This window comes from Arthrobacter sp. P4_F11, from assembly GCF_056401395.1.
Genome location: NZ_JBFUJK010000004.1, coordinates 1 through 57,671, shown reverse-complemented (window position 1 = coordinate 57,671; position 57,671 = coordinate 1). Strand labels below are relative to the sequence as shown.

Genomic DNA, 57,671 nt, shown 5'->3' with positions numbered 1-57,671 from the left:
CCCCCGCCGCGGACGGAGCCGTCGAGCTCCTCGACCGGGAGGAACCTGGCGTACTCCACGCGCTGAATGACCATTTGTGCAATTCTATCGCCGCGGCGGAGCTCGATCGCCTCGTCCCGGTCCGTATTGAGCAGTGTCACCGCGATTTCACCGCGGTAGCCGGCGTCCACGGTCCCCGGGGCGTTCACCACCGTGAGTCCGTGCTTGGTGGCGAGGCCGGACCTGGGGTGGATCAGCGCAACGAATCCATCCGGAAGCGCAATCGAGACGCCTGTCGGGACGAGGCGGCGCTCCCCCGGGGCGAGGACGACGTCCTCGCGGGCGCGGAGGTCAGCGCCCGCATCGCCCGGGTGCGCGTACGACGGCGGCTCGAGCCCGTCGTCGAGCATCTTCAGCTGTACCGTCAAGGTGGGCGTTCCGTAGGCTGCGTCGCTGGCCGTCGGTGCGGCACTGGCGACGGCGGTGTTTTCTTCAGTCACAGTCCCTCACTCTAACGCCCGCAAGGAACATCGTCCTAGCCGCCGCTGGCCTGCCCGGGCACGGCCCCCGCGGGTTGATCCAGGGCTGGAGCCGGGCGGGGCCGAGGTGAAATAGCCCGGGAAAGATGAAAAGCTGTGCTTATGCCCGAATCCAGCGCAGCCGCGCCTGCCCCGAAGAGCGCCCCGAGCGACTCCACTGCCCTTTACTCCGAGAAGCTTTGGCCGAACTTCTGGATCTGGCTGGTCGCGGCGGGGTTCTCCAGTGCCGGGATCCTCATGCTGGCGCCCATCAGCATCTGGGCCGGTATCACCGCAGCGATCGTGCTCTTCGTCATCATCACCGTGCTGCTGGTCCTGTCCACGCCGTCAATCACTGTCACGAGGACCACCCTGAAGGTGGGCAGGGCCACAATTGAACGCGGGTTCCTGGGCAAGGCCACGGCGTTCCGGGGCAAAGAAGCGACGGCGGAGCGGGGCACCCGGCTCAATGGGCTGGCGTTCCTGTGTATCCGTGGGTGGGTGGATCCGGTGGTCCGAATCGAGATCGAGGACCCCTCGGACCGCACCCCGTACTGGCTGGCGTCAAGCCGCCACCCGGAGCAACTGATCGCCGCGCTCAACGCTTAGTTCCCACCGCCTCCTGCACGGCTCTCCCCAACTCCCAGAGGGCACCTCACGTCGGCTCCTCCCCGGTCCTGACATGCGTGCCCGGGATCCGGGATGCGGGGTCCTGGTCAGGGCTGCCGCGTGCCTAGCCCTCGCAATCCTTGCAGTACTTGAGGCCGTCCTTTTCGCGGGCAATCTGCGAACGGTGGCGGACGAGGAAGCAGGAGGCACACGTGAATTCGTCAGCCTGGGCGGGCAGGACCCGGACCAGCAGTTCCTCCCCGGACAGGTCTGCGCCGGGAAGTTCGTAGCCTTCGGCGAGGTCGGACTCATCTTCATCCACCACGGCGGAAGGCTTCTCCGTACGCCGCGCCTTCAGAGCCTCAATCGAATCCTCGCTGAGGTCTTCTTCGGTCTTACGCGGCGCATCGTAATCAGTCGCCATTATTTGTTGCTCACACTCCGCATTCGTTCGATTGATTCGCCGTTCCGGGATGGCCCGCCGGGATGGTAACCCTGGGCTCCGGGAACGGTTCACCGTTGTAACGCCGGACATGCGGTTTTTGTGCCCGGTGTCGGGTCATTTTTGCTTAAGCGCCTCCCGAATGCCAGAGCCCACCGGTCCCCTCGCCCCGATCTCTCCCACAGACCAGCAAAAACCGGCGGAAAGTCGCGGAAAGTCGCGGAAAATCACGGCGCGCCTGCCGTCCTAACCCGAAATGCGTCCCGCTGGTGGCAGAGTTTCGATTGTTAGTAATGCCAGGGTGGAGGATTTGTATGCAGGATCTACGGCTTGTAGGCGTCCACGACGACGGAGAGCATCTCCTGTTGAGTGGCACCGGCGGCGAGATGTTCCAGCTGCCGATCGATGAAGCACTTCGGGTGGCAGCCAGCCGGACGTCGGCGAAGACCGCGTCCAGCGCGGCCGCACCCCCTATTGCCATGTCACCGCGCGACATCCAGACCAGGATTCGCAACGGGGCCACCGCCGCCGAAGTGGCGGAACTGTCCGGAATTCCGCTGGAGAAAGTCCAGCGCTACGAGGGCCCGGTCCTGGCCGAACGCGAGTACATCGCGCAGCAGGCCCGCAAGGTGGAGGTCGCCTCCCCCGCCCCGGGCCACGACGCCTACCGGTCGGTGTTCGGTGAAAACCCGGCGTCCCTCAGCGACATGGTCGAGCACCGGCTCAGGGCCCACGGTGTCGAGCCCTCAACCCTGGAGTGGGATTCCTGGCGACGTCCCGACGGCAGCTGGAACGTGGTGGCCCGCTTCGATCCCAAGCCCGACGGCCCGGCCGGAATCGGCGAGGAGCCGCCGGCCCTGTGGACCTTCCACCCCGCCCGGAAGACCCTGCAAAACGCCAACCGCTGGGCCCAGCAGCTGAGCGAACTTGAGCCGCTCGAAGGCCCAGTGCCGACCCGGCGCCTTACGGCCGTCTCCGACCGGCCCTTCGACTTTGAAACCGATGCCGAGGCCGCGGCCCGCACAGCGACCGGCCAGCACAGCATTATTCACCAGATGCTGCTCCAGCAGGACAGGATCCACCAGGAACAAGACGCCGACGGGCTGCTGGACATGCTGCGTTCCCGCCGCGGCCAGCGGATCGGCGTGGACGAGGACGCGGACGATGCCCTTGCCACGCTCCTGACCACCGGCGTCCCCGCGGCCCACCCCCGCCCGTCGGAGGTCCCGGAAGCAACCGGGATTCCGGCAGCTGTGGAGCCGGATGCCATCCCCGAATCCGCTGCGGAGGGCGATCCCGTCCCGGCCGAGACCGATCCGGCTCTCATCAACCCCGGTCTGCCGGACGTTCCTGCAGTGGAGGCCGCCGCGTCGGAAACCGACTCCTTCACGCGACGGCGCGACGGCAGGCCGTCGATGCTCTCGCGGCTGAGCCTCGCACCGCGCCTCCCGGAGGAGGACGATGCCCTGAAACTGCACGACGGCGTCAGCACGGAGACCCGGGAAGTCACCATCGCGGCCTCGCAACTGCGCCCGGCCCCTAAGAGCGGCCCGATGGCGAGCCCGGGCCTGGATGAATTGATCGGCGGCGGAACGTCCCGGCGGCAGCACCGCGAGTCCCACGCCGCTGCCCGGAGCGAGCCCGGAACGGACCAGCCCGAGCGCCAGCCGGCCAAGCCGAAGCGCTCCAGCGTTCCGAGCTGGGACGAAATCGTCTTCGGAACCCGCAACGACCAATAAGAACAGCCCGAATTTCGAGCAGGAATTTCCGTCCCAATATTTCAGGCTCAGTCCAATATTTCAGGCAGGGATTTCCGTCCCGAATTTCAGGCAGCGATTTCCGGCGTGGCCGTCAGCCGCGGGGTGCTTTTTTACCGTCGGCCTGGAAGTAGAGCAGCGGGACTTCCCGCTCGGCTTTCGTCAGGGAACCGTGCTGGCCCACGACCTCAACGGCAGTGGGCCGGACCCTGCGTGTATCGTAAAGCGCCAGCGCGTCCCGGGCCGCGATCATGACGTCGCCGATCCGCAAGGCAGCCTCGGCCCGCACGTCGCCGAACAGGCCGCCCGCGATCGCTTCCTCACGGGTGAAGGCCCATATTCTGTCCCCGAAACGGGACCGCCAGTTGGCCAGCAGGCGGCCGCGGGCGTCGTCGTCCGTTCCATCCTCGAGGTAGAGGTGGACCATGCGCGGCTCCCCAGCGGTGTGCCGCACGCCGGCGAGCAGCGCCGGCTCCGCCGAGTAGTCGATCCGCTGCGATTCGGGCACGTCCACCATTCCGTGGTCCGCCGTCAGCAGTACGGTGGTGCCGGCCGGCAGGGTGGCGTTGAGCCGGCGCACAGTGGCATCGAGCTCTTCCAGCTGGTGCTCCCACTGGGCTGACTGGCAGCCGTGGCGGTGCCCGGCCTTGTCGAGCTCATTGACATAGAAGTACATCAGCGAAGGACCGGCGCCGGCCATGGCCTCGGCGGCAGCTTCGGTCCGGGCGTGCGACGTGGTTCCGGTGAGGAAGCGGCCTCCGCGGAGCGCGGCCTCGGTCATGGCCGAGGTGCTGAACTGCGGCAGGCTGACCGTCGTGACATCGACGTGTTCCGCGGCCCGTTCGAAAACGGTGGGGAACGGCTGCCACGTCCGCGGGTCCACGCCGGCGTCCCAGTTGCCCAGCATGTTCACTACCCGGTCCTGATCCGGATCCAGGACGTCATAGCCCACCATGCCGTGCTGGCCCGCCGACAGTCCGGTGCCAAAGCTGGCGAGGGATGCCGCGGTGGTGGACGGGAACGCCGAGTCCAGCGACACGGGCACCTGGCCCTGGCCGGCCTGCTGGACCGCACGCAGGAACGGGGTGTGGGCGCTCTTCTGCTTCAACAGGTTCCGGCCCAGCCCGTCGGCCAGCACCACACACACGCGTTTGGCGGCCGGAAGGTTCAGTTTGTTCTCAAACCCCGGGACACCCAGGCTGGCGGCGGCGCTGGTGAGCACCTCGGCGATGGAACGGTGCCCGAACGCCGGGGCGGGCGGGAGCGGGGACGGACCGGCGCCGGCGGCCAGCGGGACGGCGGCGGCGGCGTCGGCGGCCAGGGAGGGAGCCAATACCGGGACTGGCAGCTGATCTTCGGCGGGCTCAGGCTGACGGAAATGGGCCATGTCAGCGCTGATGGCCGCGGCTGAGGCGGTTTCCGAACACGCCCATCCGCGGTCGGGGCGGCAGCCCGGGCCCGTTGTGCGGGACCGGCGCCGCGGAGCCGGTGTTCACTGCACGGAGGGCGCGGGCGAAGAGCTTGGCATCCTGTACGGCCTGCAGGCCGTCCGCTTCGGCGCTGATGCGCAGGACGATGTCTTCCTGGGCAATGGTGCCGCTGTAGCCGTGATCGGCCTCGCACTGAGGATCCCCGCAGCTGGCCGGACCCATGTCGAGGCGCTGGCCGCCGGACCATGCAATGGACAACGTCAGCTCGCGGACAGGGTCGGAAGGCTTGTAGTCCTGCGGCTGGGCGTAGACATAGCTCAAGACCACCGAGCGGATCTGAGTGACGGGAACGGACTCGGTGGACACCTGGGCGACGGTCTGCTCGCCGGCCTCGTCGAGCTGCTGGTCGTCGACATGGGTAATGACCAACATGTCGTCGGTCAACACCAGGACGGTGATGTGGCGGCGGACCTCGGCCCGGTCGAAGTGTGTCTCGAGATGTACGAGGTGGGCCACGCAATCACGGCCATCCAGGGCATCGGCGACGACGTCGGCCACGAGCCGGGGGTAAAAACCGGCCTGCTGGAGGGCCCCTTCCAGGCTCTGGCCCTGCGCACTGTGGTCATGGAGGCCGTGGTGGTGCGCGGTCTGGCGTGCGGGGGCGGTCGCCAGGGGCTTGGGTGCTGGAGGCTGGGAGCTCATAGTCTCCATTTTCACAGATCAGCTGGGGACTTGCTAACTGCAGGGCCCCGGACGCGGGCTGCAGCCCGGGAGGTTCGACCCTAACTGCGCATCGCCCGGCGCGCACTGTCGGTCCGCTGGGCGGCGTTCGCGATCCTGACATCGGCGGCCAGGATCGAGGCGCCATCGGGCCCGGCGAGGACGGGATTGAAATGCACCAGCGCGATCTCCGGGTGGTTGTCCTTCAGCCTGGTGAGGCGGGCTGCGAGGTCCTCGAGCGCCGCGACGTCGACGGCGGGCAGGCCCTGGTAGCCGAAAAGCTTCCGCGACGCCCGGGGCGCCCGGATGAAGTCGTGGACGTCGGAGCCGGAGAGCGGCGGCACGCGGTGGGCCCAGTCATCGAGCAGGTTCACGGCGTCTCCGGCCAGGCCGAAGGAGATCACCGGCCCCAGCAGCGGGTCTTCGATGGCGCGGAAAGTGCAGGCCTGCCCCACGGGCACCATGGTCTGCACTTCCAGGGACGGCGAGCCGTACCGCTCGAGCGATTTGCGCATCTCCAGCACGTTGCGCCGCAGCGAATCGGCGTCCTGGATGTCCAGCCGCACACCGCCGAGGTCCAGCCGGTGCCGCAGTGCCGGGTCCGTGGTCTTCAAGGCCACGGGCCAGCCGAGCTGCCCTGCCGCGGCCACGGCCTCCTCCGCCGTCTCGAACCCGACGGACGGGACCAGCCGGATGCCGTAGTGGCCCAGCAGCCGGGCGGCCGTGTCCTGGTCCAGCCGGACGAGCTGCTCGCCGCCCACATCGCGCAGAAGGACCTCCAGGTCCGCCCGGGCGGGCTCCGGGTGGCACCCTTCGGGTTCCACGAAGAGGCCCTGGTCCCGGTCCAGCCATTGGGCGTAGCGCACGACGGCGGCAAGGGCCGCCACCGCCGCACCCGGGTTGGAGTAGCACGGGACCGGCGGAGCGGGGGCGGGCTGGTGGGGCTGTTCAGGTTCGGCGCCGACCATGCCCTCCACATAGATGGAGGGATCAAGGATTCCGCTAAAGGCGGCAACCACCGGCTTGCCGGCCGCCGCGGAGCATTCGGCCAGCACACCGGCGATCTTTTCGACGGTGAGACCGTGCGCCGGCAGCAGCGCGACCACCGCGGCGTACACCGTGTCCGCGGTCAGGGTTTCCTGCAGGCTCCGCCGCAGGGCCGGCAGTGCCCGGGACATGCCCGCGTCGAGGTCGACGTCGGTCACGATCCGTTCCACGCCAAGCCCCTGGCGGGCGGCACTGTCCGCGACCACCTTGCCAAGGGCGCGCGAGTTGCTGAAGACGGCCATGCCGGGGCCCCCGGGCAGCGGCTGGCTCGAGACGATCTGGGCGACGTCCATGAGCTCTTCGATGGTCTCGACCCGGATCACCCCCGCCTGCCGCATCATGGCGTCCAGCGCTTCCGAGGGCGCCTGGGTGGTGCGGACGGCATGACCGGGCGGCAGGTTCAGGCCCATGGCGTCGGACTTGGCCACAATCACCGGTTTGGTGCGGGCAAGGCGGCGGGCCAGCCGGGAGAACTTGCGCGGGTTGCCGATCGATTCCAGGTACAGGCCCACCGCCGTGGTGTCGGCGTCGTCTTCCCAGTACTGCATCATGTCGTTGCCGGAGACGTCGGCCCGGTTGCCGGCCGAGAGGAAGGTAGAGATGCCAACCCGGCGCCGGCTGGAGGCCGCGTAGAGGGAGACGCCGATCGCGGCCGACTGGCTGAACAGCCCCAGGCCGCCGCGGCGGGCCAGGGCCGGTGCCATCGAGGCGTTGAGGGACACGGCCGGGTTGGTGTTGACGATGCCCAGGGACGCCGGGCCGATCACGCGCATGCCGTTTTCCCGGGCCTGCCGGACCAGTTCGCGCTGGCGCGCCAGGCCGCGTTCGCCGTCGTCCGCGTACCCAGCGGTGGCCACCACGATTCCCTTGACCCCGGCGGCCGCGCATTCCTGGACCACCTTGGGGACCTCGTCGTACGGGACCGCGATGATGGCGAGCGTGACCGGGCCGGGAACCTCGGAGAGCCGGGCGAAGGAGAGCATGCCGGCAAGTTCCAGGGCCTCCGGGTTGATCGCATAGACCGGGCCGCTGAAGCCGCCTTCGATGACGTGCTCGAGCAGCTGGTAGCCCACGGTGCCCCATTTGCGGCTGGCTCCGATCACGGCCACGGACGCCGGGGCGAGCAGTTCCTGGATGCTGCGGGCCTCGGCGCGGTGCTCGCGGGATTCCATCACGGCGCGGGATTTGTCGGTGGGGTCGATGTTGAACTCGAGGCTGACGACGCCGTCGTCGAAGTGGCGTTTGACGTCGTAGCCGGCGTCGGAGAAGACCATGAGCATCTTGCGGTTCTCCGGAAGCACCTCGGCGCTGAACTTGCGGATCCCGTTCTCGCGGGCCGCGGCGGCGAGGTGTTCGAGCAGGATCGAGCCGATGCCGCGGCCCTGGTGGGCGTCGGCGATGTTGAAGGCGACCTCGGCCTCGGCCGGGTCATCGAGCCGGTCGTAACGGCCGATGCCCAGGATTTCGCCGCCGATGGTGATCACCAGGGCCACCCGGTCCTTGTAGTCCACCTCGGTGAAGCGCTTGAGTTCCTTGCTGGAAAGCTTGGACTTGAAGGCGAAGAAGCGCATGTAGATGGACTTCTGGGACTGGCCCACGTGGAAGGCCTGGACCGCATCTGCATCGGAGGGGTGGATGGGGCGCACATGCGCCGTGCCGCCGTCGCGCAGGACAACATCGGCTTCCCAATATTCCGGATATACGCCGTCCGCCGGCTGATCCACCATAGGCTTAGCCTAGTCATAAACTTACGCAGTACCCGTTCAGCACCCCTCAGAAGGATCCACCAGCCTTATGGCACGCCGCCAAACCACGCCCCCGGCAGGGGAACCCAGCCAGGATTTCGTTGAGAACATCGTCGATATCGATGTCACGTCCGAGATGGAAGGCTCATTCCTCGAATACGCCTATTCGGTGATCTATTCGCGGGCCCTCCCCGACGCCCGCGACGGCCTGAAGCCCGTCCAGCGGCGGATCCTCTACATGATGTCCGACATGGGGCTGCGCCCGGACCGCGGCCACGTCAAGAGCGCCCGCGTGGTGGGCGAGGTCATGGGCAAGCTGCACCCGCACGGTGACGCCGCGATCTACGACGCCATGGTGCGCATGGCCCAGGACTTTTCCCTGCGGCTGCCGCTGATCGACGGACACGGCAACTTTGGCTCGCTCGACGACGGCCCGGCGGCGCCCCGCTACACGGAAGCCCGGCTGGCGGCCGCGGCCCTGACCCTCACTGACCACCTCGACGAGGACGTCGTCGATTTCGTTCCCAACTACGACAACCAGCTGACCCAGCCGGACGTGCTGCCGGCCGCGTTCCCCAACCTGCTGGTCAACGGCGCGACGGGCATCGCCGTCGGCATGGCCACCAATATGGCCCCGCACAACCTGGTGGAGGTCATCGCCGCGGCCCGGCACCTGATCGACAACCCGGACGCCACGCTCGAGGACATCATGAGGTTCGTCCCCGGCCCGGACCTGCCCACCGGCGGCCGGATCGTGGGCCTGGACGGCATCCGCGACGCCTATGCCACCGGCCGCGGCTCCTTCAAGACCCGGGCGAAGGTGGACATCGAGCAGCTCTCGGCCCGCCGCACCGGCCTGGTGGTCACGGAACTGCCGTACATGGTGGGCCCGGAAAAGGTGATCGAGAAGATCAAGGATGCCGTCAACGGCAAGAAGCTCACCGGCATCAGCGACGTCGTTGACCTCACCGACCGCAAGCACGGGCTGCGCCTGGTCATTGAGCTCAAGAACGGCTTCAACCCCACTGCCGTGCTCCAGCAGCTCTACCGCTACACCCCGATGGAGGACTCCTTCGGCATCAACAACGTGACGCTCGTCGACGGCCAGCCGCAGACCCTCGGGCTGCTCCAGCTGCTCTCGGTCTACGTGGACCACCGGATCAACGTGGTCCGGCGCCGCACCGCGTTCCGGCTGGGCAAGAAGAAGGACCGCCTGCACCTGGTCGAAGGCCTCCTGGTCGCGATCGTGGACATTGACGAGGTCATCCAGATCATCCGGTCCTCCGACGAGGTGGCCGAGGCCCGTACCCGGCTGATGTCCATCTACGATCTCTCCGAGATCCAGGCCAACTACATCCTGGAACTGCGGCTGCGGCAGCTGACCAAATATTCGCGGGTCGAGCTGGAGAAGGAGCAGGAGGAGCTCCGCCGGGAGATCGCGGAGCTTGAGGCGATCCTGGGCTCCCCCGTGCTCCTCCGTGCCCTGGTGTCCGACGAACTCGGCGAGATCGCGGAGAAGTACGGCACACCGCGCCGGACCGTCCTGCTGGAATCCGAGGCCGTCTCCCCCACCGTCGCCGCGGCACTGGGCGCAGCCGCCGGGGCCAAGGGCAAGGCCGCACCGCTGGCCCTTGAGATCGCGGACGATCCTTGCTGGGCCATCCTCACCGTGTCCGGACAGATTGCCCGCACCGCCAACCAGGACAGCCTGGCCGAGGCCGGACCGCGGACCCGGCATGACGTTTTCTCCTCCGTGGTCAAAACCACCGCCCGCGGCGAGATCGCCGCCGTGACCTCGCAGGGCCGCATGCTGCGCCTGCAGGTCATGGACATGCCTGTGCTGCCGCCAACCTCGGGTACCCCCAACATGGCCGGCGGGGTAGCGGCCAAGGATTTCATCACTCTGCTCAAGGGGGAATCACTGGTGGCCTTCGCACCGCTGGACCAGGTCCTGGCAATCGGAACCGCCCAGGGCGTGGTCAAGCGGGTGCAGCCGGACTATCCGCTGAACCGCGAAGACTGGGAAGCGATCGCGCTCAAAGACAAGGACACCGTGGTGGGCGTTGCCCCCGCCGGGTCCGACGACGACGACCTCGTCTTCATCACGCGGCAGGCCCAACTGCTGCGCTTCAGCGCCTCCGCCGTCCGCCCGCAGGGCCGGACCGCCGGCGGCATGGCCGGGATCAAGCTGGCCGCCGGGGACCGGGTGATGTTCTTCGGGACCGCCAGCCCCGCTGACGCCGCCGCCGTCGTCGTGACCATCGCGGGGACCGAAGGCGCGCTGCCGGGCACAGCCCCCGGGGCCGCGAAGGTCACCGCCCTGGCCGAGTACCCGGTCAAGGGCCGGGCGACTGCCGGGGTGCGGGCACACCGTTTCCTCAAGGGCGAGGACACGCTGCTGCTCGGCTGGGCTGGGCACGGTCCGGCCAAGGCGTCCTCCCTCGCAGGTGTGGCGCGCTCACTCCCCGGCGAGCATGGCCGCCGCGACGGCTCCGGCATTCCGCTGTCCCAGGCGATCGACGCCATTGGACCCAGCATGGCGTGGTCAGGGGACCCGGAAGCCGGCAACGACACGTAGGACCGCGGACGAACGAAACCCGGCCGGCGGCGCTGTCGCGCTCCGGCCGGGCTTCGTGATCCGGGATTGCCTCCGGCGATCTCAGTCCCGGAAGCCTTGCCCGCATCCTGTGGGCCGGCGCTAGGGCATGTGGTTGAGGCTCAGGATGTTGCCCTCCGTGTCCAGGAACCACGCCGCCGAGCTTCCGTCCGGAGTGGTGGCGATGCCGTCCTCCGTTTTTAGGCCCGGGAAGTCGTATTCTTCGAAGACGACTCCCTTGGCTCGGAGTTCCGCAACGGCACCCGGAAGGTCATCGACCACCCAGCCGATCTGCGTGTTCTTGGCCGTTCCGGCATTGGGCGTCTGGTACAGGAGGAACCCGGTACCGCCACCACACTTGTACTGCAGGTTGTCCTCGGCATCCGCGTTCTCGGGTTCGAGCCCGAGCTTATCGCGGTAGAAATCCCGTGCACGGGCGATGTCCGCTGCCGGTAGCACTGCGCCGACTTGCTTGTCCTTGAGCATGGCTATTCTCTTTCCAGGCCCGCCCCCCGGAAGGAATGATACTCCTCCACATCCCCCACGTACCTGAGAAACCGCGACGCTGATTTCCTTGGCCGGCGGGGGCGTTGGTGCGGAACGGCCCCGACACGGCGCCCTGATGTCCGCCGCTGGTTAGGCGAGGGAGAGGAAGAGCTTTTCGAGCTCCTTCCGGTCCATGGTGGTGTCTTCGCGGACGAGGCACTGCTCAAGTCCGCTGGCGATGATCGCGAATCCGGCCTTGTCCAGAGCCTTCGAGACGGCCGCCAACTGCGTGACGATGGCCCTGCAATCCCCGCCCTCCTGCAGCATGCGGGTCACAGCAGCGAGCTGACCCTGGGCGCGCTTGAGGCGGTTGACCACGGGGGTTAGTGCAGTCGGATCGAGTTGCATGAGGTCTCCAAAGGCGTAGGGGGCTTGCCATCACCATATACCCCACCGGGTATTTTGCATACCCCCATGGGTATCTGCCATACTCGGTGGGGTACTCACCCACGACCCCTTTCGAGAGGCCCCCATGATTTCGCCTTCCACCGCCATTGCCGCTCTCGCTCCGGAGACCTTGCGCAGCTGGGTCCCCGAGCATCAGGACCTCATGATCATTGACGTCCGCTCGGCCGCTGAGTTCGAGTCCGTGCACATCCGCGGGTCATACAACGTGCCGCTGCCGCTGCTGTCCGAACACACCGATGAGCTCGCCGCCCGTCTGGGTAGCCGCGTCGTCCTCGTTTGCCAGTCAGGGGCCCGCGCTGAACAGGCGCGGCAGCGCCTCGGCAGTTCCGGCATCAATACGGCCTACGTCCTGACCGGCGGCGTCTCCGGCTTCGCAGCGGCCGGGGGTGACGTGGTCAAGGGCAAGGAACGCTGGGACCTGGAGCGGCAGGTCCGTCTCGCCGCCGGGTCGCTGGTGGTCCTCGGCCTGGCTGGCGGCAAGTTCGTCTCCCCCAGGATCCGGACGCTTGCCGGCGTCATCGGCGCCGGCCTGACCTTTTCCGCGGCGACCAACACCTGCGCCATGGGCCGGGCCATCTCGGCCATGCCGTGGAACAAGTCCGCCACGGAGCCCACGCGCGAAACCGCCATCATGAACCTCCCGGTTGTTCCGGCTGAGCAGACTCCGGCAGCATGATCGCGGCCCTGTCTCTGGGGCTCGTCGTCGGCATCGTTCTCGGTGTGGTGGGTGGCGGCGGGTCGATCATCGCCGTTCCCGCCCTGGTCTACGGCGTGGGCATGAGCCCCGCGGAGGCCATTCCCACCTCCCTGCTCGTGGTGGGCATCTCGTCCCTGGCGGCACTGGTGCCCAGGCTCCGTGAAGGCATCAACTGGCCAGTGGTCCTGATTGTCGGTGCCGCTGGCATCCCTGCCGCTTGGGCCGGAACCGCCCTGGGCCGCCTGCTTGATCCGAACATCCTGATGCTCGCCTTCGCTGCCATCATGGTGATCGCGGGGATCCGGATGCTCGCGCGGACCAAGGAAACCGACGGTTCCTGCAGCATCGGGCCCACCAGGGCTTTCCGCACCTGCGCCCCAAAGGCCGTCGGGGTTGGCCTCCTGGTCGGGTTCCTCACAGGGCTGCTGGGTGTGGGCGGAGGGTTCCTGATCACCCCGGCTCTCACACTGTTCCTGGGGCTGCGCATGAAACAGGCAGTCGGTTCCTCCCTGGCCATCATTGTGATCAATTCGACGGCGGGCTTCGGGGCCCACGCCGCAGGTTTCACGATCGAGTGGCCCACGGTCCTGGGCTTCGCGGTCCCGGCCATCCTTGGATCCCTCTTTGCTGCCCGGCTTGCCCGCCGGCTGCAGGACAAGCACATCCGGGTCTCCTTCGCGATGCTCATCTTTGTCGTAGCGGCATGGGTCACAACGAGCACCGTCACCGCCTGACCCGCCAACCCCCAACCCTCCCGCTGGAGAAGCTCCGGCGGCACCCCTAACGCCGTACCGAAAACCTGGCACAGCCGGCACGCAGGATCAGATACCAAACTTCCCCCACGAAGGAGAGCACCAATGCTTATCGAGCGCATTTACGATGAAGACCTCGCCCAGGCCAGCTACCTGATTGGCTGCCAGGCCAAGGGTGAGGCTGTTGTTGTGGACGGCCGCCGGGACATCGCGGTGTACCAGGAACTGGCCGAGAAGAACGGCATGAAGATTGTGGCCGTCACCGAAACCCACATTCACGCCGACTACCTCTCCGGCACCCGCGAGCTGGCCGCAGCCACCGGCGCCACGATCTATGTCTCCGGCGAAGGCGGCCCGGACTGGCAGTACGAATTCGACGGCGAACGGCTCTACGACGGCGACAGGATCGCCCTCGGCAACATCACCATCCAGGCTCTTCATACCCCGGGCCACACCCCGGAGCACCTGTCCTTCCTGGTGACTGACGGCGCCTTCAGCGACCAGCCCGGCTACCTGCTCTCCGGTGACTTCGTCTTCTCCGGTGACCTGGGGCGCCCGGACCTGCTGGACGAAGCGGCCGGCGGCGTGGACACCCGGTTTGAGGGTGCCAGGCAGCTCTTCGCCAGTCTGCGGGACAAATTCCTGCCCCTGCCCGACTACGTCCAGGTCCACCCGGCCCACGGCGCCGGCAGCGCCTGCGGCAAGGCCCTGGGCGCCATCCCCTCCACCACCGTCGGTTACGAACGGCTCTACGCCTGGTGGGGCCCGTACCTCGCCGCGAACGACGAGCAGGGGTTCGTCAATGAGCTTCTCGACGGCCAGCCGGACGCCCACGCCTACTTCGGGCGGATGAAGCGCGAAAACCGTATCGGCCCGGCAATCTTGAGGGAACGTGCCCCGCTGCAGGAGCTGGACATCGCCGCCGTGACCAGGGATCTGGCTGCGGACAAGGCAACCTTCATAGACACCCGCTCCAACACCGAGGTCCACGAGGGCACCGTCACCGGCTCCCTGAACATCCCCGCCGGCAAGTCAGTGGCCAGCTACGGCGCCTGGGTCGTGAACCCGGAAACCGATAAGAACCCGTTGGTTCTGCTGGCCGCCGGGCCGGAGCAGGCCCAAGAGATGTGGGATCACTTGGTCCGCGTCGGCATCGACAACATCGCCGGCTACCTCACCGGCGTCGAAGGCCTCCCAACCTCTACCCCGCGGCTGATCCAGCCTGCCGATCTGGCCGACTTTGACGCTGCCATGGTGCTGGACGTCCGCAACCGCACCGAGCACCTGGCCGGACACATCCCCGGATCCCACCAGCTCAGCGGCGGCCGCGTCATGTGGCACCTCGACGAACTCCCGGCCGGAGGCACTATCGTGACCTACTGCCAAAGCGGCATCCGCAACTCCGTCGCGGCCAGCGCCCTGCGCCGCGCCGGGTACGACATCGTTGAACTCGACGGCAGCTACGCGGCCTGGGCCGCCCACCGGCCCTCCGTGGCCTCATCCCGCTGACCCTGGGAAGGGACGTCCGTCGCCACGCCGGGGGGCACGCGAAGCCAACGGTGACCGCCCCGGACGGCGTCGAAGGCTCCCGGGGCGGGGAGGCCTTCGGACTCTACCGGTCAGCCGAGGTCGGCCAAAGAATCGGAATAGCAATGGTCTGAGGCGAAAGGGCACCGGTCTTGATGTGGGGCTACGGCATGAATATGGCCTGGATGTGGATGTGGGGCATACTCCTGCTCATCGGCATAGCGCTGCTGGTACTGGTCGCCGTGCGCATGTTTGCCGGAGGCGGCACTCACGGCGGGATGCAGGGACCGCAGGGTCCCTACCCCGGCAGGAGCCGGGCCCGGCAGATCCTCGATGAACGCTTTGCCCGGGGTGAACTGACGGCGGAGCAATACCGCGAGCAGCTAAAGGTTCTCGGCGAGGACCAATAGTGCTCCCAATGAGACGCCGGAACGCGCTCCTGCTGGGCGGCCTCGGCACGGCAGCCATAGCCGCCGGCGGAGCCGGGCTCTGGTGGACGGTCAGTTCCCGGTTCTCGACCGTCGCGGGCGGAGACTTCACCGACCCGAAGCAGCTGCGCAGCAGCAACGGACGGTTGCAGGTCCGGCTCGAAGCGTCCGCTGGCTCAGTGCAGCTCGGCGGCCAGCAGGCCTCGGCGCTTGGCTACAACGGCGGAATCCCCGGCCCAACCCTGCGTTTGAGGAGTGGGGACGTGTTCGCCGTCGAACTGGTCAACAGCATGGACGTCCCGACAAACCTGCACGTCCACGGACTCCACGTTTCACCCCAGGGCAACGGAGACAACGTTTTCAACGTCGTCGAGCCCGGCCACTCGTTCCGCTACGAGTACCGGCTCCCTGCGGACCATCCGCCCGGCGTGTACTGGTACCACCCCCATCATCACGGCATGGTCGCCGATCAGATTTTCGCCGGCCTGTTCGGTGCGATCATCGTCGAGGACGCACAGCCCGTGGACGTCAGCCGCGAGCGGGTGATGGTCGTCTCTGACATCACCCTGGACGGCTCCGGAACCGTCGGCGGCCCCTCGCCCATGGACCGGATGCTCGGCCGGGAAGGTGAACTTGTCCTGGTCAACGGACAAAGCAACCCGAAACTTTCCGCCCGGCCGGGCGAGCGTGAGCGGTGGCGGATCGTGAACACGTGCGTGGCGCGCTACCTGCAGCTGCGCCTGGACGGGCAGCAGATGCAGCTCCTCGGCATCGATTCCGGCCGCTTCCCCACACCCCGGAACACGGACGAGGTGCTGCTGGCGCCGGGCAACCGTGCAGATGTCCTGGTCACAGCTGTCGAGGGCGACGCCACTCTCAGTGCCGTCTACTACAACCGTGGCAGCATGGCCGGCATGATGGGACCGGCAGGGCCAGCCCCGAACAGCGCCCAGGGCACAGGGGATCTCGTGCTGGCGACCCTCTCGGTCACCGGTGCCCCGGCCGCTCCTCCTCCGGCGGTGCCGTCCCGGACCGCAGCGGCAGACCTGAGGACCGCGGCCGTTGCCGCCCGCAGGCAGCTGACCTTCGCCGTCGGCGGCATGGGCATGGGGATGGGAATGAGTTTCACCATCAACGGCCGTGAATTCAACGCAAGCCGGACGGACACCACCGTTGCCGCGCAGACGGTGGAGGAGTGGACCCTGATCAATCCCAGCCCGATGGACCATCCCTTCCACCTGCACGTCTGGCCGATGCAGATCATCGAGGAACAGAGCCAGACGCCGGGCCAGCCCGTCTGGCGTGACGTCGTCAACATACCCGCCAACGGACAGGTGCGGGTCCGGATCCACTTCAAGGATTTCACCGGCCGCTCCGTGTACCACTGCCACATTCTGGACCACGAGGACCAAGGAATGATGGGCGTCATCGAAGTCCGCTAGCCACGGGGAGCAAGTATCCCGACGACGGCCCGGCAAATGCCCAGCCTGTAGCCTTGACCTGGCTACCATCCAACACTGCCAACCGGAGGGAGAATGCCATGGCCGCAGCTTTCATGAGCCATGCCGCAACCGCCCTTCGCCGCGGATTCCTGCTAGTGGGCCTGCTGGCCGTCGTGGCTGGATTCCTCGGGATGCACATCATGACCGGAATGCATGGCGCTCATGCCATGACCGCGGTGACATCCTCCGCGGAAGCCGCGGGGTCATCTTCCCGGCCGGAGACCAACCTCGCACCTCATCCGGCCGCCCATGCCCTGCAAGAGCGCACTATGGGCCATGACTCCTTGGCTCCGCGCCCTGCGACCCCAGCCGGTCCCGACCTGACGGCCGGCAGCCGGGCCGCTGCCCCCGCGGTGTCGTGCATATGCCAATCGAACTGCGCCGACGCTGCGTCAATGCACTCGGCCTGTGTGCCCTCGGCGGCAATGACGTCCCTGGCCGCGCCGCCACCTGGCATGGCGCCGGCCTCGATGCACAACCCGGACACGCACGGCGACGCCGCCGTCAGGGCCTGCTGCTATCTCCCCGCAAGTCCTTCGCCGGGCGATCTTTCCATCAGCCGGACGTAAGACGGGATCGCGCCGTGTCGTTGTCCGGCGTCCCCACTTACCCGACACGCTCCATCCCGTTCTTCCAGCGGCGCGGGCGTGTCATCCGCAGGCGTGCCACAACGCCGATTGATGATTGAAGGACCTGACCCCATGAAGAACTCCCTGACCATTTCTGCCACAATTTCTGCCTTCGGCATTTCCGCCGCCATCGCCCTTGCCGGCTGCGCCGGCACCTCCGGAAGCACACCCGCCGGCACCATGCCGGGCATGGGCAGCGGCGGCCTGGGCATGTCGTCAAGCTCAGCGCCCGCAACCGCGGGCCACAACGCGGCAGACACCATGTTCACCCAAGGGATGATCCCGCACCACGCCCAGGCCGTGGAAATGAGCGACATGATGCTCAGGAAGCAGGGCATGGACGCGCGGATCACCGCGCTCGCCACAAAGATCAAGGCCGCACAGGCACCCGAAATCGCGCAGATGACGGGCTGGCTCAAGACCTGGAACGAACCCGCCCAGATGGCGTCCGGCCATGGCATGGGTGACGGGGTGATGGGCGATGACGACCTGAAGAAGCTCGATGCCGCCCAGGGCGCCGACGCGGCCACGTTGTTCCTGGCCCAGATGATCGTCCACCACGAGGGCGCGGTGATGATGGCCAAGACTGAAAGCAGCCAAGGCAAGAACCCTGACGCCCTCAGCCTCAGCAAGGCAATCGTGACCGCCCAGGAAGCTGAAATCCAGGAGATGAAGGATCTGCTGGCCAGCCTCTAGCAGAGTCCCGGCCCCGGTCCGCCTTCGGACCGGGGCCAGCAGCGTCCCGGCCCCGGCCGACGCAGTCCAAAGCATCGGCCGACGGCGGTGCTGCTTTGGCCTCGCACCTGGGTGCCGCACCGGCTGCAGCGACGGGCCGGGATGCCCGGCGGAACGAATGCACCTACACTGCTGGAATGCCTATCATTCCGGATTCCAAGGACTGGACTTGGGTCCTGTCGCAGCCCTGCCCCGAGTGCGGTTTCGATGCCTCCACCGCGACCCCGGCCACGGTGCCGGGGATCGTCATCAGCATGCTCCCGCGGTGGCGTGCAGCCCTCCGACGGCCGGACGCGACGGAACGGCCCAACGAAGCCACGTGGTCCGTCCTCGAGTATGGCTGCCACGTCCGGGACGTCTTCACACTTTTCGATCACCGCCTGTCCCTCATGTTGTCCGAGGACGATGCCCGGTTCGATGACTGGGACCAGGACAAGACGGCAATCGAGCAGGACTACGCCAACGCCGATCCAGCCCAGGTCGGCATCGAGCTGACGGCGGAGGGCGAGCAGATTGCCGCGTCCTTCGCACGGGTAAAGGAGGAGGATTGGGTCCGATTGGGGACCCGGAGCAACGGCTCGGTGTTCACTGTCCTGACCTTCGCGCAGTATTTCCTACACGACGTAGTCCACCACCTCCACGACGTGGACGGCTAACGCGAAGAACTGGCGCGCGGACGGCAGCCACGCGGACGGCCGGCGGGCGGGCGCAGGGTCTGCGGTTCCCTGAGGCGGCCCCTACGGCACGGCCGGCTGAAGCTCCTTGTCCCACGCCATGCTCCGGTTGACGGCCACATAGCCCATCTTGATGTAGAGCGCGAGGGCCCCGCTCGGGTTCTCCGAGTCGACATCCAGCGACGCCACGTCCATGCCCGCGGCCGCGAAGCGGCGCATGGCATCGGCCAAGAGCACCTGCGCGATGCCCCGGCCACGGTACTCGCGCCGGACGCCGAGGAGCTCCGTGTAGCCTTCGCGGAAGCCGCGGGTCAGGGCGGCCTCGACGTCGTGGGTGGCCAACTGGTACCCGGCCACCGTGCCGGTAGAACGGTCCAGCACGACGCCGCTCAGGTCCGGCCGGGCCTGCGGATCATTCACCACAAAGCCCCAACCCTCCTGGTCGCGGGGCTCGCTGCCCCAGTGGTCCCGGAATGCCGCGTTGTGCGCCAGCCGCACCGGTTCATGCAACTCCGGCCCAAAAGTGACGAGCTCCAGTCCGGGGTCCAGGAAGGATTCAGGCACAGCCTGGGTCAGTGGCCGGTGCATCTCGTTGTAATAGCGGACAATGCCGTAGCCGGAACCGGCGAACAAGGCGGCCTGGTGCTGGTGCTGCTGCTCGGTATGGAGCCGCAGTCTCGGGCACGGGACGCCCCCGTCGCCGGCATCGCCGGCATCCCCAACTGTGCCGGCATCCCCAACCGTGCCGGCATCCCCAACCGTGCCGGCAGGCCGTGCGTCCTCGGCAAAGCGGTCCCTGGTCCGCTGTTCCATCCAGCCCAGCAGCGAGGTGCCGATCCCGCTCCCCTGCCACTCCGGGTCAACGCAGCCGGAGCCGTTCGCCTTGTCACCGTCTCGGTTCTTGGTGATCCGGCCGTAGGCCCGGGCAACGCCCTCCGGATCGAAGCCGATGATGGTGTTCGCCGTTACCGGGTTATTTTTGGACTCCAGGATCTGTTCCAGGTCCGCCTGGCGCTCGAACCAGACGGGTTGCTCGACGGCGGCCGTGCGGGCAATCAGGCCAGCCCACGCGTCGAGGTTGCGGCGCTCCGCCGGCCGCCAGGACAGCCGGGGATCGAGTGCGGGCCGGGGGTGGAGCTCGCCGTTGCGGTTCATGGCAACAGGCTAATAGGCGGGTTACCCGCGCGCCAGCACGGCCGCCGTCGCCGGACCCTCGCCCGCGGCGCCCGTGGCGGCAGCCGCGGCTGCGGCGTCCAGGTCCAGTCTGGTGTCCGCGGCGTCGATATCGTCCGGGTTGTGGGTGACCAGGACAACGGTCCGGTCGCGCAGCCCGTCGCGCAATTCGGCGAGCATGAGCCTGCCTGACTCGGCATCGAGGTGCGCCGTCGGTTCATCGAGCAGGATGACGTCGGCCCCGGTCATGAGCGTGCGCGCAACGGCCAGGCGCGTACGCTCTCCGCCGCTGAGGAAGGCCCCGCCCGGGCCGATCCGGGTGTCCAGGCCGTCCTCAAGCCGGGCCAGCATCGGGCCGAGTCCGACGGCGTCGAGGGAAGCCCGCATCTGCTCGTCCCCGTTGGCCACCACGGCGCCGCCGGGTCCACGCTGCGCACTGTCCGTACCGGCGGGAGCTGGCTCCGGCCGCGCCAGGAGAAGGTTGCCGCGGATGGTCGAGTCGAACAGGTGTGCCTCCTGCGGGCACCAGGCGGCGCGTCCGCTCAGGTACAGGTGGCCGCCGGCCGCCGGCAGGAACCCCAGGACCGTGGCCAGGAGGGTCGACTTGCCGGAGCCGGAGGCGCCGGTGACGGCCAGCCAGCGCCCGGGGCCGGCCTCGGCCGTGAGTCCGCTGAAGACATTTCCGCCGCCAGGCCACGCGGCAGCGAGGTCCACGAGTTCAATCCCTGGCCGGCCGCCGGGCCGCGAAGCCACGGGCACCAGTCCGCCCGTTGCGGCGCCGCCGTCCGCGTCACTGTTCGCCCCCGCCTCCAGGACTCCTGCCGCGCTGATCCGCCGCATCACGGCGCGGAGCGCGGGATACTGCCGCACGGCCGTGGTGATGGCCGCGTAAGGGTCCACCAGGGCCAGCTGCACGAGGACGACGACGGCAACAGTCTCCGGTTCGACCGCGCCGCTCAGGGCGAGCGGGGCGGCCAGCACGGCGCTGGCCAGGGCGGCCCCGGCACAGGCCAGGACGGTCAGGGCCTGGCCGAGACCCTCCGCCCATGCCGACCGCTGTGAGGCTGCCGTCGCGGCCCGGTCCGCCCGGCCAATCGCATCGAGCACGGGGGCGCTGACGCCGTTCGCGTGCAGTTCCGCGCGGGCGTCCAGGGCAGCGGCAACGTGACGGAGCACGCCGGAACGGAGGTTTTGTTCGGTGCCGGCGGACATGCGGTCGGCGGCCAACGCCAGGGCGGGGGAAACGACAATGCTCAGCAGCGCTGCGGCGGCCACGGCAGGCAGCGCAGCGGGAAGCAGCAGCCCGATCCCGGCCACTGCGGCCGCGGCGACAGCGATGGCGGTCACGGGCGGCAGCACGACGCGGGGCAAAAGCTCGCGGACCGTGTCGACGTCGTCCACCACCGTGCCGAGTACGTTGCCGCCCTGCAGGAGCCGGCGCAGGGACAGCGCGCGGCGGCTCAGCGACTCCCAGAGCCGGCCCCGGAGCCGGGTCAAGGCGGCGAACACGGCATCGTGCAGCACCAACCGCTCGGAGTACCGCAGGCACGCCCGGCCGACGCCGAAAAACCTCACGCCGACGATCGCGGTCAGCAGGTACAGGATGGGCGGCTGTTCACTGGCCCGGATGATGAGCCAGCCGGACAGCCCCGCGAGGGCGACGGCGAACAGGGCCGCCAACGTGCCTACGGCTCCGGCGGCGGCGAACCGGCCCTTGACCGGGGCCAGCAGGCGACGCAGCTGGGCAGGGACCGAACCGGACGGGCCGGCTGCACCGGAGTCGGAGCCGGAGCCGGAGCCGATTGAGCTGGCCGAACCGGCGGCCGCGGCAGGTGCGGTGCCGGTTTCAGGGCGGCCCGGAGTCGTGCCCGGATCCGGGGTCGGGCTTGGGCCCGGGCTCTGGCTGTGGCCCGGCGCCGCGGCGTCCACGAGGAAGGGCGCCCGGGTGGCCGCCGCCTGCACGCCCGGCTCTCCCCCGGCGGATGCCGGCAGGGGCGGGACGAGGGCCGGAGGTTCACCGCCGTGGTGGCCGCCGGCGCCCGGCGTCACCGCGACGAGAGTGTCGGCAAGGTCCCGGGTGTGCCGGTCGTGCGCAACGAGCAGCACGGTGACCTTTCCGCGGAGCCCGGCGAGGGCCCGATTGACCAGTGTGGCCGATCCCCGGTCCAGATGGGCGGTGGGTTCATCCAGGAGCAGTACGCGGGCGCCGGCCTCGATCCTCGCCAGCCCGCGGGCCAGAGCAACCCGTCTCAGCTCTCCCGGGCTCAGCTCGGCCAGGTGCTTGGCCGCCAGGTGCCCCGCGCCCACGGCTGCCAGGCACCTCACTGCCGCATCGACTTCCGCGCCCACGTCGGTGCCGCCCGCCTCGGTGCCGGCGGCGGCGGGAACGCCGTCGTCGGCGGCGGGAACGCCGAGATACAGCCGGATCTCATCCAGCACCGTGGAGGCCACCATGACGGGGTGCTGTGGCACCCAGGCGACCTCCGCCGTCGTGAATCCTCCGAGGCGTCCGGACACGGCGGTCTCCGCGTCCGTCCCGACGGTCCCGGCGAGGACTCCGAGCACGGTGCTCTTGCCGGCGCCGCTGGCACCGTCGAGTGCCGTGATCTGGCCGGCCGCGGCAGTGAAGCTCAACGGTCCGACGGCAGCGTCCGTGCGTCCGCCGAAGCGGACGGTCAGTCCGTCCACGGTGATGGCGGGCGGGCCGGCAGCAGGACCGGAGGCCGGCGTCGGATCCAGGGGTGCGGCTCCGGGATCCGCGAGGACTGCTGTGGTTTCGGCGAGCGCTGCCCGGCCGTCGTCGCTGGCGTGGTGTGCGGTGCCGAGCTCCCGGAGCGGAAGGTAGCAGTCGGGAGCGAGGATGAGCGCAAGCAGCCCTGCCTCAAGCGCCATGTCGCCGTGGACCAGGCGGACGCCGATGAACACGGCGACGACCGCCACGGAAATCGTCGAGATGAGCTCCAGGGCCAGGGCGGAGAGGAAGGCCGTGCGCAGAGTCCCCATGGTCCGGGAACGATATTCCTCGGACATGTCCTCCAGCGCCTGGCGCTGGGCTGAGGCCCGGCCCAGGCCCACGAGGACGGGCAGCCCTTTGGCGAGCTCGAGCATGTGCCCGGAGAGCCGTGCCAGTGCGGACTGGGCGTCCCTGACACGTTCCTCGGTGTACCGCCCGATCAGGATCATGAACAGCGGCACCAGCGGCACCGTCAGCACGATCACCACGGCGCTGACCCAGTCGGCGAACAGGATGCGGGCGCCCAGCAGCAGCGGAATGGCCGCGCAGTTCACCAGCGCGGGCAGGAACTGGGTGTAGTAGCTATCCAGGGCATCCAGCCCCCGGGTGGCCAGCACGGCGAGGCCGCCGTCGGCGGGCCCGGCAGACCGCGTGCCGTTCCTGAGCGCCTGCTCCAGCAGTTGCGAGCGCAGCTCCTCCTTCACGCCGAGCGCCGCCAGGCGTGAGGCCACGGACTGGCCCCATACCGTCAGTGAGCGCAGCACTGCCCCCGCGGCGCCCAGAACCAGCTGGTCTGCCCAGGCGGGGTCATGAGCGGCGAGCCCGGCGAGCATCGAAGCGACGGCCTGCGCCATGAGCACGAGCGAGAGCGCTTTGAGGGCGGCAAGCAGTCCCAGCAGGTAGAGGGCGGAACGGGTCGAGGGGCCGGCGGGGAACGGTCTCATCTGGGAAGTTAGTCCTTCGGTGCCAGCGCTTTGGCGGCGATCGCGGGAAGGAAGCTGTGCGCCTCCGGGATATGCGCTGCGCTCACCCGGCGCCGGAACACCCAGTACGTCCAGGCCTGGTACGCCAGGACCAGCGGCAGCCCGATGCAGGCCACAATGCTCATCAGGCCCAGGGTGTAGTCCGAGGACGAGGCGTTGGAGACGGTGAGATTGAACGCGGGATCCAGCGTGGACGGAAGAACCACGGGGAAGGCGGCACCGAAGATGGAGGCGCTGCCGAGCAGGAGGAATGCACCCAGCGACATGAAGGCACGGCCTTCGGCACCCTTGCGGGCGAAATTCCACGCCAGGACCGCGGCGACGACGGCGGCGACCACGGCAGCGATGGTCCAGGCCTCGCCGCTGAGGAGCTGGAGGCTCACCGCCCAGCCGGCCATGGGCAGCAGCAGCACAGGCAGCAGCCGGACGAACCAGGCCCGCGCCCGGTGGCGAACCTCGCCGTCGGTCTTCAGCGCCAGGAACCCGAGACCGTGCAGGAGGGAGAATCCGACGACGGCGAGCCCGCCGAGCACGGCGTAGCCGCTGAACCAGGCAAAGGGGCCGCCCTCGCGGTCGCCGTTGGCGTTCAGCGGCAGTCCCGTGGTGGTCAGGGCCAGTGCGGCGCCGACGCCGAAGGCCGCGACGAACGACCCTGCCGAGATGGCCCAGTCCCAGCGGGCGCGCCACCGGGGGTTGTCCACCTTGCCGCGGTATTCGAAGGCGACCGCCCGGAAAATGAGCGCCACGAGAACCAGCAGGAGTGGCAGGTACAGGGCGGAGAACAGCGAGGCGTACCAGAGCGGGAACGCCGCGAAGGTGGCGCCGCCGGCGGTCAGGAGCCAGACTTCGTTGCCGTCCCAGACCGGGCCGATCGTGTTGATCAGGACGCGGCGTTCGGTGTTGTTCCGGGCGAATCCCTTCATCAGCATGCCGACGCCGAGGTCGAAGCCCTCGAGGAAGAGATAGCCCGTCCACAACACCGCGATGGCAACGAACCAGATGGTGGGTAGCAGTTCCATGCTGAGAATCCTCTGCGTATTTTTCGTGTGGGTTGCTGGGTGGTGGGGTGCCGGGCGGGCGCCTAGTAGGCGAACGCCAGGACGTCGTCGTCGGGTTTGCCGGGACCGCCCCGGGGGGTGTTGTCCTCGTTTTCGTCAACGGGGGCGTGGGCAAGTTCCGGCATGGCCGAGGCCACGCCGCCGCGGATGTACTTGACCAGGAGCTTGACCTCCACCACCAGCAGCACAGCATAGATGGAGGTCAGGACCACGAGGGAGGTCAGGATCTCTCCGGCCGAGACTCCCGGTGAGACGGCCGCGGCGGTGAACATGAAGACCTGGTCGATGCCGCTGGGGTCCGGGTTGGGGGCGACGACGAACGGCTGGCGGCCCATCTCGGTAAAGATCCAGCCCGCCGCGTTGGCACCAAACGGTGCGAGGATCCCGAACACCGCCAGGCGCATGAGGCCGCGGGAGGCCGGCACGGTTCCCTTGCGGGTGGCCCACAGCGCCAGAAGGGCGGCGAGGGCGGCCACGCCGCCGAAGCCGATCATCATCCGGAAGCCCCAGTAGGTGACTTCCATGACGGGCACGTACTGGATTTGCTGTCCGGCGCGGTCCCCGTAGATGGGGTTGTCCGGCAGGGTAGTGCCGTACTTGTCCTGGTACTCGCCCAGCAGGCTGTTGACGCCCTTGACCTCCGTGGTGAAGTCGCCCTTGGCCAGGAAGGACAGGATGCCGGGGACCTCGATCACGGCCACGATGTCATCGCAGTTCTTGGCGCCGAGGTTGCCGACGCTGAGGACCGAGAAGCCGGTGCCATCATGGCAGGCTGCCTCGGCGGCGGCCATCTTCATGGGCTGCTGCTCGAACATGAGCTTGCCCTGCAGATCTCCGGTGACGGCGGTGCCCGCGAAGGAAATCATGGCGACGACGGCGCCGATCCTCAGCGAGCGGATCCAGACGGTGTGGTCGCTGCGGTCCCGGCCGAGGATGCCGGCGGCTTCGCCGGGTATCACCTTGCCGTCGGCCCCGATGGTGTCGATGCCGTCGTGGCGGCGGCGCCACAGGTGGTACCAGGCGATGCCGAGCAGGAACCCGCCGGCGACGGCGAGGGCGCCGAAGAGAGTGTGGGGCACGGCGACCAGGGCAGTGTTGTTGGTGAAGACGGCCCACGCGTCGGTCATGACGGGGCGGCCGTTGACCATTTCGACGCCGACGGGGTGTTGCATCCAGCTGTTGGCCACGATGATGAAGTAGGCCGAGAAGACGGAGCCAATGACGGCGATCCAGAGGCAGGCCAGGTGGATGGCGGGCTTGAGCTGTTTCCAGCCGAAGATCCACAGGCCCAGGAAGGTTGACTCGACGAAGAACGCCAACAACGCTTCCAGGGCCAGCGGGGCGCCAAAAACGTCACCGACAAAGCGGCTGTACTCGCTCCAGGCCATACCGAACTGGAACTCCTGCACGATTCCGGTGGCCACGCCCATGATGAAGTTGATCAGGAAGAGCTTGCCCCAGAACTTGGTCATGCGCAGATATTCGGGCTTGCCGGTGCGGTACCAGAGCGTCTGGATCACAGCCACCACCAGCCCTAGGCCGATCGTGAGCGGCACCATCATGAAGTGGTAGACCGTGGTGATTCCGAATTGCCAGCGTGCGATTTCCAAGGCGTCCAAGGCAGTCCCTACTTTTGGCTAGGTCCGAGCAACTTCTACGTGGCGTAGAAATGATTCTTCTACAGAGTGTAGAACACATCCTCGCTTCCCCGTAACTCAGACTCCCACGGCACGTCACGGCCTGCAATGGAAGAAAGCCCCTGTCCCGCCGCCCCGGGGCCGGCGGCGCGACACGCCGGGCGGCCGTGTTCTACTTCATGTAGAAAGAATGCGCAAAACGCTGTAAATTTGTAAACGAAGTATTCACATACACCGCCCCGGCAGGCACCAGCAGTTTCCCAGCATGACGCCGGCGCGGCAGGCATAGAAGGATGTACGCAATGGCAAGTCTCGGTGAACTGGAACGGGCAGTGATGGACCTGCTCTGGGCAGGCCAAGAAGCTGCGACAGCCAATACGCTGCGGGACCTCCTCGCACAAAGCACCCAGCCCCAGGACGGCAGCGCCGGACACGTGGGCAAAGACCTCGCGGTCACCACGGTGCTGACCGTACTCTCGCGCCTTGAGCGGAAGGGCCTGGTGGAACGCGAACGCGGCACCCGCCCGCACCGCTACCAGGCCGTCTCGAGCCGCGCGGACCACACCGCGGAACTCATGCACGAGGTCCTCGGCTCCGCTCCGGACCGCGAAGCCGTCCTGGCCCGGTTCATTGGTTCCGTCACGGATAACGAGGCAGAAACCCTGCGCAAGCTTTTGGGCCGCAGCTAGCGCCCGATGTTCTGGACCTCATATTTTCTGGCGGTCCTGGCGATAGCATTGGCGTGGCCGGTGCCTATCCTCCTTTCCCGTGCCCAATGGCCGGCCCGCTCCCCCTTCACTGCGATGCTGTTGTGGCAGGCGATCGCGCTGGCCGGTGGCCTGTCCATGATCGGCGCCATGCTCGTTTACGGGCTCGAGCCGGTCGGGGACAACCTGCTCTCCGGCCTGCGGGCGCTGGCTGGCATGGTCTTCCACAATGCCCCCACCACGGAACTGGGCTTCTGGCACATCTTTGCGCTCTCGGCCGCGGCCCTGCTGACGGCGCACCTGGTATTTACCCTGCTGCTGACCTACTACAAGATCCAGCGCCAGCGCCGCCGCCACCGCGAGCTGCTGGACCTCCTGGCTTCGCCGTCCTCCGACGGCCCGGGGACGATGGTCCTGAACGTGGACTCGCCTGTGGCGTACTGCCTGCCCGGCGGCGCACGGTCCGTGACGGTTCTCTCCGACGGCCTCATGGCCGCCCTGGAGCCCGATGAGTTGCGTGCCGTGCTGATTCACGAGAACGCCCACCTGAGCCAGCGCCACCACCTCCTGCTGTGGGCCTTCGCCGCGTGGCGCCAGGCGCTGCCCTGGCTGCCCACCACCCGGCTGGCGCAGGAGTCGGTCAACTCTCTGATCGAGATGCTGGCCGACGACGTCGCGCTCAAGACGGAGAGCAAGGCGACCCTGATCAGGGCGATTGCCATTGTGGCCAGCGGGTCCCCGGCCACCCCCGCGGTGCGCCTGGCGTTCGGCGAGCCCGGCGTGGCCGACGGCGACCCCAGCCAGCCCGGCGCCACCGGAGGCAGCGGCTCGGCGGGTACGACGGCGTCACGCGTCAGCCGCCTGCTCTCGCCGCAGCCGCCGCTGCCGGAACCGCTGCGCGCCGCTGTCCTGGCCTGCTGCGTGCTGCTGCTGGCCGTGCCGACGGCCCTGCTGCTGGTCCCCGGCCTGCTCGGCTAAGTCCGGCTCCCTGCCACCCTGGTCCCCGTCGGCGGGGCGTCAGGCGTCGATGCGGTCCCGGTCCAGGTTGGCGGCGCCTGCAATGATGAAGTCCTTGCGCGGCGCCACGTCCGAGCCCATGAGGAGGCCGAAAGTCTCTTCGGCCTGCTTGGCGTTCTCGATCCCGACCTTCCGGAGCGTCCGGTGCCGGGGGTCCATGGTGGTTTCGGCCAGCTGCTCGGCATCCATTTCGCCCAGCCCCTTGTACCGCTGGATCGGCTCCTTGTAGCGCTTGCCCTCCTTGGCGAGCCGCGCCAGCAGGACATGGAGCTCAGCCTCGGAGTAGGTGTAGATCATCTCGTTGGCCTTCTGGCCGGCGTTGACGACCTCCACACGGTGCAGCGGCGGGACGGCGGCGAAGACGCGCCCCTGGTCGATCATCGGACGCATGTAGCGGAAGAAGAGCGTCAGGAGCAGGGTCCGGATGTGGGCGCCGTCGACGTCGGCGTCTGTCATCAGGATCACTTTGCCGTACCGGGCAGCGCTGATGTCGAACGTGCGGCCGGAACCAGCCCCCACCACCTGGATCAGGGCAGCGCACTCGGCGTTGGAGAGCATGTCCCCCACCGAGGCCTTCTGGACGTTGAGGATCTTGCCGCGGATCGGCAGGAGCGCCTGGAAGTCGGAGGACCGCGCCAGCTTGGCGGTGCCTAGCGCGGAGTCACCTTCGACGATGAACAGTTCGGAGCGTCCGACGTCGTCGGTGCGGCAGTCGGCGAGCTTGGTGGGCATGGAGGAGGTTTCCAGCGCATTCTTGCGGCGCTGGGTTTCCTTGTGGACCCGCGCCGAGATGCGGGACTTCATCTCGCTGACGATCTTTTCCAGCAGCAGCGCGGACTGGGCCTTGTCGTTGCGGTTTGCGGAGGTCAGCTTCGCGGTGATCTCCTGTTCCACCACCTTGGCCACGATGGCCCGGACGGCGGAGGTGCCCAGGATTTCCTTGGTCTGGCCCTCGAACTGCGGTTCGGCCAGCCGGACGGTCAGGACCGCGGTCAGGCCGGCGAAGATGTCGTCTTTTTCGATCTTGTCGTTGCCGGCCTTGAGCTTGCGGGCATTGGTCTCCACGGCCTTGCGGAAGGTCTTCAGCAGGGCCTGCTCGAAGCCGGACTGGTGGGTGCCGCCCTTGGGCGTGGAAATGATGTTGACGAAGGTCCGGACCGTGCTGTCGTAGCCGATCCCCCAGCGCAGCGCGACGTCGACCTCACAGTCGCGTTCGACCTCCGCGAGCTGGCTGTGGCCCTTTTCGTCGAGGACGGGGACGGTTTCCTTGAATTTCCCGGCACCGTGGAGGCGCCAGATATCCGTGACGGCGGGGTCGGCGGCGAGGAAGTCGACAAATTCGGAGATGCCGCCGTCGTGGTGGAAGACCTCCTCATGCGGGCCCGATTCTCCGGGCGTGCCGGCAATCCTGCGTTCATCCCGGACCGTGAGCTTCAGTCCGGGCACCAGGAACGAGGTCTGGCGGGCACGCGCGGCGAGGTCATCGTAGGAGAATTTGGCGTCGGGCGTGAAAATCTGCCGGTCCGCCCAGTAGCGGATCCGGGTTCCTGTCACGCCGCGCTTGGCCTTGCCCACGACATCGAGCACAGAGCCGTCGATGAAGGGTTCGAACAGGGTCGCGGGGTCCGGCTTGGTGCCCGGATCTTTGAACCGGCCCGGCTCGCCCCGGCGGAAGGACATCTTGTATGTCTTGCCGCCGCGGTCCACTTCGACGTCGAGGCGGGCCGAGAGCGCGTTGACCACCGAGGCGCCCACGCCGTGCAGGCCGCCGGAAGCGGTGTAGGAGCCGCCGCCGAACTTTCCGCCGGCGTGCAGTTTGGTGAAGACGACCTCGACGCCGGTCAGCCCGGTTTTCGGTTCGACGTCCACGGGGATGCCGCGGCCGTCGTCGTGGATCTCGACCGAGTTGTCCGCGTGGAGGATGATCTTGATGTCGTGGCCGAAGCCGGCGAGGGCCTCGTCGACGGAGTTGTCGATGATTTCCCAGAGGCAGTGCATGAGGCCGCGGGAGTCCGTGGAGCCGATGTACATGCCCGGGCGCTTACGGACGGCCTCGAGGCCCTCCAGCACGGAGAGGTGCCGGGCGGTGTAATCAGAACTGGGTGCCACGGGTCGTGAACTCCTTACAGGATCGGGACAGCCACCGCAGCGTGCGCAGGCGGCAGTCACAGAATTTGACGCTCTTCCTAGGTTAGTCGGACTCCGGGTGATCGACGGTCTGCCACTCCCCGCGGGGGCTCTCCGGCCACCCGCCGTTACTGAGACGTGATACGCGGACAGCGAAAGTAGGCCATCCGTGCCATGGTTTGGCCACGAATGCTGGTTATATAGGTATACCGATCTACTAAGGAGGCCGAACATGACAACAGCAGTTGCGGACCGCACACTGACCGCCGCAGACCGGTGCGATCGTTGCGGAGCACAGGCATATGTCCGAGTTGTTCTCGGTGCCTCCGGCGGTGAGCTTCTTTTCTGCGGCCACCACGCACGCGCCGTAGAACCGACCCTCAAGCCGCTCAGTTCAGACTGGCATGATGAGACTGACCGCCTTCACCAGAAGGCCCCGGTTCCGGTCGACTAGACCGCACCGGTTTCAGCCCGGCGCCCTACAGGGTTCCGGGCGACTTGAGACCACTGCATCAGGGCCCCTCCATACCGGAGGGGCCCTGATTCGTTAAGTGCTGGTTCGTCAGGTGCCGGTTCACTGAGGTGCCGTGCACCCCGCCGCAGCGGCAAAAAGCAATGCGGGCTCCCTTCCGGCCCGTTCCTCCGGTGAGGATGGGCGGGAAGCGACCCCGCATTGCTGAGAACCTTTACCCGGTCTGCGACCAGTGGCGCTTAGTCCAGGTAGTCGCGCAGGACCTGTGAGCGCGACGGGTGCCGCAGCTTGGACATGGTCTTGGATTCGATCTGGCGGATGCGCTCACGCGTCACACCGTAGACCTTGCCGATTTCGTCTAAAGTCTTCGGCTGGCCGTCGGTAAGGCCGAAGCGCATTGCTACCACGCCGGCTTCGCGCTCGGAGAGGGTGTCCAGCACCGAGTGCAGCTGTTCCTGCAGCAGGGTGAAGCTCACGGCATCCGCGGGAACCACGGCTTCGGAGTCCTCGATGAGGTCGCCGAATTCGGAGTCGCCGTCCTCGCCAAGCGGGGTGTGCAGCGAGATGGGCTCGCGGCCGTACTTCTGGACCTCCACGACCTTTTCCGGGGTCATGTCGAGTTCGAGAGCCAGCTCCTCCGGGGTGGGTTCGCGGCCGAGGTCCTGCAGCATCTGGCGCTGGACGCGGGCCAGCTTGTTGATGACTTCCACCATGTGCACCGGGATGCGGATGGTGCGGGCCTGGTCGGCCATGGCGCGGGTGATCGCCTGGCGGATCCACCAGGTGGCGTAGGTGGAGAACTTGAAGCCCTTGGTGTAGTCGAATTTCTCGACCGCACGGATCAGGCCCAAGTTGCCTTCCTGGATCAGGTCCAGGAACAGCATGCCGCGGCCGGTGTAGCGCTTGGCCAGCGAGACGACGAGGCGGAGGTTGGCCTCCAGCAGGTGGTTCTTGGCCCGTTTGCCGTCGTGGATGACGAATTCGAGCTCGCGCTTGAGTTTCGGATCCATGGTGCCGTCGTCGGCGGCGATCTTTTCTTCAGCGAAGAGACCGGCCTCGATCCGCAGGGCCAGGTCTACTTCCTGTTCGGCATTCAGCAGGGCGACCTTGCCGATCTGCTTCAGGTAGTCCTTGACTGGGTCGGCGGTGGCGCCGGCAGACATAACCTGCTGCACCGGAGCGTCGTCGTCGTCGGCGTCGGAGTAGACGAAGCCGGAGCCGGTGGTGGCCGCAGCCTTGCCGGCGACTTCCTCGCCTTCTACTTCGTCGCCGAGCTCGGCGGCGTCGGGCGTGATGTCGTCGAGATCCTCTTCGGCGTCGACGTCATCGTCAGACGTACTGGCAGAGTTGCCGGCGGCTTCTGCCGCGGCTTTCGCGCCGGGCTTGGGCCCGCGCTTCTTGGGCTCAGGCTTGGCGACGGTGTCGCCACCCTCTGCGGAAGCGGCGTCCTTGACAGCCTTGTTGGCTGCGCGCGTGGCGGCGCGCTTGGCGTTGGTCGCCGCCTTCTTCTCCTCAGGGGACAATTCGGCCTGGTCGGCGGGTTCCTTCTTCGCGGAAGACGGGGTCACTGAAAACCTTTCTAGCTGCGGTCTGCGGAATCACCATACGGGCAACACCACTATGACCCTGTCAAGTCCGTGTTCAACATCAGGTGCAACCACGACCAGCAGAGCCACTTAGTAGAACTGCTGGCGCGGCCTTAATGTTCCCTGTTTCCAAGGATCATTTAGGGCACTTGATACACGGACCCAACCGGGTCTCGGCAACCATTGTCTCACGGTTTTCAGGCCAGGTGCCTTTCGCGACGCCGGGTCGACGATATCGCGGCGCCTTCGCCCGCCGCGTCAGGACCTCATGCCGCGTACGGGGCAAACTTCTGCCAGGCAGCCTCCCGCCTTGCAGCCCAGCCGCAAAGGGTGCCGCGCCGGCCAAGCTCTGCCAGCAGTTCCGCGAGCCTGTATCCCGGGTGGCCCTGCAAGGCCTGGCAGTAGAGCGCGTCGGCGTAGGAGCCGCGGCCACGGCACCATTCGATCCAGCCCCGCGCCGTCACGGCGGCTGCTGTTGCCTCCCCGTCACCAAGACTGCCGAGCCGTTCCAGGACCCGCTCGAGCCCGACCATCAGGGTCCAGTCCGGGGCCGACGGCGCCAGTCCGAGCAGGACTTCCCCGTAACCGGGAACAGCCCCCGCATCAGGCACGGCTCCGGCGGCGGACCGGCCGCTGCCGGGTGCCACCGGCAGGGGCATCCGCGGAGCGGACCTGGACCGTGAAGTGCGGCCGGACATTAACCCCGGCAGGGGGCTGGGCGTCGGTCGGAGCCGTGAGGCGGGCGTGTCATCGGGGAAAGCGGCGGACCCGGGGTCTGGGTCGAAGATACCGAAGTCCTCGGCGCCACGTTCGGCCGCGGACCGTCCGGCGGCCGCCATCACCAGGACCGCATCCCGCCATGACGGAATGCACAGGCTGGCCCGCAGGTAGCCGGCGAGTTCCGGTGAGAGCTGAAGCGGCCGGCCAATGGTCCAGGGATCGGGCGTCCCGGAGCCGGTGGTCCCGGCGTCGGTGCCGGCGTCGGGCGTCCCGGAGCCGGTGGTCCCGGCGTCGTTCCCGGAGTTGGTGGTCCCGGAGTCGGTGGTTCCGGCGCCGGGGACGGCACCCCTAGCCGCGTCACCCGGGGTGGGGACAGGAAGGTGCTCCTGGCCAACGGCGGCCTGCATGGCCATCATCCAGACATCGAGGACCTGGTCGAATTGGGCCCGGTCCCGCCGTCGCGGGGAGAATTGTTCCGCCCAGCCGCACTCGGCAAGGCTCACCGCGGGGTCCACCGGCAGCGGCGCCGGGCTGGTCCCCTGGGCGCCGGGGACCGCGCCGACGCTGCTGCCGCGGTATACCATCTCGGCGTTGAGCCTGCTGTTCCTGATCTGCTCGACCGGCCGACCCGGCATCCCACAGCATTCCGGATCGCTGCAGTGTGCGTTGCGCCAGAACTCAGTACCGATAATCCAGGCATCCCTCAACGGCAATCCGGCTGCCTCAAGGGCAAGCTCGAGTTCTTCGAGCAGGGGCGCCCACGCATGGCCACCGCCGGGACTCTTCGAATCGGCGTCGGCGTCGGCGTCAGTGAAGAAGGCCAGCAGCGAACCGTCCGCGGCGTCGTCCGCCTGCAGATAGGCCACGACATTTCGGGCGAAGCCGGCCAGCATGTCCCTCCGGCCTGAGCCGCCTCCGGGCACGGGGAGGTCGACCCGCAAGGTGGCTCCGAGGCGTTTGCCCTGCAAGGTCATGGCCACGAGGCTGTCTTCCGGCCAGTAGCCGAGGGAGTGCGGGATGAAGCCCAGGATGTCTTCGGGGCCGGTGATTCTCAGGTGATCGGGAGCTGTCATAAGCCCAGCTTCGCGGCGGCCGCGTCCCGGGTGACAGTACCGGGTTGCGCTATGTGGATAAACGAGGGTGGATAGCCGTCCGTGGATAGCCGTCCGTGGATAAGCAACAGTGACTGGACGCACAAGGCACGAACGCCTGATGACAATCGCCGGCAGACCAGCCCATACCGCCCAAACAGCTGGTTCAGGGCGTGCGGCGGCGCTCCGCGACCAGCCTGCGCTGCTCGGCCAGGGACTTGAGCAGGGGTGGAACCATGACTCCCTGGGCCGCCATCTGGCGCCGGACCTTCCGCCGGGTCACCATGATGGCTCCTGCTCCCCCGGCCAGCAGCAGGAACTGCACGCTCAGGGCCACGCGGAACGGATCCAGGCCGTAGAGCTCCCCTTGCGAGAACCCGGAGGCATGCAGGACGTCGAGCACCAGCCCGATCAGGTAAATGGACACGAGCGCTGCGATGAAGCCACCCACGTTGACGATCCCCGTGGCGGTGCCGAGCCGGTGGGCCGGGTTGAAGGTCCGGGCGAAATCGAAGCCGATCATGGAACCGGGGCCGCCGACGGCGAGTGTCACCACCAGCGCAGCCAGGAGCCAGAGCGGCGCGCGTCCCGGCACCAACAGAACCGCCGCCCAGGCGGCAGCGGTGCATCCGGAAATGAGCAGCACCATAGTGGAGCGCCGCAGCGGATGCCGGGCAACGAATCGGCCCATCAGGGGTCCGGCGGCGATGGCGCCGGCGACGTACAGCGCCATGAGGGCCGAGACCGTGCCGCGGTCCAGCCCCTCGGCGGAAATCAGGAAAGGGTAGCCCCACGTCATGGCAAAAACGGTGCCGCTGAACTGGACGGTGAAGTGGCTCCACAGCCCGAGCCGGGTTCCGGGTTGCCGCCAGGCGTGTCCCAGCGAAATGCCGGTGGCACGCAGCCCCTGGGACTGTGCCGGTGCGGAGTGCCCGGGCGGAAGATCCTGGAGCAGGATCAGCACCAGCACGACGGCGAGGCCGGACATCGCGGCGAGCGTCAGGAAGGCCGGCGTCCACCCCGCGGAGTGCAGGATCATGGCGAACGGCACCACGCTGAAGAGCTGGCCGAGCTGGCCGGACATGCCGGTCAACTGCGTCAGGAGCGGGACGCGCCCCGGGGCGAACCAGAGCGGGATGAGCCGGATGACGGAAATAAACGTCATGGCGTCACCGGCGCCCACCAGGACACGTCCCAGGACTCCGCCGGGAATGTTGTCGGCAAAAGCCAGCTGAAGCTGGCCGAGTCCCATCAGGACACCACCGCCCGCCAGCATAGCGCGGGAGCCGAACCGGTCCACCAGAATGCCCACGGGAATCTGCAGCGCCGCATATACCAGCAGCTGCAGCACGGTGAAGAAGGAGATCTCCGCGGCACTGGCGTGGAAGCGTTCCGTTGCCTCCAGGCCGACCACCCCGAAGGAGGTCCGTTGGCTGACGGCCACGAGATAGGCGAAGATCCCGACGATCCAAATCAGCCAGGCGCGGGGGGAGGTCACTCCCCCATTATGCCCGGCTCAAGATAAATAGTATTTATTCGCCGGGTTCTTTACGGGCCAGGTACGCCTCGACGGCGGCACCAAGAGCGTCGGCGTTGGGGAGCTGGTCGTTCTCGTCTGCCAGCAGGGACCTCCGGACCGTCCCCTCGGCCTTTTCGTCGTATCGGGTCTCCAGCCGTGAGACCACCTGCTGGACCTCCTCGGATGCCTCGATCTGCTCGGCAATCTGCCGGCCCACCTCGCGTCCCGCCTCGCGCAGACGGTCGGTCGGCAGCATGAGCGACGTTGCCGCGCCCAGGTACTCGAGCCCGGCGACGGCGGCCGTTGGGTACTCGGCTTCGGCCAGGTAGTGCGGCACATGGATCACATAGCCGGCGATGTTCCGGCCGGCCTCCGTCAGCCGCAGCTCCAGGATGTGGCCCACCGCGGCCGGCACCTCCACTGTGGGCTTCCAGACAGAGATTCCCTCGATCAGCTCCGGCCGGTTGCCGTGCACGGTCACACCGACCGGCCGGGTGTGGGGAACGGGCATCGGGATCGAATGGATCCAGGTGACGAGGTTGACGTCGAGCTCCTCGACGAGGCCGACGACGGCGCGAGCGAAGCGCTCCCATTGCAGGTCCGGCTCGAACCCGGCAAGGAGCAGGAACGGGCTGCCCAGTCCGTCGACCAGCCGGTAGAGCGCCAGGCTCGGTGCCTGGTAGTCCTGCAGGTGGTCCTCGACGAAGCTGACCTGCGGGCGCCGGGACCGGTAGTCGATCAGCTGGTCGGCGTCGAACTCGGCGATCATCTCGGCATCGAGCGTGTCCAGCAGTTCAGCGGTGATCTGCCGGACCACGTGGCCCGCGTCGGCGAAGCCGGTGAACCCCATGACGAGGTTGAGTCCGCGCAGTTCGGTGCTGGAGAACAGCGCGTCATCACGGATATAGAGCGACTGGGGATCCAGCAAAGAGCCGGAAATCCGTTCAATCACGGCGTGTTCCTTTCACGATGGCGGCGGTGGGAGAAGCGGGGCGCAGTCCGCCATTCGGGCGGTGCCTGGCGGAACGGCCAGCCAGGCGGATCCTGCCGGCCAGTCCCATGGAGCACTCACCGCTCCGCAGCGTCTCTACCAATACAACGCCCCGGCACCCGGGCTAATTCCTGCCCGGGGTGTGCTCCAGCTCTCATTCGATTGAATTTCCGCACGGTCGAGAGACTACGATCGGTGATGGCCCTAGGGCCTGTTTTGCAGACACCGGGTTGCGTCCCAAACCGACGGCGCCCCGGGATCCGTGGCAGGGCGCCAAACATGCAGTTCCTGCCGAATATCACCGAGAACCATCACAGAGAATTGAGGACTGTCCTCGTGGTCAAGAATAGTGAAGTCAAACTTAGTGCAGTCGCAGGGGATTTGAAGAAGTCCCCCAGCGATGCCCTCGTCATCGGCGTCGGACAGGGTCCTGACGGCCCCGTTCTGCTCGACAATCCACTGACGGCCAAGGCCGCGGAGGCCCTGGCGGAATCACTGAGCGTTCTTGGCATCACCGGCGCGGCGGACCAGGCTCACCGGCTGCCCGGCCTGCCCGAGGCGGGAGCGACCATCCTGCTGCTCGCCGGCGTCGGCAAGCTTTCGGCCACGCAGCCGCTCTCCGAGGAGGCACTGCGCCGCGCCGCCGGCTCGGCCGTCCGCCAGCTGGCCGGCGTCGCCACCGTCACCCTTGCCCTGCCCACGACCACCCTGGCCGAGGTCGCGGCGGTCGCCGAGGGCGCCGCGATGGGCGCCTACTCCTACACGGAGTTCCGGTCCTCCAAGGACGGGCTCAAGGACCCGGTGAAGAACGTCATCATCCGCACCGACTTCGCCACGGACAAGGCGCTGGCGCCGGTCCTGAACCGGGCATCCCTGATCGGCACTGCCGTGAACGCGACCCGCACGCTGGTCAACCAGCCGCCGAGCCACCTCTACCCCGAGTCCTTCGCCGACGCCGCCAAGGAACTTTCCAAGGGCCTGCCGGTGAAGGTGACCGTCTGGGACGAGAAGCGTCTTGAGAAGGAGGGCTTCGGCGGCATCCTCGGCGTCGGCAAGGGCTCCACCCGGCAGCCGCGCCTCGTAAAGGTCGAATACGCCCCGGCGAAGCCCACGGCCAAGATCGCCCTCGTGGGCAAGGGCATCACCTTTGACACGGGCGGCATCTCCATCAAGCCGGCCCTGGGCATGGGCGACATGAAGTCCGACATGGCGGGTGCCGCCGTCGTCCTCAACACCGTCCTGGCCCTCGCGGGCCTCGGGCTGCCCGTCAAAGCGACTGCGTGGCTCTGCATCGCCGAGAACATGCCCTCCGGCGCTGCACAGCGCCCGGCGGACGTTCTGACGATGTTCGGCGGCAAGACCGTTGAGGTCCTCAACACCGACGCCGAGGGGCGCCTGGTCATGGCCGATGGCATCGTCGCCGCCAGCCAGGAATTCCCGGACGCCATCATCGACGTCGCAACCCTCACCGGCGCCCAGCTCATTGCCCTTGGCGACCGCACCGCCGGCGTAATGGGTTCCGACTCCCTCACCGGCGCCATCAAGACCGCCGCGGACCGGGCCGGCGAGCTCGTCTGGCCCATGCCGCTGCCGGAAGAACTCCGGGCCAGCCTCGACTCCCAGGTCGCCGACATCGCCAACATTGGCGAACGCCACGGCGGCATGATGACGGCGGCCGTCTTCCTGCGCGAGTTCGTGGGCAAGGGCAAGGGCGGGGAACAGATCCCGTGGGCGCACATCGACATCGCCGGCCCGTCGTTCAATAACGGCAGCCCCTACGGCTACAACCACAAACAGGGCACGGGCTGCACCGTCCGCACCCTGGTGGCCTACGTCGAGGACATCCTCGCCAAGACCGTCTAGCGCATCGCGGCTTTGTGGCCGGGGCGGCGATGCCTTCCCGGCCACAAAGGCGCGTGACACTGGACACAAGCGCTCCACAAACGCCATGGCAAGGTGGAGCATGTATTAGTGGTTCGCTAAGGTAAACCTTGTTTCCCAGAAGCAGACCCCAATGTAGTAGTCACAAATGAAAGGGAACCGGCCGGCTGGCACAATCACAGCAGACAGGTTCCAAGACCAGATGATGCGTACTCTCGTGTCATCGTTCACGCGAGGGAGCGTTTTAGTGGCCGATCAGGCAACTGCGCAAGAATTCGACATCCTGGTACTCGGCGGCGGCAGCGGCGGCTACGCCACCGCACTGCGTGCTGTCCAGCTTGGCCTCACCGTCGGCCTCATCGAAAAGGGCAAGCTCGGCGGCACCTGCCTGCACAACGGCTGTATCCCCACCAAGGCCCTGCTGCACTCGGCAGAGCTGGCGGACCACGCCCGCGACTCGGCCAAGTACGGCGTCAACGTGACCCTTGACAGCATCGACATCACGGCTGTCAACGCTTACAAGGACGGCATCATTGCCGGCAAGTTCAAGGGCCTGCAGGGTCTGATCAAGGGCAAGAAGGGCATCACCGTCATTGAGGGTGAGGGCAAGCTTCAGGGCACCGACACCGTCGTCGTGAATGGCACCGCGTACAAGGGCAAGAACATTGTCCTCGCGACCGGCTCGTACTCCCGCACCCTGCCGGGCCTGGAAATCGGCGGCAAGGTCATCACCTCCGACGAAGCCCTGACCATGGATTACATCCCCAAGAGCGCGATCATCCTGGGCGGCGGCGTGATCGGCGTCGAGTTCGCTTCGGTCTGGAAGTCGTTCGGCGTCGACGTCACGATCGTCGAAGGCCTCCCGTCGCTGGTTCCGAACGAGGACGCCACGATCGTCAAGGCCTTTGAGCGCGCCTTCAAGAAGCGCGGCATCAAGTTCTCCACCGGTGTCTTCTTCCAGGGCGTCGAGCAGAACGACGACGGCGTCAAGGTAACCCTCGTGGACGGCAAGACCTTCGAGGCCGACCTCCTGCTCGTCGCCGTCGGCCGCGGCCCCGTCACGGCGAACCTCGGCTACGAAGAGGCCGGGATCACGATCGACCGCGGCTTCGTCATCACCAACGAGCGCCTGCACACCGGCGTCGGCAACATCTTCGCCGTCGGCGACATCGTCCCCGGCGTGCAGCTCGCGCACCGCGGCTACCAGCAGGGCATCTTCGTCGCCGAAGAGATCGCCGGCCTGAAGCCGGTCATCGTCGAGGACGTCAACATCCCCAAGGTCACCTACTCCGAACCCGAGATCGCCACCGTCGGCTACAGCGAGAAGGCCGCCAAGGAGAAGTTCGGCGAGGACCAGATCCAGACCCAGGAATACAACCTGGCCGGCAACGGGAAGAGCTCCATCCTGGGCACGTCCGGCCTGGTCAAGCTGGTCCGCCAGAAGGACGGCCCCGTCGTCGGCGTCCACATGATCGGCGCCCGCATGGGCGAGCAGATCGGTGAAGCACAGCTGATTGTGAACTGGGAAGCCTACCCGGAGGACGTGGCCCAGCTGGTCCACGCCCACCCCACCCAGAACGAATCCCTGGGCGAGGCGCATCTGGCGCTGGCGGGCAAGCCGCTCCACGGCTAGCAGCTCCGCCCGCACCACCGCATGAACTCAGAGCTTGGTGCACCCGGCCCGAAAAGCCGGGTGCACTAAGCTCGACCAAGGCAGCAATCATCCGCACTAAAGATCAATAAGGAGAACGGGGACGACATGTCTGAATCCGTTAACTTGCCCGCCCTCGGTGAGAGCGTCACCGAAGGAACCGTCACCCGCTGGCTCAAGCAGGTCGGTGACCGGGTAGAGGTGGACGAGCCGCTGCTCGAAGTCTCCACCGACAAAGTAGACACCGAGATCCCCTCTCCGATCGCCGGCGTGATCGAGGAAATCCTCGTCGCCGAGGACGAGACCGCTGAAGTTGGCGCCCCGCTGGTCCGCATCGGCTCCGGCGACGCCGCCCCGGCCGCGGCAGAGGCTCCGGCCGCGGCCGCCGAAGAGGCACCGGCTCCCGCCGCAGCGGCGCCGGCCGCAGAAGAGGCTCCCGCGGAGGCTCCGGCCGCCGAGGCCCCTGCCGCCGCTCCGGAATCTGCTCCGGCAGGTGAAGGACACGATGTCACGCTGCCTGCCCTGGGTGAAAGCGTCACCGAAGGCACTGTGACCCGCTGGCTGAAGAGCATCGGCGACACTGTAGAGGTCGACGAGCCGCTGCTCGAGGTTTCCACCGACAAGGTCGACACCGAAATCCCGTCCCCGGTTGCCGGAACCCTCCTGGAAATCCGCGTCAACGAGGACGAGACGGCCGAGGTCGGATCCGTCCTGGCCGTCATCGGCTCCGGCGCCGCGGCACCGGCCGCACCGGCCCCCGCCGCGGCCCCCAAGCAGGAAGCAGCACCGGCAGCCCCCAAGCAGGAAGCGCCGGCCGCCCCCGCACCGGCAGCAGCACCGGAGGCTCCCAAGCAGGAAGCTCCCGCAGCGGCTGCTCCGTCTGCGCCCGCCGCCCCGGCAGCTCCCGCGCCTGCGGCAGCAGCTGCCGCACCGGCAGAGTCCGGCTACGTCACTCCCCTGGTCCGCAAGCTGGCCAACCAGCAGGGCGTCGACATCGCGGCCCTCACCGGCACCGGCGTCGGCGGCCGCATCCGCAAGCAGGATGTGCTGGCAGCTGCCGAGGCAAAGGCAGCACCGGCCGCAGCCCCCGCCGCATCTGCGCCGGCAGCCGCACCACCCGCAGGTGCAGCCTCCTCGCTGCGCGGCACCGTGCAGAAGGCCCCGCGCATCCGCCAGGTCATTGCCCGCCGCATGCGCGAGTCGCTGGACATCTCCACCCAGCTGACCCAGGTCCACGAGGTCGACATGACCAAGGTTGCCAAGCTGCGCGCCAAGGCCAAGAACTCCTTCCAGGCCCAGAACGGCTCCAAGCTGACCTTCCTGCCCTTCATCGCCAAGGCTGTTGCCGAGGCCCTGAAGCAGCACCCGAAGGTCAACGCCTCCTACGACGAGGACAAGCAGGAGATCACCTACCACAACGCCGAGCACCTGGCGATTGCGGTGGACACCGACAAGGGCCTGCTGGTTCCGGTCATCTCGGACGCCGGCAACCTGAACCTTGCCGGCCTGGCCGGCAAGATTGCCGACGTCGCCGACCGCACCCGCAGCGGCAAGATCGGCCCGGACGAGCTCTCCGGCGGCACCTTCAGCATCACCAACATCGGTTCGGTGGGCGCCCTGTTCGACACCCCGATCATCAACCAGCCGCAGGTTGCCATCCTCGGCACCGGCGCGATCGTCAAGCGGGCCGTAGTGGTCGCCGACGAGAACGGCGATGACTCGCTGGCCATCCGTTCGATGATGTACCTCTCCCTGACGTACGATCACCGCCTGGTCGACGGCGCCGACGCAGGACGCTTCCTGCAGACGCTGAAGGCACGCCTTGAGGAAGGCGCCTTCGAGGCCGACCTCGGACTCTAGGGTCTAGAAGCACACTGACGGCGACGGCGGTACGGGCTCCGGTGGGAAGCCACCGGGCGCCCGTGCCGCCGTCGCCGTTTTTGCTGTTCCTCCCCGGGGCCGCGGCGGGTCCTACTACGGTGCGTAGAAGACTCTGGCTACACTGATGCCATGAACATCGTCTATAACGTCATGGTCTTCCTGCACATCATCGGCGCCGCCATGATTGTCGGTATCTGGATCGGCCAGATGAAGAAGCCCACCGTCCACCCGCGCCAGTTCGACGGCGCGATGCTGCAGCTGATTACGGGCATCATCATGATGGGGCTGATCCCGGTCCTGGACATGAACGCCAACTACGCCAAGCTCGGCGTCAAGCTTGTCATCGCCCTGATCGTCGGCGTCCTGGCCTTCATTGGCCGCCGCAAGTACAAGAAGGGCGAGCCGATCAGCAAGGGCCTCGCGAACAGCGTTGGCGGCCTGGCACTGCTCAACGTTGCGATCGCGACCCTGTGGCAGTAACCGGCTGACTGCACCTGCCATGACGGCGCCGCTCCCCCGCGGGGGTGCGGCGCCGTCGTTGTTTAACTGCCACCGTTAAGCCGTCAGTCGCCGGCGATGCAGAATTCGTTGCCCTCGGGATCCTGCATCACATCCCAGTGGAAGTCGCCGATACCATTGCCCTCCACGAACCCGGCACCGAGGGACTCGGCGCGGGCGCGCAACGCCGCAGGGTCGGGCCCATGGATGTCCAGGTGCAGGCGCCGCCTGCCCTCCGTGGGGTCCTGGACCTGCTGGAAGGCCAGCTGCGGGGCCCCTGGGCCGGCGGGCTCCAGCCAGACGAACTGCTCGAAGCGCGAGGAGACGCCCGTACCCAACAAGTCGGCCCAGAACTGCGCCAGGCGCGCGGCATCGACGGCGTTGACCATGATCGTGGCAATACGCGCCACGGGCGCCCCTGGCACCTGCGCATCTTCGGTAAGTTCCATGACGACACTGTACGGGTCACAATCCTCTGACAGCGGAACCCCCGTGCGGCGGCCGCACAGAATCCCTAGGATTGATCACGGCAGGCTCCGGCACCAGCCGGACCCCTGATTCACAACGACGTCGAGGAGTGGACATGGCTACAACACGCACCGCACACACTGTATGGAATGGCGACCTGATGACAGGCGCCGGCAACACCACCCTGGACAGCTCCGGGCTGGGCAACTTCGACGTCACCTGGAAGGCGCGCGCCGAGGCCGCCGAGGGCAAGACCAGCCCCGAGGAGCTCATTGCGGCAGCGCACTCCGCGTGTTTCTCGATGGCGTTCAGCAACGCCCTGGCCCAGGCCGGCCACACGGCCGAGGAGATCAACACCAAGGCCGACGTGACGTTCCAGCCGGGTACCGGGATCACCGGCAGCCACCTCACCCTGGCCGCGCGCGTCCCGGGCATTTCCGCCGACGATTTCCAGCGGCTGGCCGAGGAAGCCAAGACCGGCTGCCCCGTCTCCGCTGCCCTGACCGGCATCGAAATCACCCTGGACGCCACCCTGGCCTCCTAGCCCGGCTGCAGTACCACGAGGCCCCCGCCGCCCGGGATATCCAGGGTGGCGGGGGCCTTGCCGTCTGTCCTGCGCGGACCGTCTGTGCGGGCCGCGCCCGGGAGCGCCTAGGCCTGGCCGGCCTGCTGGCGCGCAGGCAGCGGTGCGGGCCGGACCCGGCGGTAACCCTCGCGCAGCGGCGGACGGTCCGTGGGCAGTTCCTGGATCATTTCCTTCAGCGCCCCGATTCCGTACTCCAGTTGCGGGTCGGTTCCGGCGGCGTAGGCGTGCGGCGGGAAGGTCACCTCGATGTCAGGGGTGACGCCGAAGTTTTCCACGCCCCAGCCAACACCACCGGCGAACCAGGTGGCGTAGCGCGGCTGGGTGACGCCGGTGCCGTCGGCCAGCGCGAAGCGGTTGTCGATCCCGACGACGCCGCCCCAGGTGCGGGTGCCAATGACGGGCCCGATCCCCCGCAGCTTGGAGACCTGCGTGATGATGTCGCCATCGGAGCCGGCGAACTCATCGGTGAGAATGATGACCGGTCCGCGGGGAGCGTGGTGCGGGTACGTCCGCGGCTTTTCCCCGCGCGGCATGCTCCAGCCGGTGACCTTGCGCCCGATGAGCTCGGCCACGAGCTGGGAGGTGTGGCCGCCGCGGTTGCGCCGGACATCGACGATCAGTCCGTCCAAGGCCGTTTCGGTGTCGAGATCGCGGTGCAGCTGTGCCCAGCCGTTGGCCATCATGTCCGGGATGTGCAGGTAGCCGAACGTCCCGTTCGAGGCTTCCCGGACAGTTCGCCGGTTGCCGGAGACCCATTCCTGGTAGCGCAGGCGCTCCTCGTCCTTGACCGGGACCACGGCCACGCGGCGCTGGGCGCCCGCGGCCGCCCCATGGCCGGCGCCATTGCGCAGGGTAAGTTCCACGGCGCGGCCGGCCGCGCCGACAAGCTGCATTGCCGGGGTCCGCGTTTGGGTCAGTTCGACGCCGTCGATCGCCAGCAGGATATCGCCCGGCTTCGCGTCGGCGCCGGGACGGGTCAGCGGCGAAGTGGCCAGCGGGTCCGAGGACTCCCCCGCCAGGATGCGGGTGATTTCCCACCCCTCGCCGGTGAACCTCAGGTCCCCGCCGAGGCGGCCCTGAGGGCTGCTGCCGTTCTCGACAGCGGCCATGGGCCGGACGTAGGCGTGGGAGGTGCCGAGCTCGCCGTGCAGCTCCCACAGCAGGTCCACCAGGTCGTCATGGGAGCCGAGGCGTTCCACCACCGGGCGGTAGCGGGCGTGGACGGACTCCCAGTCCTGGCCGGCCATGTCCTCGGTCCAGAAGAAGTCGCGCTGGAGCCGCCATGCCTCGTCAAAGGCCTGGCCCCACACGCTGAGTGGGTCCAGCTGCACCCGGATGCGGCCAAGGTCCACCTTGACCAGCTGGCCGGAGTCCTCATCGGCCTTGGCGGCGGCCGGCGCCACGCGGATCTGCTTGTCCTGGATGAACACGATCTTTTCGCCGTCGCCGGAGAGCCGGTAGCTGTCCAGGGCCTCAACGATCGTGGCGGTACGGCGCTTGGCCAGGTCGTAGCGGACCAGGCTCGGCGCCGCGCCCTTGTCCTCGAGGCTGGCCCGGCCCTCACCGGTGGTGCCGGCGAGCTCGCTGTCCAGCCAGAGCAGGGCGCCGGCGACGGCGGTGAGTCCGGCGTAGTTGCCTTGCGGCACCGGGACCCCGATGACGCGGTGGGCCAGGCCCTCGGCGTCGACCCGCACGGACGGCACGGGTTTGGCCGCCGGTTGCGGCCCGGACGCAGCAGCCGCTGTTCCGGCGGCACCTGCCTCGGCGTCGGCGTCGAAGTGGAGGTCGACGCTCGGGCCGAAGGGCGACGGGGTGTCGGCGGCGAGGGCGACGAGGTACGGCTTGATCGGGCTCGGGAAGGACAGATCGAAGGAGTGCCCGTCGTAGACCGGGTCGAAACTGCGGTTGGAGAGGAAGGCGAGGTATTTGCCATCCGGGGTGAACGACGGCGACTCGTCGCGGAACCGGCCGTCGGTGACGTCAATGATCGCAGCTCCAGTGCCGTCGTCGATCCGGGTGATCCGGAGCCGGCTGCGGGACCCGAAGGACGTGACCGGCTCGGACCAGCCGAGCCACGCGGAGTCCGGGGACCATGTGAATCCATCAATGCTGCCCTCGCCGATGCTGCTCAGCTGGGATATCGTGCCCGTGCGGGTGTCGGCAAGGTAGATATCACCGAACGCCGTGCCGACCGCGAGCCAGCGCCCGTCCGGGCTGGCTTCGATGGCGCTGGCCCGGCTGGGCTTGGGGAAGTCGATCCGCGTCAGTTCATCGGAGGCGGGCGCGGCCTCCACGGCGCCCGCACCGGCCCGGTCGGGCCCGGAGCCGGAGATGGAGCCGGCTGCGTCTGCTGCAGCCGGGGCCGGGACTGCTGTGACCGGGCCGGACACGGAACCGTTTGCAGCGGCGGGGATTGATCCTGCGCCGGTCAGGGCGGCTGCGGACACCGGCTTGGGCAACTGCATGCCGGCGTCCTCGGCGGAAGCAGCGGGCCGGGCCGTTGCCTCGGCAGCGGACTGCACGGCCGGCTGCGGGGCCTTCGATGCTGCCGCGGCCGCTCCGGCCAGGGGCGCCGCAATGGCTTTCAGGTACAGGGCCTCGACGCCGTCGTGGTCGGCGACATAGGCGATCCGGCCCTCGCCGAAGGGCCGCGGCAGCCGTGCCCGGACGCCCGGGGTGGCCTCGAGGACGCGGGAAGGGCCGTCCTTGTGCCGCAACCAGTGGACGGTTCCGTGGGATTCGACGGCGCTGGACGCGCCCGTGCGGTCCGGTACGACGTCGCCAAGGTGCTTCGAGGGCTTCAGCGGGGCAGGCCGGCGCGCCTGCGAGGCGGAACCGAGCACAATGTCGAGCTTGACGGCCTCGGCGTCGAGGCTGGGCAGCAGCCAGAGCTCACCGGCCGATTCGAAGATCACGCGTTCGCCGTCGGTGGCGGCGTGGCGGACATAGAAGTCCTCGTGGTCCGTGTGGCGCCGCAGGTCGCTGCCGTTGGGCAGGACGGAATAGAGGTTTCCGTAGCCCTCGTGGTCGGACAGGAACGCGATCCGTCCCTTGACCCACAGGGGGTCGGTGAGGTTTCCGTCCAGCGCGGCAGCGAGCCGGACGAATTCGCCGTTTCCGTCCGCGTCGATCCACAGCTTGCCGGCGGCGCCGCCGCGGTAGCGCTTCCACCAGGCCGGCTCACGCGAGAGGACGCTGGCGAGCACCACAGGGCGTTCGTCGCCGACGACGGGGCCATAGGCCACGGACTCGACCGGGCCGAACGGGAGTTCCTGCGCCCAGCCGCCGGTCACGGGGAGGCTGTAGGCGTGGGTGTGACGGCTGTCGGACTGGCGGAACGCGCTGGTGACCAGGACGTCGCCGTCGGGGGTGAAGCCCTTGACCCGGGTGGAAGGGTGGCCGAAGTAGCTCAACTGGCTGTAGCCGCCGCCGTCGACGTTGGCCGTGACGACTTCCGGGGCAGTCCCTTGGACGACGGTCCAGACCAGACGCTTGCCGTCGGGGGTGAAGCGGGGGTTGCGGGCCGGCAGTTGCAGGGAGGATACGCGCCAGGCGCGGCCCCCGCCCACGGGTGCAATCCAGACGTCGTCCTCGGCCACAAAGGTGACCAGATCGCCGTGCAGATGCGGGAAACGGAAGTAACTCGAGGGGGTCATCGTTCGATCATAGCCACAACGGTCCTTACGGCCCGGGAGGTTTCGCGGCCGTGCCGGGCATGGTGAGATGGATCATGCGAATCCTTATTGCCGGGGCCTCCGGGCTGATCGGAACTGCCCTTTCGGGTGCACTGCGCAGCGAGGGGCACGACGTCGTCGCCCTGGTCAGGCGTGCCCCTGCGTCCCCAGCCGAGTTCCAGTGGGACCCGGCTGCCGGCCGGATCGACGACACTGCGCTGAAGGGCGCGGACGCGGTGGTCAACCTCTCCGGCGCCGGGATCGGCGACCGGCCCTGGACCAAGGCGCGGGTCAACGAGCTCCGCGCCTCCCGGCTGGGGGCTACCCGGACCCTCGCGGCCGCCATGGCGCGCACCGACGCGCCGCCCGCCGTGTTCCTGAGCCAGTCGGCCTCCGGTTACTACGGCAACGCCGGTACGGCGGTGCTGCGCGAGAACGCGCCGGCCGGCACCGGCACCCTGTCCCGCATCTGCGTCGACTGGGAGGCAGCGGCGCATGAGGCGCCTGCCGGAGTCCGGGTGGTCACGCCCCGCACCGGCGTCGTCCTGAGCCGTTCCGGCGGCGCACTGGGCCGGCTGTTGCCGCTGCTGCGCCTGGGCGTCGGCGGCCCGCTCGGCGATGGCCGGCAGTTCTGGCCGTGGATCACTCTGCCGGATGTGGCCGCCGCCTTTTCCTTCCTTCTCTCGGCGCCCGTGTCCGGGCCGGTCAACGTCTGCGCCCCCGAAGCCGCAGATGTGAATTCCCTGATCACGCAACTGGCCAGGGCGCTGCACCGGCCGGCGGCGCTGCGGGTACCCGCCCCGGTGCTGCGGCTGGTGATGGGCGATCTCGCCGAAGAACTGCTGCTCGCGAGCCAGCGGCTGGAGCCGGCCGTCCTGGCGGAGAACAGCTTCGCCTGGAAGCACCCGTCCCTCGCCGGGGCCGCCGCCTGGGTGGCAGGGCGCGGCTAGCTGCCGCTACTATCCGTGCAGCGTCGCGTACCTCTGGAGGAAGAGGGCCAGGGACTCTGCCAGGGCCCTGATCTCGCCCGGATCGACGCTCTCGTTCGGTGCATGGATCAGGGCGAGTGGCTCCTCGACGCCGAGCAGGATGATCTCCGCGTCCGGGTAGGTGTCCGCGAAGACGTTGCAGAGCGGGATCGATCCCCCTTGCCCCAGGGTTGTCATGGGCGTGCCGTAAGCCTGGGACATCGCGGCGCTCATGGCTTCAAAGGCCGGGCCGCCGACTGCCGCCTGGAATGGCGACCCGATGGCCTCGAGGTCCACCGCGACGTGGACATCCCAGGGCGCGGCCGCCTTGAGGTGGCTGACCAACGCCGTGTGGGCGTCGGCGGCCGCCATGCCCGGCGGGACGCGCAGGTTCAGGCGTGCCGCGGCCCGCGGCACGATCGCCGCCGTCGAGCCGGTCACCGCCGGGCAGTCGATGCCGAGCACGGTGACCGCGGGCCGCGCCCAGAGCATGTCGGACACGGTGCCGTCCCCCAGCAAGGACACTCCCTCCAGGACGCCGGCGTCGGTGCGGAACTGCTCTGGCGGATAGGGGGCACCGGTCCAGGTCTGGTCGTTGTCCAATCCCGTGACCGTCGTGTTGCCTTGCCGGTCCCGCAGTGATGCCAGCATGGCGATCAGTGCGGCGAGCGCGTCGGGGGCCGCCCCGCCAAACATGCCGGAGTGAAGCTCTGACGCCATCGCCTCCACCGTCACCACGACATTGACCATCCCGCGCAGGGTCACGGTCGCGGCCGGGTGGCCCACGGAAGCGTTGCCGGTGTCGCAGACCAGGATGGTGTCGGCACGGAGCAGGTCCGGGTAGCTGGCGACGAACGCCTCGAGCCCGCCAGTGCCCTGTTCCTCCGACCCCTCGACCACCACCTTCAGGTTAACCGGTACGTCGTTGCCGAGCGCCCTCAGTGCGAGCAGGTGGGCGAGGATGTTGCCCTTGCAATCGGCGGCGCCCCGGCCGTACCAGCGGCCGTCCACTTCAGTGAGCTCGAAGGGCGGGGTCCGCCATGCCGAGTCATCGAGGGGTGGCTGGACGTCGTAGTGCGCGTAGAGGAGCACGGTGGGCGCGTCCGGATCGGGTCCGGGCCTGGAGCCCACCACCGCGTCGGAGCCGTCCGGGGTCCGTTCGAGGTGCACATCCGAAAATCCGAGTCCAGCGAACTTGTCCAGCACCCACTGGGCAGCCTTGGCACACTCCTCGACGGGAAACTGCCGCGCATCCGCCACCGACCGGATGGCCACGAACTCGGCGAGCTCCTCCCGTGCCGGACCCATCAGACCGGTGATGCGGGCGCGCAGGTCCACGGCTCACGCACCACCGGTGTTGGACGTCTTGAGGTCGTCGATGAACTCCTGGAACTCGGCGAGCTGGTCCGGGCAATAGACCTTAATAATCGCGAGCTCGCCGACGGCGATCCGGGCGTTCGCGATCACCGGCCTGTAGCCCGGCCCGGTTGCCCCGTTCGCCAGCTGGCTCAAGAAGGTGGCCCGGCTCAGCGCGTCGTTCGGGTTCGCGCAGACGGCGCCGCCGTCGTCGCCCAGCACCCGGGCTATCTGCTCGCGTGAGGGCGCCGTCCCGCCGGCCCCCTCGATCGTCGCTATCAGCTGGTCGGCCTTCGCCAGGGATTGTTGTGTCTCCCTCGCCGACCTGAAATTCAGCAGTGCGACGACGGCGAACACTACGAGCAGGATCATGGCAACGATGTAAACGACCGAGCGGCTGCGCTTGGTGGAGGACTCCTGATGCGTGCTCATGACTTAGGTGCCTCCGTCTGCGCTTGTTGGTCGGGCAGCTTCCAGGAGGGCTTGCGGAACCTGTAGAAGAGGAACGGCACGAGCAGGCCGAGCCCGAGTGCGCCGCCGCCGACGATCAGGAAATAGACGAGCGGATCGCCGTTGCCGAACTGCGACGGCGGGACGAACCCGACAAGGAGAGCGGCCAGGGAGGCCGCGAATCCGACGCCGCAAAGCGTCACCAGCATCGGCGCCCGGAAGCCACGCGCGTGTTCCGGGTCGTTGCGGCGGAGCCGGACCGCGGCCACGAACATCAGCAGGTACATGATCAGATAGACCTGCGTGGTGATCACCGAGAAAATCCAGTATGCGCTGGAGACATCCGGGATGAGCGCGTACCCGAGCGCGATCACGGTGGTGACGAGCCCCTGGACGACCAGGAGGTTCTGTTGGATGCCGTTCTTGTTCAGTTTTTGCAGGAACGGCGGGAGGTAGCCTTCCTCCCGTGAGATCAGCAGCAGGCCTTTGGACGGTCCGGCCAGCCACGTCAGCATGCCGCCGAGGGAGGCAGCGACCAGCATGATCCCGAGGATCGGTGTCAGCGCCTGGAGGTTGAAGGAGGCCAGCACCGCGTCAAAGGCCTGCATGACACCGGCTGTGAGGGAGAGTTCATCGGCCGGAACGATCCAACTGATCGCCAGCGCCGGCAGGATGAAGATCAGCAGTACCAGTCCCATGGCCAGGAACATCGACTTCGGATACTCCTTACCCGGGTCCTTCAGCGAGGACACGTGCACAGCGTTCATCTCCATGCCGCTGTAGGACAGGAAGTTATTCACGATCAGCACCAGGCTGGCCAGCCCGGCCCACTCGGGGAAGAAGTTGGCCGCGGTCATAGGAGCGGCGGACGGATTTCCCTGGCCGAGGAAGACGACACCCAGGATGACGAGCAGTGCGCCCGGGATCAGGGTGCCGATGATCAGGCCGCCGCTGGCCAGGCCTGCCACACCCTTCGTGCCGCGGGATGAGACATACACGCCGGACCAGTAGAACACCACGATCACCAAGGCCGTCCACACGCCGCTGCTGGCCAGCGCCGGGTTGAAGACGTAGGCCAGTGTGCTCGCGACGAAGCCCAGCAGGGTTGGATAGTAGAAAATCGTCATGGCGAACTGGCACCACACCGCCAGGAAGCCCATCGGTTTGGAGATTCCGGACGCTACCCAGTTGTAGATGCCGCCCTTCCATCCTGACGCCAGTTCAGCGGACACGAGGGAAGTCGGCAGGAGGAAGACGATCGCGGGAACGAGGTAGAGGAAGACTGAGGCGAGGCCGTAGACGGCCATGGTCGGTGCCGCACGGAGACTGGCCACTGAACTGGTAGTCATGAGTGCCAGGGCTACCCAGGAGATCCACACGGCCGGTGGCGCCTTCGGCCGGGTCACTGCCTGTTCGCTCACGTGAGCCACACCCTCAAGTGCCCCGTGGTCTGCGCCACGGGCCAGGCGGAGCTAAACCGCCTGGGGCGAGTAGTCGTCGGCTTGAACATGCCCACTGCCCCCCTCTATCACACAAAGTGCTCGGTGCCTACAGCATGGACCTAGGAATTAGCAGGGAACAGTCCCCAACTCCCCTATACGTCAGGTCGCCGGGGTGCTAATTTGCGCGGTTTCGGGCGCGCTTCCACAGCAAATCGGTGATCAGGACCAGTGCAAGGATGACCACCAGCGCGGCGGCGGTGGCGGGTTCATTGACGAGCGTGGTGGTGCAGAACACGACGAACGTTCCCAGGGTCGCAATCAGGGCGATGATAAGCACCAAAAACTTGGCCCCGGTCTCCCTGTACACCTTGAAGTGGGCCATCGTGACCGCGGAGAAAATGAGCAACGCGACCGCGCTTCCAAGCGACGCGATGCTGTTCAGGTTGAACGTCACCACCATCAGCGCCGCGAGGCCGGCCATGACCAGCAGCCCAACCGGCACCTGCCTGCGGCCCACGGAGCGGCCGAAGACCGGGGGAAACTGTCCCACCGAGGCGAGATGCCGGGTCATCCCCACAGAGGGGTAGAGGCTGGCGTTCACCGCCCCGGACGTGGAGAGCAGTGCGGTGATCACCATCAGCACATAACCGAACTGGCCCAGCGTGGGCTTGGCGGCCTCGGCCAGCGCTGTGGCGCCGTAGGCGACCACCTCATCGGCGGTCAAGGTTCCGAAGACGCCCAGGGAAACCGCGACGTACACCGTCGTGGCGATCGCCAGTGCCAGATACATGGCGCGGGGCAGTTGACGTGACGGGTCAGGCAGATCCTTTGCGGTAAAGGTGATGACACCGAACCCCAGGAAGGCGAAGAACGTCAGCGCCACGCTCGCGATGACCTCGCGGACGCCGGGGTAGCCGGCCGGGTCCAGGAGCGCTGGGTTCCAGTTCGCGATCGTGACAATCGCGAACAAGGACAGGATGGCCAGCACCATCTTCACGATCACGGACTGGACTCTTGCGACCGCCGCGGAACCGACCGCGTTCAGGACGGTCATGACCAGGATGAGTGCGACCGCGAACACTTTGGCCCAGCCTGGGTCGCGACCGGTCAGGACTGCACTGGCATAACCACCGAAGGACGACGCCACCATTGCCCCCACGATCGCGCCGGTCACGTAGAACAGCCACGAAACGATGCCCGTAGCGTGCCCCTCCCCGAACCCCCGGGCCAGGTAGGCCAGCATGCCCCCGCCCGATGGGTACGTCGCGCCGAGCTTCGCGAACGAGTACCCCTGTAGGCCGGCGATGGCGCCCGCCACCAGAAAGGACACCCACACAGCCGAGCCGGCGACAGCGCCAGCTGCGCCCAGCAGCGCGAAGATTCCCGCGCCCACCATGGAACCCACCCCGATGAACGCTGCTTGAATGACGGTCATCTGCTTCTTCGGAACCGTGGTCGACATGGCGTCCCTCTCCGGCGTCAGGCACTTGCAAGCAGCCGTCGCAGGGAGGGTACCACCGCGCCCTGAAGCGTGGAACCCTAGCCCGCTTCGGGCCCCGGGGACAGAACGTCCTGGATCCGCCAGCGCCCGTCGACGGGCACCAGGACCAGGTGAAGCTGCTGCGCGGAGGCGGCGGGTACTTCGGCCACCGTGGCGCCGTTCCCATCGATTTCCCGGTAAGCGGAAGGTTCAGTGGTGATGGCCACCACGGCCCGGGCGGGGCTGCTCTCCGCGGTGGTCTCGATCCGGGTCAGGGCGGTCGAGAATCCGGCCAGGACGTGGCCGGAGGCGCTGAGCTGCGCTTTGATGCGGCCGTCCGAGGCGGCGGCCGCTGAGTCCGGGGCGTTGACGGCCTCGAGCAGTCTGAAGTCGCCAGAGCTCAGTGCCAGTGAACGGAGCCGGGCCAGGCCGCGGACCGCCTCCACCGGGTCGGCGGAGGCCAGGAGTGCCTCAAGATCGGGAAGGATGGCGGCGGCCCCGCCGGCGGCGGTGGGGGGCGGCGGCTCGCCAACCGGCCCCTCCGACGGCGCCGCAGGTCCCTCGTGGCCCACGGGACTTCCTGCCTGCACCGGCGCATCGTGGCCGGACACGATCCCTGGAAACATCCCGGCGATGGCGTCGAGGGCCGTCCCGCCACCGGCCAGCAGCCAGGTGCCGGCCAGCAGGACTGCAGCTGCGAGAGCGGGCAGCAGCGCCCGCCGCGCGGGAGTCCTTCGGAACCCGCGGTGGAGTCCGGCTTTCCGGATGGTGCCTGGGCGCCGGCCCGGGCCGGACTGCACGGCCTTGCGTGTGAGCAGTTGGGGGATGACTGTGGGGTGCACGGAGACCGACAGATCGACGGGCTCCGCCCGGGCGCTGCGGTAGACCATAGCGGCAAACTCCGCCGCCGGCGGACGCTCCCGCCGCTCCCCGCTCAGTCCCGCTTCGAGGGCGGCCACCAACGTTGCCGGCACCCCCGGCACCAGAAGGCTCAGCGGTGGGCGATGCGCCCCGGGCTCGGGGGCCCGTCCGGTGAGGCAATACCAGCCCAGGGCCGCCAGGGAGTAAATGTCGCGTTCGGGCTGCAGTCCGGCCCGCACAGCGTCCGCGGGGGCGGGATCCTGGAATCCTGCCGTGCCCTCTTCCGCGACCGGAGCGGCGTCGGCCACCATGCGCGCGACGCCGAGATCGGCCAGCAGCGGTTTGCCGTCGGCAGTGAAGAGCACGTTGCCGGGGGCCACATCACCATGGGTGAATCCTTGTCCGTGAAGGTATGCCAGGGCCTGCGCGATGGGAGTCAGGACCGTCACCGTCTCGCCGGGCCCCAGACGTCCCCGGCTTCCCACGAGCGCCGCCAGCGAGCCGCCGGGCGCGTAGTCCAGCGCAAGCCCGAGGCCGCTGCCGCCAGAGTCGTGAACCGGCAGGCGCACGACGGCGTGCACGCGAAGCAGGTGGCTGTGTGACAGGGCGGAGAGGATCCGGACTTCGCGCCGCATGACGTCCTCGGCCTCGGACTCTTCCGGTGCAGCGCGGTCGGCATCGAAGCATTTCAGCGCGAACTCGCGGCCCGTTGACTGTTCGGCCACCAGCCAGACCGTGGCGCTGCCGCCGCGCCCCAGCAGCCGTCCGACGTCGTAACCGGGAACCTGGGGGGCCGCACCGGCGGCCGGCGGGAGATCTTCCATACCCAAGGAATAGTCGATTGCGCGGAATCGTGCAGAAGTTATCCACAGGCATGAGAGCTTAAGCACACAAACGGGCGGTGGGTGCGGCGGGGTCTAAGCTTGATGCCATGACTCTTGAGTTCAAACAGCTGGGTCTCGCCCCGGACTTCATCGATTACACGCGCGGCTGGGACATCCAGCGCGAATTGCATGAAAAAGTCCTCGCGGGCACCGCGCCCAGCACTGTACTGCTGCTCGAACACTCCGCGGTCTACACCGCCGGCAAGCGCACCGAAGACCACGAACGGCCCTTTGACGGAACTCCCGTGGTCGCAGTGGACCGCGGCGGCAAGCTCACATGGCACGGCCCCGGCCAGCTGGTGGGCTACCCCATCATCAAGCTCAAGAACAAGGCAGGCATCCGCGACTACGTGGAGCGCCTCGAAGCCGTGATCATTGCCGTCCTGGCGGACTACGGCATCGACGCCGTCCGGATCAAGGGCCGCGCCGGCGTCTGGATCGAGCAGGACGAGAAGGGCCCGGACCGCAAGATCGCGGCCATCGGCATCCGCGTCAACGAAGGCGTCACCATGCACGGCTTCGCGATCAACTGCAACAACGATCTCGCCCCCTACGGCCAGATCATTGCCTGCGGGATCAGCGACGCCGGAGTCACCACCATCGCCCAGGAACTTGGCAGGGACGTCACCCCGGCGGACCTCGTGTCGCGGATCACCGAAGAACTGCGCGAGAATGAACAAGCCCTAGTTGCAACCCCAGAAGGAGCTCTACTGTGACACTGGCACCAGAAGGCCGGAAGATGCTGCGCATTGAGCAGCGAAACGCGGCCACACCGGTGGAACGGAAGCCGGAATGGATCAAGGCCAAGGTCCAGATGGGCCCGGAGTTCGTCCAGCTCAAAAACCTCGTCAAGAAGGAGGGCCTCCACACGGTGTGTGAGGAGGCCGGCTGCCCCAACATCTTCGAGTGCTGGGAAGACAAGGAGGCCACCTTCCTGATCGGCGGCTCCGAATGCACCCGGCGCTGCGACTTCTGCCAGATCGACACCGGCAAGCCCTCCCCCGTGGACATGTTCGAGCCCACCAAGGTGGCCCGCTCGGTCCAGGCCATGCAGCTGCGCTACGCCACCGTCACCGGTGTGGCCCGCGACGACCTCGCCGACGAGGGCGTCTGGCTGTACGCCGAGACGGTCCGCAAGATCCACGAACTGAACCCGGGCACCGGCGTCGAACTGCTGATCCCCGACTTCTCCGGCAAAYCCGAGCACATCGCGGCGATCTGCGACTCCAARCCCGAGGTCTTCGCCCACAACGTCGAAACCGTGCCCCGGATCTTCAAGCGSATCCGCCCGGCGTTCCGCTACGACCGCTCCCTGGACGTCATCACCCAGGGCCGCAAGCTCGGCATGGTGACCAAGTCCAACCTGATCCTCGGCATGGGCGAGACCCGCGAGGAAATCTCCGARGCMCTGCGGGACCTGCACGAGGCCGGCTGCGACCTGATCACCATCACCCAGTACCTGCGCCCCTCCGAACGGCACCTGCCGGTGGACCGCTGGGTCAAGCCGCAGGAATTCGTGGACCTGCAGMACGAAGCGGACGAGATCGGCTTCCTGGGCGTCATGTCCGGGCCCCTGGTGCGTTCCTCCTACCGCGCCGGCCGGCTCTGGGCCACCGCGATGCGCAAGAAGGGCTGGGAAATCCCGGCCGAACTCGCGCACATCGAAAGCTCCGGAAGCACCCGCCAGGAAGCCAGCACCCTGCTCGGCGCCCACGCCGGCGCCTGACATCGACAGAGGATCAAAGATGTTCCACACACGACTTGAAATCATTCCTTCCGAGGGAATCGTCGAAAAGATCCAGGCGGCAGTGCCGCTGACCACGACGCTCACCATCACGTGCCTGCCGCACCACGGGATCGGACGGACCATGCGCACGGCCGTCCAGCTCAGCCTGCTCGGCTACACCGTGGTCCCGCACCTCGCAGCCCGGAGCCTCGAGGACCGCTCCCAGCTGACCGGCATCATCCGGGACTGTGGTGTGGCCGGCATCTCGGAAGTGTTCGCGGTAGGCGGTGACGCCCCGCAGCCTGCGGGTCCCTACGCGAATGGGGGCCAGCTGCTGCGCGAGATCGCGGAAATCAGCGGCGGCCAGATGGCCGTTGGGGTCGCCGGATACCCAGAGGGCCACCCCGGCGTCGGCACTCTGCAGCTGCTCGAATCGCTATTGGCCAAGCAGGAACTTGCCTCCAGCGTCGTCACCCAGATGTGCTTCTCGGCGCACAGAATCCACAGTTATGCGGCGATGCTGCGCCGCGAGGGAGTCACGCTTCCGCTCCTGGCCGGGGTTGCCGGCGCCGTGCAACGAACCAGGCTGATTGCACTGGCAACGAAAATCGGCGTCGGAACGTCCCTGCGGTTCGTTAGCCGGACCGGACCGCTCGCCCGCCGCCTCCTGAGCGGCGAACGCTACTCTCCCGACGCTCTTATCGACGAGCTCACCGCCCAGCCCGTCATCGACGGCATCCATCTCTACAGCTTCAATTGCTTTGACGAGTTACCCGGTACCGTCGCCGCTTCGTCGACGGAACTCTCCGCCACCACCAGCCAAGGAAACACACATGCTTGATACCCCGTTCCAGCCCGCGTCCGCCAGCACCGTCACGGGCAGCAGCCGCGTCAAGCGCGGCATGGCTGAGATGCTCAAGGGCGGCGTCATCATGGACGTCGTCAACGCCGAGCAGGCCCGCATCGCCGAAGACTCCGGTGCCGTGGCCGTGATGGCGCTGGAACGCGTTCCGGCCGATATCCGCGCCCAGGGCGGCGTGTCCCGCATGTCCGATCCCGACATGATCGACAAGATCATCGCGGCCGTGTCCGTGCCCGTCATGGCCAAGGCCAGGATCGGCCACTTCGTCGAGGCGCAGGTACTGCAGTCCCTCGGCGTGGACTACATCGACGAGTCCGAGGTCCTGACCCCGGCCGACTACACCAACCACATCGACAAGTGGAACTTCACCGTTCCGTTCGTCTGCGGTGCCACCAACCTCGGTGAGGCCCTGCGCCGGATCAACGAGGGCGCGGCGATGATCCATCC

The 57,671-nt window shown here is 67.8% G+C and carries 46 protein-coding genes (1 of these 46 running past the window's edge); 23 read left to right on the top strand and 23 right to left on the bottom strand.

What is annotated here, in order from left to right:
- Positions 1-479: the 5' portion of a dUTP diphosphatase gene (dut, locus tag AC1DRO_RS06180; RefSeq protein WP_230010969.1), read on the bottom strand. It extends 40 nt beyond the left edge of the window; the window shows 479 of its 519 coding nt (coding positions 1-479); its start codon is at positions 477-479; its stop codon lies off the left edge, out of view.
- Positions 480-620: 141 nt separating this feature from the next.
- On the opposite strand from dut, the gene AC1DRO_RS06175 reads away from it, so the two are divergent.
- Positions 621-1,106, top strand: a complete 486-nt coding sequence (locus tag AC1DRO_RS06175) for a DUF3093 domain-containing protein (protein WP_476950191.1) — start codon at positions 621-623, stop codon at positions 1,104-1,106.
- 124 nt (positions 1,107-1,230) lie between these two features.
- Here the strand turns inward: AC1DRO_RS06175 and AC1DRO_RS06170 are convergent, their stop codons facing one another.
- Entirely contained in the window at positions 1,231-1,530 is a 300-nt protein-coding gene (locus AC1DRO_RS06170) for a DUF4193 domain-containing protein (RefSeq protein ID WP_018772415.1), read from the bottom strand.
- Positions 1,531-1,862: 332 nt separating this feature from the next.
- On the opposite strand from AC1DRO_RS06170, the gene sepH reads away from it, so the two are divergent.
- On the top strand, positions 1,863-3,287 hold the full coding sequence (gene sepH / locus AC1DRO_RS06165) for a septation protein SepH (RefSeq protein WP_476950190.1): 1,425 nt from the start codon (positions 1,863-1,865) through the stop codon (positions 3,285-3,287).
- Positions 3,288-3,399: 112 nt separating this feature from the next.
- Here sepH and AC1DRO_RS06160 read toward each other — a convergent pair whose 3' ends face one another.
- The 3 genes from AC1DRO_RS06160 to AC1DRO_RS06150 form a co-directional block, all read right to left on the bottom strand.
- Positions 3,400-4,626, bottom strand: coding sequence for an alkaline phosphatase family protein (locus AC1DRO_RS06160; RefSeq protein WP_476950324.1), 1,227 nt, complete (start codon positions 4,624-4,626; stop codon positions 3,400-3,402).
- Positions 4,627-4,693: 67 nt separating this feature from the next.
- The gene (locus AC1DRO_RS06155; protein WP_476950189.1) at positions 4,694-5,437 is read right to left on the bottom strand and encodes a DUF5998 family protein; all 744 of its coding nucleotides are present in this window, start codon (positions 5,435-5,437) and stop codon (positions 4,694-4,696) included.
- An 80-nt stretch (positions 5,438-5,517) separates the two neighbouring features.
- Positions 5,518-8,229, bottom strand: coding sequence for a bifunctional acetate--CoA ligase family protein/GNAT family N-acetyltransferase (locus AC1DRO_RS06150; protein ID WP_476950188.1), 2,712 nt, complete (start codon positions 8,227-8,229; stop codon positions 5,518-5,520).
- A gap of 67 nt (positions 8,230-8,296) precedes the next feature.
- Here AC1DRO_RS06150 and AC1DRO_RS06145 point away from each other — a divergent pair, with 67 nt between their 5' ends.
- A complete protein-coding gene (locus AC1DRO_RS06145; RefSeq protein WP_476950187.1) occupies positions 8,297-10,825 on the top strand; it encodes a DNA gyrase/topoisomerase IV subunit A in 2,529 nt (842 codons plus the stop codon).
- 120 nt (positions 10,826-10,945) lie between these two features.
- Here the strand turns inward: AC1DRO_RS06145 and AC1DRO_RS06140 are convergent, their stop codons facing one another.
- Together AC1DRO_RS06140 and AC1DRO_RS06135 are read right to left on the bottom strand one after the other, a co-directional pair.
- Positions 10,946-11,329 carry a VOC family protein gene (locus AC1DRO_RS06140; protein WP_223917085.1) on the bottom strand — a complete coding sequence of 128 codons (384 nt, stop codon included), beginning with the start codon at positions 11,327-11,329 and terminating at the stop codon, positions 10,946-10,948.
- A gap of 150 nt (positions 11,330-11,479) precedes the next feature.
- Complete coding sequence (locus AC1DRO_RS06135) at positions 11,480-11,737, bottom strand: metal-sensitive transcriptional regulator (RefSeq protein WP_476950186.1); 258 nt, start codon at positions 11,735-11,737, stop codon at positions 11,480-11,482.
- A 124-nt stretch (positions 11,738-11,861) separates the two neighbouring features.
- Between AC1DRO_RS06135 and AC1DRO_RS06130 the strand changes: the two genes are divergently transcribed.
- The 7 genes from AC1DRO_RS06130 (at position 11,862) to AC1DRO_RS06100 (ending at position 18,723) form a co-directional block, all read left to right on the top strand.
- Positions 11,862-12,473 carry a rhodanese-like domain-containing protein gene (locus tag AC1DRO_RS06130; RefSeq protein WP_476950185.1) on the top strand — a complete coding sequence of 204 codons (612 nt, stop codon included), beginning with the start codon at positions 11,862-11,864 and terminating at the stop codon, positions 12,471-12,473.
- Entirely contained in the window at positions 12,470-13,228 is a 759-nt protein-coding gene (locus AC1DRO_RS06125; protein WP_459384422.1) for a sulfite exporter TauE/SafE family protein, read from the top strand. Before AC1DRO_RS06130 ends, AC1DRO_RS06125 begins: the two co-directional genes overlap by 4 nt.
- A 123-nt stretch (positions 13,229-13,351) precedes the next feature.
- Positions 13,352-14,755, top strand: coding sequence for an MBL fold metallo-hydrolase (locus AC1DRO_RS06120; protein ID WP_476950184.1), 1,404 nt, complete (start codon positions 13,352-13,354; stop codon positions 14,753-14,755).
- Positions 14,756-14,925: 170 nt separating this feature from the next.
- The gene (locus AC1DRO_RS06115) at positions 14,926-15,183 is read left to right on the top strand and encodes an SHOCT domain-containing protein (RefSeq protein ID WP_459384420.1); all 258 of its coding nucleotides are present in this window, start codon (positions 14,926-14,928) and stop codon (positions 15,181-15,183) included.
- Positions 15,184-15,191: 8 nt separating this feature from the next.
- Complete coding sequence (locus tag AC1DRO_RS06110; RefSeq protein WP_476950183.1) at positions 15,192-16,643, top strand: multicopper oxidase family protein; 1,452 nt, start codon at positions 15,192-15,194, stop codon at positions 16,641-16,643.
- A gap of 761 nt (positions 16,644-17,404) precedes the next feature.
- On the top strand, positions 17,405-18,028 hold the full coding sequence (locus AC1DRO_RS06105; protein ID WP_476950182.1) for a DUF305 domain-containing protein: 624 nt from the start codon (positions 17,405-17,407) through the stop codon (positions 18,026-18,028).
- 176 nt (positions 18,029-18,204) lie between these two features.
- Entirely contained in the window at positions 18,205-18,723 is a 519-nt protein-coding gene (locus AC1DRO_RS06100; RefSeq protein WP_476950181.1) for a DinB family protein, read from the top strand.
- Positions 18,724-18,804: 81 nt separating this feature from the next.
- Here the strand turns inward: AC1DRO_RS06100 and AC1DRO_RS06095 are convergent, their stop codons facing one another.
- The 4 genes from AC1DRO_RS06095 to AC1DRO_RS06080 all read right to left on the bottom strand — a co-directional run bounded on the left by AC1DRO_RS06095 (position 18,805) and on the right by AC1DRO_RS06080 (position 26,308).
- Positions 18,805-19,896, bottom strand: a complete 1,092-nt coding sequence (locus AC1DRO_RS06095; RefSeq protein ID WP_476950180.1) for a GNAT family N-acetyltransferase — start codon at positions 19,894-19,896, stop codon at positions 18,805-18,807.
- 21 nt (positions 19,897-19,917) lie between these two features.
- Positions 19,918-23,592 carry a thiol reductant ABC exporter subunit CydD gene (gene cydD / locus AC1DRO_RS06090; RefSeq protein WP_476950179.1) on the bottom strand — a complete coding sequence of 1,225 codons (3,675 nt, stop codon included), beginning with the start codon at positions 23,590-23,592 and terminating at the stop codon, positions 19,918-19,920.
- Between the two features lie 8 nt (positions 23,593-23,600).
- Positions 23,601-24,650: a cytochrome d ubiquinol oxidase subunit II gene (cydB, locus tag AC1DRO_RS06085; protein ID WP_223917101.1), complete on the bottom strand. Its 1,050-nt coding sequence runs from the start codon at positions 24,648-24,650 to the stop codon at positions 23,601-23,603.
- Between the two features lie 62 nt (positions 24,651-24,712).
- Positions 24,713-26,308 (bottom strand): cytochrome ubiquinol oxidase subunit I, encoded by a 1,596-nt coding sequence (locus tag AC1DRO_RS06080; protein ID WP_243179398.1) that lies wholly within the window; start codon positions 26,306-26,308, stop codon positions 24,713-24,715.
- Between the two features lie 320 nt (positions 26,309-26,628).
- Here AC1DRO_RS06080 and AC1DRO_RS06075 point away from each other — a divergent pair, with 320 nt between their 5' ends.
- On the top strand, positions 26,629-27,015 hold the full coding sequence (locus AC1DRO_RS06075) for a BlaI/MecI/CopY family transcriptional regulator (protein ID WP_018772400.1): 387 nt from the start codon (positions 26,629-26,631) through the stop codon (positions 27,013-27,015).
- 6 nt (positions 27,016-27,021) lie between these two features.
- The gene (locus AC1DRO_RS06070) at positions 27,022-28,011 is read left to right on the top strand and encodes a M56 family metallopeptidase (protein WP_476950178.1); all 990 of its coding nucleotides are present in this window, start codon (positions 27,022-27,024) and stop codon (positions 28,009-28,011) included.
- A gap of 39 nt (positions 28,012-28,050) precedes the next feature.
- Here AC1DRO_RS06070 and AC1DRO_RS06065 read toward each other — a convergent pair whose 3' ends face one another.
- Positions 28,051-30,159 carry a DNA gyrase/topoisomerase IV subunit B gene (locus AC1DRO_RS06065; RefSeq protein ID WP_476950177.1) on the bottom strand — a complete coding sequence of 703 codons (2,109 nt, stop codon included), beginning with the start codon at positions 30,157-30,159 and terminating at the stop codon, positions 28,051-28,053.
- 250 nt (positions 30,160-30,409) lie between these two features.
- Here AC1DRO_RS06065 and AC1DRO_RS06060 point away from each other — a divergent pair, with 250 nt between their 5' ends.
- Positions 30,410-30,631, top strand: a complete 222-nt coding sequence (locus tag AC1DRO_RS06060; protein ID WP_026266251.1) for a DUF7455 domain-containing protein — start codon at positions 30,410-30,412, stop codon at positions 30,629-30,631.
- A 257-nt stretch (positions 30,632-30,888) separates the two neighbouring features.
- Here the strand turns inward: AC1DRO_RS06060 and AC1DRO_RS06055 are convergent, their stop codons facing one another.
- From AC1DRO_RS06055 to AC1DRO_RS06040, 4 genes are all read right to left on the bottom strand, one after another.
- The gene (locus tag AC1DRO_RS06055; protein WP_028276426.1) at positions 30,889-32,217 is read right to left on the bottom strand and encodes an RNA polymerase sigma factor; all 1,329 of its coding nucleotides are present in this window, start codon (positions 32,215-32,217) and stop codon (positions 30,889-30,891) included.
- Between the two features lie 284 nt (positions 32,218-32,501).
- Entirely contained in the window at positions 32,502-34,028 is a 1,527-nt protein-coding gene (locus AC1DRO_RS06050; RefSeq protein ID WP_476950176.1) for a DUF4192 family protein, read from the bottom strand.
- A 184-nt stretch (positions 34,029-34,212) separates the two neighbouring features.
- Complete coding sequence (locus AC1DRO_RS06045) at positions 34,213-35,544, bottom strand: MFS transporter (protein WP_243179410.1); 1,332 nt, start codon at positions 35,542-35,544, stop codon at positions 34,213-34,215.
- A 34-nt stretch (positions 35,545-35,578) separates the two neighbouring features.
- Positions 35,579-36,517, bottom strand: coding sequence for a proteasome assembly chaperone family protein (locus AC1DRO_RS06040; protein ID WP_079553781.1), 939 nt, complete (start codon positions 36,515-36,517; stop codon positions 35,579-35,581).
- A 375-nt stretch (positions 36,518-36,892) separates the two neighbouring features.
- On the opposite strand from AC1DRO_RS06040, the gene AC1DRO_RS06035 reads away from it, so the two are divergent.
- The 4 genes from AC1DRO_RS06035 to AC1DRO_RS06020 all read left to right on the top strand — a co-directional run bounded on the left by AC1DRO_RS06035 (position 36,893) and on the right by AC1DRO_RS06020 (position 42,449).
- A complete protein-coding gene (locus tag AC1DRO_RS06035; protein ID WP_476950175.1) occupies positions 36,893-38,419 on the top strand; it encodes a leucyl aminopeptidase in 1,527 nt (508 codons plus the stop codon).
- A gap of 265 nt (positions 38,420-38,684) precedes the next feature.
- Entirely contained in the window at positions 38,685-40,070 is a 1,386-nt protein-coding gene (lpdA, locus tag AC1DRO_RS06030; protein ID WP_018772391.1) for a dihydrolipoyl dehydrogenase, read from the top strand.
- A 126-nt stretch (positions 40,071-40,196) separates the two neighbouring features.
- A complete protein-coding gene (gene sucB, locus AC1DRO_RS06025) occupies positions 40,197-41,948 on the top strand; it encodes a 2-oxoglutarate dehydrogenase, E2 component, dihydrolipoamide succinyltransferase (protein ID WP_476950174.1) in 1,752 nt (583 codons plus the stop codon).
- 150 nt (positions 41,949-42,098) lie between these two features.
- Complete coding sequence (locus tag AC1DRO_RS06020) at positions 42,099-42,449, top strand: hypothetical protein (RefSeq protein WP_028276422.1); 351 nt, start codon at positions 42,099-42,101, stop codon at positions 42,447-42,449.
- An 83-nt stretch (positions 42,450-42,532) separates the two neighbouring features.
- Here AC1DRO_RS06020 and AC1DRO_RS06015 read toward each other — a convergent pair whose 3' ends face one another.
- On the bottom strand, positions 42,533-42,916 hold the full coding sequence (locus tag AC1DRO_RS06015) for a VOC family protein (RefSeq protein WP_476950173.1): 384 nt from the start codon (positions 42,914-42,916) through the stop codon (positions 42,533-42,535).
- A 134-nt stretch (positions 42,917-43,050) separates the two neighbouring features.
- Between AC1DRO_RS06015 and AC1DRO_RS06010 the strand changes: the two genes are divergently transcribed.
- The gene (locus AC1DRO_RS06010) at positions 43,051-43,479 is read left to right on the top strand and encodes an OsmC family protein (RefSeq protein WP_026266249.1); all 429 of its coding nucleotides are present in this window, start codon (positions 43,051-43,053) and stop codon (positions 43,477-43,479) included.
- A 107-nt stretch (positions 43,480-43,586) separates the two neighbouring features.
- On the opposite strand, the gene AC1DRO_RS06005 is transcribed toward AC1DRO_RS06010, so the two are convergent.
- Entirely contained in the window at positions 43,587-47,177 is a 3,591-nt protein-coding gene (locus AC1DRO_RS06005) for a S41 family peptidase (RefSeq protein WP_476950172.1), read from the bottom strand.
- A gap of 74 nt (positions 47,178-47,251) precedes the next feature.
- Here AC1DRO_RS06005 and AC1DRO_RS06000 point away from each other — a divergent pair, with 74 nt between their 5' ends.
- Positions 47,252-48,145, top strand: coding sequence for a TIGR01777 family oxidoreductase (locus tag AC1DRO_RS06000; protein ID WP_476850445.1), 894 nt, complete (start codon positions 47,252-47,254; stop codon positions 48,143-48,145).
- 9 nt (positions 48,146-48,154) lie between these two features.
- Here the strand turns inward: AC1DRO_RS06000 and AC1DRO_RS05995 are convergent, their stop codons facing one another.
- From AC1DRO_RS05995 to AC1DRO_RS05975, 5 genes are all read right to left on the bottom strand, one after another.
- Positions 48,155-49,501 carry a M20/M25/M40 family metallo-hydrolase gene (locus AC1DRO_RS05995; protein WP_476950171.1) on the bottom strand — a complete coding sequence of 449 codons (1,347 nt, stop codon included), beginning with the start codon at positions 49,499-49,501 and terminating at the stop codon, positions 48,155-48,157.
- A gap of 3 nt (positions 49,502-49,504) precedes the next feature.
- Entirely contained in the window at positions 49,505-49,951 is a 447-nt protein-coding gene (locus AC1DRO_RS05990) for a hypothetical protein (protein WP_476950170.1), read from the bottom strand.
- On the bottom strand, positions 49,948-51,348 hold the full coding sequence (gene gadC, locus AC1DRO_RS05985) for a glutamate/gamma-aminobutyrate antiporter GadC (protein ID WP_476950323.1): 1,401 nt from the start codon (positions 51,346-51,348) through the stop codon (positions 49,948-49,950). The genes AC1DRO_RS05990 and gadC overlap by 4 nt, the downstream gene beginning before the upstream one ends.
- Before the next feature lie 238 nt (positions 51,349-51,586).
- On the bottom strand, positions 51,587-52,873 hold the full coding sequence (locus AC1DRO_RS05980) for an APC family permease (protein WP_476950169.1): 1,287 nt from the start codon (positions 52,871-52,873) through the stop codon (positions 51,587-51,589).
- A 77-nt stretch (positions 52,874-52,950) separates the two neighbouring features.
- Entirely contained in the window at positions 52,951-54,576 is a 1,626-nt protein-coding gene (locus tag AC1DRO_RS05975; RefSeq protein WP_476950168.1) for a serine/threonine-protein kinase, read from the bottom strand.
- Between the two features lie 107 nt (positions 54,577-54,683).
- Here AC1DRO_RS05975 and lipB point away from each other — a divergent pair, with 107 nt between their 5' ends.
- The 4 genes from lipB to AC1DRO_RS05955 form a co-directional block, all read left to right on the top strand.
- On the top strand, positions 54,684-55,352 hold the full coding sequence (gene lipB / locus AC1DRO_RS05970; protein ID WP_476950167.1) for a lipoyl(octanoyl) transferase LipB: 669 nt from the start codon (positions 54,684-54,686) through the stop codon (positions 55,350-55,352).
- On the top strand, positions 55,349-56,362 hold the full coding sequence (gene lipA / locus AC1DRO_RS05965) for a lipoyl synthase (protein WP_476950166.1): 1,014 nt from the start codon (positions 55,349-55,351) through the stop codon (positions 56,360-56,362). The genes lipB and lipA overlap by 4 nt, the downstream gene beginning before the upstream one ends.
- Before the next feature lie 19 nt (positions 56,363-56,381).
- A complete protein-coding gene (locus tag AC1DRO_RS05960; protein ID WP_476950165.1) occupies positions 56,382-57,203 on the top strand; it encodes a methylenetetrahydrofolate reductase in 822 nt (273 codons plus the stop codon).
- Positions 57,196-57,671 (top strand): beta/alpha barrel domain-containing protein (locus tag AC1DRO_RS05955; protein ID WP_476950164.1); only part of this gene is annotated, 476 nt, incomplete at its 3' end. The genes AC1DRO_RS05960 and AC1DRO_RS05955, both read left to right, overlap by 8 nt.

Coding starts and splice junctions, on each gene's coding strand:
- AC1DRO_RS06075 (WP_018772400.1), top strand. CDS start 26,629: ATGGCAAGTCTCGGTGAACTGGAACGGGCAGTGATGGACCTGCTCTGG.
- AC1DRO_RS06140 (WP_223917085.1), bottom strand. CDS start 11,329: ATGCTCAAGGACAAGCAAGTCGGCGCAGTGCTACCGGCAGCGGACATC.
- AC1DRO_RS06050 (WP_476950176.1), bottom strand. CDS start 34,028: ATGACAGCTCCCGATCACCTGAGAATCACCGGCCCCGAAGACATCCTG.
- AC1DRO_RS06000 (WP_476850445.1), top strand. CDS start 47,252: ATGCGAATCCTTATTGCCGGGGCCTCCGGGCTGATCGGAACTGCCCTT.
- AC1DRO_RS06020 (WP_028276422.1), top strand. CDS start 42,099: ATGAACATCGTCTATAACGTCATGGTCTTCCTGCACATCATCGGCGCC.
- AC1DRO_RS06130 (WP_476950185.1), top strand. CDS start 11,862: ATGATTTCGCCTTCCACCGCCATTGCCGCTCTCGCTCCGGAGACCTTG.
- AC1DRO_RS06010 (WP_026266249.1), top strand. CDS start 43,051: ATGGCTACAACACGCACCGCACACACTGTATGGAATGGCGACCTGATG.
- AC1DRO_RS06125 (WP_459384422.1), top strand. CDS start 12,470: ATGATCGCGGCCCTGTCTCTGGGGCTCGTCGTCGGCATCGTTCTCGGT.
- AC1DRO_RS06150 (WP_476950188.1), bottom strand. CDS start 8,229: ATGGTGGATCAGCCGGCGGACGGCGTATATCCGGAATATTGGGAAGCC.
- cydD (WP_476950179.1), bottom strand. CDS start 23,592: ATGAGACCGTTCCCCGCCGGCCCCTCGACCCGTTCCGCCCTCTACCTG.
- AC1DRO_RS06070 (WP_476950178.1), top strand. CDS start 27,022: ATGTTCTGGACCTCATATTTTCTGGCGGTCCTGGCGATAGCATTGGCG.
- AC1DRO_RS06120 (WP_476950184.1), top strand. CDS start 13,352: ATGCTTATCGAGCGCATTTACGATGAAGACCTCGCCCAGGCCAGCTAC.
- AC1DRO_RS06060 (WP_026266251.1), top strand. CDS start 30,410: ATGACAACAGCAGTTGCGGACCGCACACTGACCGCCGCAGACCGGTGC.
- AC1DRO_RS06155 (WP_476950189.1), bottom strand. CDS start 5,437: ATGAGCTCCCAGCCTCCAGCACCCAAGCCCCTGGCGACCGCCCCCGCA.
- lipB (WP_476950167.1), top strand. CDS start 54,684: ATGACTCTTGAGTTCAAACAGCTGGGTCTCGCCCCGGACTTCATCGAT.
- AC1DRO_RS06005 (WP_476950172.1), bottom strand. CDS start 47,177: ATGACCCCCTCGAGTTACTTCCGTTTCCCGCATCTGCACGGCGATCTG.
- sucB (WP_476950174.1), top strand. CDS start 40,197: ATGTCTGAATCCGTTAACTTGCCCGCCCTCGGTGAGAGCGTCACCGAA.
- AC1DRO_RS06105 (WP_476950182.1), top strand. CDS start 17,405: ATGAAGAACTCCCTGACCATTTCTGCCACAATTTCTGCCTTCGGCATT.
- AC1DRO_RS06100 (WP_476950181.1), top strand. CDS start 18,205: ATGCCTATCATTCCGGATTCCAAGGACTGGACTTGGGTCCTGTCGCAG.
- AC1DRO_RS05975 (WP_476950168.1), bottom strand. CDS start 54,576: ATGGAAGATCTCCCGCCGGCCGCCGGTGCGGCCCCCCAGGTTCCCGGT.
- cydB (WP_223917101.1), bottom strand. CDS start 24,650: ATGGAACTGCTACCCACCATCTGGTTCGTTGCCATCGCGGTGTTGTGG.
- AC1DRO_RS06145 (WP_476950187.1), top strand. CDS start 8,297: ATGGCACGCCGCCAAACCACGCCCCCGGCAGGGGAACCCAGCCAGGAT.
- AC1DRO_RS05980 (WP_476950169.1), bottom strand. CDS start 52,873: ATGTCGACCACGGTTCCGAAGAAGCAGATGACCGTCATTCAAGCAGCG.
- AC1DRO_RS06015 (WP_476950173.1), bottom strand. CDS start 42,916: ATGGAACTTACCGAAGATGCGCAGGTGCCAGGGGCGCCCGTGGCGCGT.
- AC1DRO_RS06170 (WP_018772415.1), bottom strand. CDS start 1,530: ATGGCGACTGATTACGATGCGCCGCGTAAGACCGAAGAAGACCTCAGC.
- AC1DRO_RS05990 (WP_476950170.1), bottom strand. CDS start 49,951: ATGAGCACGCATCAGGAGTCCTCCACCAAGCGCAGCCGCTCGGTCGTT.
- sepH (WP_476950190.1), top strand. CDS start 1,863: ATGCAGGATCTACGGCTTGTAGGCGTCCACGACGACGGAGAGCATCTC.
- AC1DRO_RS06110 (WP_476950183.1), top strand. CDS start 15,192: ATGAGACGCCGGAACGCGCTCCTGCTGGGCGGCCTCGGCACGGCAGCC.
- AC1DRO_RS06175 (WP_476950191.1), top strand. CDS start 621: ATGCCCGAATCCAGCGCAGCCGCGCCTGCCCCGAAGAGCGCCCCGAGC.
- AC1DRO_RS06135 (WP_476950186.1), bottom strand. CDS start 11,737: ATGCAACTCGATCCGACTGCACTAACCCCCGTGGTCAACCGCCTCAAG.
- AC1DRO_RS06095 (WP_476950180.1), bottom strand. CDS start 19,896: ATGAACCGCAACGGCGAGCTCCACCCCCGGCCCGCACTCGATCCCCGG.
- AC1DRO_RS05960 (WP_476950165.1), top strand. CDS start 56,382: ATGTTCCACACACGACTTGAAATCATTCCTTCCGAGGGAATCGTCGAA.